At 73.2% G+C, this 55,931-nt stretch carries 47 protein-coding genes, 5 tRNA genes, 1 other RNA gene and 2 pseudogenes (1 of these 55 running past the window's edge); 30 read left to right on the plus strand and 25 right to left on the minus strand.

Going from position 1 to position 55,931, the window contains the following annotated elements; all coding sequences use genetic code 11:
• Positions 1-282: 282 nt before the first annotated feature.
• The 3 genes from ACZ5DC_RS36340 to ACZ5DC_RS36350 all read left to right on the plus strand — a co-directional run bounded on the left by ACZ5DC_RS36340 (position 283) and on the right by ACZ5DC_RS36350 (position 2,725).
• Positions 283-1,221: an SRPBCC family protein gene (locus tag ACZ5DC_RS36340; RefSeq protein WP_468660051.1), complete on the plus strand. Its 939-nt coding sequence runs from the start codon at positions 283-285 to the stop codon at positions 1,219-1,221.
• A complete protein-coding gene (locus ACZ5DC_RS36345) occupies positions 1,218-2,393 on the plus strand; it encodes a zinc-dependent alcohol dehydrogenase (RefSeq protein WP_468660053.1) in 1,176 nt (391 codons plus the stop codon). Before ACZ5DC_RS36340 ends, ACZ5DC_RS36345 begins: the two co-directional genes overlap by 4 nt.
• A gap of 247 nt (positions 2,394-2,640) precedes the next feature.
• Positions 2,641-2,725, plus strand: a tRNA-Ser gene (locus ACZ5DC_RS36350).
• 122 nt (positions 2,726-2,847) lie between these two features.
• On the opposite strand, the gene ACZ5DC_RS36355 is transcribed toward ACZ5DC_RS36350, so the two are convergent.
• On the minus strand, positions 2,848-3,720 hold the full coding sequence (locus ACZ5DC_RS36355) for a bifunctional DNA primase/polymerase (protein ID WP_468660055.1): 873 nt from the start codon (positions 3,718-3,720) through the stop codon (positions 2,848-2,850).
• A 369-nt stretch (positions 3,721-4,089) separates the two neighbouring features.
• Here ACZ5DC_RS36355 and ACZ5DC_RS36360 point away from each other — a divergent pair, with 369 nt between their 5' ends.
• The 3 genes from ACZ5DC_RS36360 (at position 4,090) to ACZ5DC_RS36370 (ending at position 7,196) form a co-directional block, all read left to right on the plus strand.
• Positions 4,090-4,401 carry a hypothetical protein gene (locus ACZ5DC_RS36360; protein WP_468660057.1) on the plus strand — a complete coding sequence of 104 codons (312 nt, stop codon included), beginning with the start codon at positions 4,090-4,092 and terminating at the stop codon, positions 4,399-4,401.
• Positions 4,402-4,848: 447 nt separating this feature from the next.
• On the plus strand, positions 4,849-5,403 hold the full coding sequence (locus ACZ5DC_RS36365; protein WP_468660059.1) for a SigE family RNA polymerase sigma factor: 555 nt from the start codon (positions 4,849-4,851) through the stop codon (positions 5,401-5,403).
• Between the two features lie 137 nt (positions 5,404-5,540).
• Entirely contained in the window at positions 5,541-7,196 is a 1,656-nt protein-coding gene (locus ACZ5DC_RS36370; RefSeq protein WP_468660201.1) for a long-chain fatty acid--CoA ligase, read from the plus strand.
• A 63-nt stretch (positions 7,197-7,259) separates the two neighbouring features.
• Here the strand turns inward: ACZ5DC_RS36370 and ACZ5DC_RS36375 are convergent, their stop codons facing one another.
• Both ACZ5DC_RS36375 and ACZ5DC_RS36380 read right to left on the minus strand, forming a co-directional pair.
• The gene (locus ACZ5DC_RS36375; protein ID WP_468660061.1) at positions 7,260-12,230 is read right to left on the minus strand and encodes a hybrid sensor histidine kinase/response regulator; all 4,971 of its coding nucleotides are present in this window, start codon (positions 12,228-12,230) and stop codon (positions 7,260-7,262) included.
• Between the two features lie 226 nt (positions 12,231-12,456).
• Positions 12,457-12,927, minus strand: a complete 471-nt coding sequence (locus ACZ5DC_RS36380; RefSeq protein ID WP_468660063.1) for an SSI family serine proteinase inhibitor — start codon at positions 12,925-12,927, stop codon at positions 12,457-12,459.
• A gap of 199 nt (positions 12,928-13,126) precedes the next feature.
• Between ACZ5DC_RS36380 and ACZ5DC_RS36385 the strand changes: the two genes are divergently transcribed.
• Positions 13,127-13,217, plus strand: a tRNA-Ser gene (locus ACZ5DC_RS36385).
• A gap of 205 nt (positions 13,218-13,422) precedes the next feature.
• Positions 13,423-13,495, plus strand: a tRNA-Arg gene (locus ACZ5DC_RS36390).
• 83 nt (positions 13,496-13,578) lie between these two features.
• Here ACZ5DC_RS36390 and ACZ5DC_RS36395 read toward each other — a convergent pair.
• Positions 13,579-14,563: pseudogene (locus ACZ5DC_RS36395) on the minus strand (site-specific integrase); the annotation flags it as partial.
• A gap of 634 nt (positions 14,564-15,197) precedes the next feature.
• On the opposite strand from ACZ5DC_RS36395, the gene ACZ5DC_RS36400 reads away from it, so the two are divergent.
• Both ACZ5DC_RS36400 and ACZ5DC_RS36405 read left to right on the plus strand, forming a co-directional pair.
• Positions 15,198-15,578, plus strand: coding sequence for a hypothetical protein (locus ACZ5DC_RS36400; protein WP_468660065.1), 381 nt, complete (start codon positions 15,198-15,200; stop codon positions 15,576-15,578).
• Positions 15,579-16,243: 665 nt separating this feature from the next.
• Positions 16,244-16,921, plus strand: a complete 678-nt coding sequence (locus tag ACZ5DC_RS36405) for a GAP family protein (RefSeq protein WP_468660067.1) — start codon at positions 16,244-16,246, stop codon at positions 16,919-16,921.
• A 61-nt stretch (positions 16,922-16,982) separates the two neighbouring features.
• Here ACZ5DC_RS36405 and ACZ5DC_RS36410 read toward each other — a convergent pair whose 3' ends face one another.
• A complete protein-coding gene (locus tag ACZ5DC_RS36410; protein ID WP_366752701.1) occupies positions 16,983-17,474 on the minus strand; it encodes a MarR family winged helix-turn-helix transcriptional regulator in 492 nt (163 codons plus the stop codon).
• A gap of 88 nt (positions 17,475-17,562) precedes the next feature.
• On the opposite strand from ACZ5DC_RS36410, the gene ACZ5DC_RS36415 reads away from it, so the two are divergent.
• The 9 genes from ACZ5DC_RS36415 to ACZ5DC_RS36455 all read left to right on the plus strand — a co-directional run bounded on the left by ACZ5DC_RS36415 (position 17,563) and on the right by ACZ5DC_RS36455 (position 28,535).
• Positions 17,563-17,946 carry an HGxxPAAW family protein gene (locus tag ACZ5DC_RS36415; RefSeq protein WP_468660069.1) on the plus strand — a complete coding sequence of 128 codons (384 nt, stop codon included), beginning with the start codon at positions 17,563-17,565 and terminating at the stop codon, positions 17,944-17,946.
• 66 nt (positions 17,947-18,012) lie between these two features.
• The gene (locus ACZ5DC_RS36420) at positions 18,013-19,041 is read left to right on the plus strand and encodes a BRO-N domain-containing protein (RefSeq protein ID WP_468660071.1); all 1,029 of its coding nucleotides are present in this window, start codon (positions 18,013-18,015) and stop codon (positions 19,039-19,041) included.
• A gap of 124 nt (positions 19,042-19,165) precedes the next feature.
• A complete protein-coding gene (locus ACZ5DC_RS36425; protein WP_468660073.1) occupies positions 19,166-20,038 on the plus strand; it encodes a DUF2797 domain-containing protein in 873 nt (290 codons plus the stop codon).
• A gap of 95 nt (positions 20,039-20,133) precedes the next feature.
• Positions 20,134-20,874 carry a response regulator transcription factor gene (locus tag ACZ5DC_RS36430; RefSeq protein WP_468660075.1) on the plus strand — a complete coding sequence of 247 codons (741 nt, stop codon included), beginning with the start codon at positions 20,134-20,136 and terminating at the stop codon, positions 20,872-20,874.
• Positions 20,871-22,475 carry a sensor histidine kinase gene (locus ACZ5DC_RS36435; RefSeq protein ID WP_468660077.1) on the plus strand — a complete coding sequence of 535 codons (1,605 nt, stop codon included), beginning with the start codon at positions 20,871-20,873 and terminating at the stop codon, positions 22,473-22,475. Before ACZ5DC_RS36430 ends, ACZ5DC_RS36435 begins: the two co-directional genes overlap by 4 nt.
• Before the next feature lie 14 nt (positions 22,476-22,489).
• The gene (locus tag ACZ5DC_RS36440; protein ID WP_468660079.1) at positions 22,490-23,974 is read left to right on the plus strand and encodes a bifunctional glycosyltransferase family 2/GtrA family protein; all 1,485 of its coding nucleotides are present in this window, start codon (positions 22,490-22,492) and stop codon (positions 23,972-23,974) included.
• Entirely contained in the window at positions 23,971-26,175 is a 2,205-nt protein-coding gene (locus tag ACZ5DC_RS36445) for a glycosyltransferase family 39 protein (protein WP_468660081.1), read from the plus strand. The genes ACZ5DC_RS36440 and ACZ5DC_RS36445 overlap by 4 nt, the downstream gene beginning before the upstream one ends.
• A gap of 106 nt (positions 26,176-26,281) precedes the next feature.
• Complete coding sequence (locus ACZ5DC_RS36450) at positions 26,282-27,667, plus strand: MFS transporter (protein ID WP_468660083.1); 1,386 nt, start codon at positions 26,282-26,284, stop codon at positions 27,665-27,667.
• A 109-nt stretch (positions 27,668-27,776) separates the two neighbouring features.
• Positions 27,777-28,535, plus strand: coding sequence for a TetR/AcrR family transcriptional regulator (locus tag ACZ5DC_RS36455; RefSeq protein WP_468660085.1), 759 nt, complete (start codon positions 27,777-27,779; stop codon positions 28,533-28,535).
• A gap of 150 nt (positions 28,536-28,685) precedes the next feature.
• Here ACZ5DC_RS36455 and ACZ5DC_RS36460 read toward each other — a convergent pair whose 3' ends face one another.
• From ACZ5DC_RS36460 to ACZ5DC_RS36475, 4 genes are all read right to left on the minus strand, one after another.
• The gene (locus ACZ5DC_RS36460; RefSeq protein WP_468660087.1) at positions 28,686-29,153 is read right to left on the minus strand and encodes a PPOX class F420-dependent oxidoreductase; all 468 of its coding nucleotides are present in this window, start codon (positions 29,151-29,153) and stop codon (positions 28,686-28,688) included.
• A gap of 56 nt (positions 29,154-29,209) precedes the next feature.
• On the minus strand, positions 29,210-30,031 hold the full coding sequence (locus ACZ5DC_RS36465) for a YceI family protein (RefSeq protein WP_468660089.1): 822 nt from the start codon (positions 30,029-30,031) through the stop codon (positions 29,210-29,212).
• 104 nt (positions 30,032-30,135) lie between these two features.
• Positions 30,136-32,598, minus strand: coding sequence for an MFS transporter (locus tag ACZ5DC_RS36470; RefSeq protein WP_468660203.1), 2,463 nt, complete (start codon positions 32,596-32,598; stop codon positions 30,136-30,138).
• Positions 32,599-32,683: 85 nt separating this feature from the next.
• Entirely contained in the window at positions 32,684-33,178 is a 495-nt protein-coding gene (locus ACZ5DC_RS36475; RefSeq protein WP_171154851.1) for a MarR family winged helix-turn-helix transcriptional regulator, read from the minus strand.
• A 205-nt stretch (positions 33,179-33,383) separates the two neighbouring features.
• On the opposite strand from ACZ5DC_RS36475, the gene ACZ5DC_RS36480 reads away from it, so the two are divergent.
• A complete protein-coding gene (locus ACZ5DC_RS36480) occupies positions 33,384-33,578 on the plus strand; it encodes a hypothetical protein (RefSeq protein ID WP_468660091.1) in 195 nt (64 codons plus the stop codon).
• 441 nt (positions 33,579-34,019) lie between these two features.
• Here the strand turns inward: ACZ5DC_RS36480 and ACZ5DC_RS36485 are convergent, their stop codons facing one another.
• The 8 genes from ACZ5DC_RS36485 to ACZ5DC_RS36520 all read right to left on the minus strand — a co-directional run bounded on the left by ACZ5DC_RS36485 (position 34,020) and on the right by ACZ5DC_RS36520 (position 38,665).
• A complete protein-coding gene (locus ACZ5DC_RS36485) occupies positions 34,020-34,961 on the minus strand; it encodes an RNA polymerase sigma factor SigF (RefSeq protein WP_366752689.1) in 942 nt (313 codons plus the stop codon).
• A gap of 336 nt (positions 34,962-35,297) precedes the next feature.
• Positions 35,298-36,134 carry an RNA polymerase sigma factor SigF gene (locus ACZ5DC_RS36490; RefSeq protein ID WP_468660205.1) on the minus strand — a complete coding sequence of 279 codons (837 nt, stop codon included), beginning with the start codon at positions 36,132-36,134 and terminating at the stop codon, positions 35,298-35,300.
• Positions 36,135-36,310: 176 nt separating this feature from the next.
• Complete coding sequence (locus ACZ5DC_RS36495; RefSeq protein ID WP_468660093.1) at positions 36,311-36,604, minus strand: Dabb family protein; 294 nt, start codon at positions 36,602-36,604, stop codon at positions 36,311-36,313.
• A gap of 10 nt (positions 36,605-36,614) precedes the next feature.
• On the minus strand, positions 36,615-36,794 hold the full coding sequence (locus ACZ5DC_RS36500; RefSeq protein ID WP_171154861.1) for a hypothetical protein: 180 nt from the start codon (positions 36,792-36,794) through the stop codon (positions 36,615-36,617).
• Positions 36,795-36,952: 158 nt separating this feature from the next.
• Positions 36,953-37,037 (minus strand) — tRNA-Ser (locus ACZ5DC_RS36505).
• A gap of 56 nt (positions 37,038-37,093) precedes the next feature.
• A complete protein-coding gene (gene tadA, locus ACZ5DC_RS36510) occupies positions 37,094-37,525 on the minus strand; it encodes a tRNA adenosine(34) deaminase TadA (RefSeq protein ID WP_468660096.1) in 432 nt (143 codons plus the stop codon).
• Between the two features lie 59 nt (positions 37,526-37,584).
• Positions 37,585-38,121 (minus strand): tRNA adenosine deaminase-associated protein, encoded by a 537-nt coding sequence (locus ACZ5DC_RS36515; RefSeq protein ID WP_468660207.1) that lies wholly within the window; start codon positions 38,119-38,121, stop codon positions 37,585-37,587.
• A gap of 298 nt (positions 38,122-38,419) precedes the next feature.
• A complete protein-coding gene (locus ACZ5DC_RS36520) occupies positions 38,420-38,665 on the minus strand; it encodes a hypothetical protein (RefSeq protein WP_103817753.1) in 246 nt (81 codons plus the stop codon).
• Positions 38,666-38,760: 95 nt separating this feature from the next.
• Here ACZ5DC_RS36520 and upp point away from each other — a divergent pair, with 95 nt between their 5' ends.
• Positions 38,761-39,396: a uracil phosphoribosyltransferase gene (gene upp, locus ACZ5DC_RS36525; protein WP_171154866.1), complete on the plus strand. Its 636-nt coding sequence runs from the start codon at positions 38,761-38,763 to the stop codon at positions 39,394-39,396.
• 94 nt (positions 39,397-39,490) lie between these two features.
• On the opposite strand, the gene ACZ5DC_RS36530 is transcribed toward upp, so the two are convergent.
• Complete coding sequence (locus ACZ5DC_RS36530; RefSeq protein WP_468660098.1) at positions 39,491-40,129, minus strand: LytR C-terminal domain-containing protein; 639 nt, start codon at positions 40,127-40,129, stop codon at positions 39,491-39,493.
• A gap of 108 nt (positions 40,130-40,237) precedes the next feature.
• Positions 40,238-40,534: a type II toxin-antitoxin system VapB family antitoxin gene (locus tag ACZ5DC_RS36535; RefSeq protein ID WP_004943146.1), complete on the minus strand. Its 297-nt coding sequence runs from the start codon at positions 40,532-40,534 to the stop codon at positions 40,238-40,240.
• Between the two features lie 113 nt (positions 40,535-40,647).
• Here ACZ5DC_RS36535 and ACZ5DC_RS36540 point away from each other — a divergent pair, with 113 nt between their 5' ends.
• Entirely contained in the window at positions 40,648-42,210 is a 1,563-nt protein-coding gene (locus tag ACZ5DC_RS36540) for a helicase HerA-like domain-containing protein (RefSeq protein ID WP_468660100.1), read from the plus strand.
• Between the two features lie 20 nt (positions 42,211-42,230).
• Here ACZ5DC_RS36540 and ACZ5DC_RS36545 read toward each other — a convergent pair whose 3' ends face one another.
• From ACZ5DC_RS36545 to ACZ5DC_RS36560, 4 genes are all read right to left on the minus strand, one after another.
• Positions 42,231-42,356, minus strand: coding sequence for a hypothetical protein (locus ACZ5DC_RS36545; RefSeq protein ID WP_366752684.1), 126 nt, complete (start codon positions 42,354-42,356; stop codon positions 42,231-42,233).
• 55 nt (positions 42,357-42,411) lie between these two features.
• Positions 42,412-42,732 carry a hypothetical protein gene (locus tag ACZ5DC_RS36550; protein WP_468660103.1) on the minus strand — a complete coding sequence of 107 codons (321 nt, stop codon included), beginning with the start codon at positions 42,730-42,732 and terminating at the stop codon, positions 42,412-42,414.
• Positions 42,733-42,862: 130 nt separating this feature from the next.
• Positions 42,863-43,558: an HdeD family acid-resistance protein gene (locus ACZ5DC_RS36555; protein WP_468660105.1), complete on the minus strand. Its 696-nt coding sequence runs from the start codon at positions 43,556-43,558 to the stop codon at positions 42,863-42,865.
• A 232-nt stretch (positions 43,559-43,790) separates the two neighbouring features.
• Positions 43,791-44,384 carry an HhH-GPD-type base excision DNA repair protein gene (locus ACZ5DC_RS36560; protein WP_468660107.1) on the minus strand — a complete coding sequence of 198 codons (594 nt, stop codon included), beginning with the start codon at positions 44,382-44,384 and terminating at the stop codon, positions 43,791-43,793.
• Positions 44,385-44,479: 95 nt separating this feature from the next.
• Between ACZ5DC_RS36560 and ACZ5DC_RS36565 the strand changes: the two are divergent.
• Together ACZ5DC_RS36565 and ACZ5DC_RS36570 are read left to right on the plus strand one after the other, a co-directional pair.
• Positions 44,480-44,593, plus strand: a pseudogene (locus tag ACZ5DC_RS36565) (SDR family oxidoreductase); the annotation flags it as partial.
• A 190-nt stretch (positions 44,594-44,783) separates the two neighbouring features.
• A complete protein-coding gene (locus ACZ5DC_RS36570) occupies positions 44,784-46,541 on the plus strand; it encodes a copper resistance CopC/CopD family protein (RefSeq protein WP_468660109.1) in 1,758 nt (585 codons plus the stop codon).
• Positions 46,542-46,560: 19 nt separating this feature from the next.
• Here the strand turns inward: ACZ5DC_RS36570 and ACZ5DC_RS36575 are convergent, their stop codons facing one another.
• Entirely contained in the window at positions 46,561-47,028 is a 468-nt protein-coding gene (locus ACZ5DC_RS36575; protein ID WP_468660111.1) for a hypothetical protein, read from the minus strand.
• A 164-nt stretch (positions 47,029-47,192) separates the two neighbouring features.
• Positions 47,193-47,280, minus strand: a tRNA-Ser gene (locus tag ACZ5DC_RS36580).
• 119 nt (positions 47,281-47,399) lie between these two features.
• Here ACZ5DC_RS36580 and ffs point away from each other — a divergent pair.
• The 6 genes from ffs to ACZ5DC_RS36610 all read left to right on the plus strand — a co-directional run.
• Positions 47,400-47,496, plus strand: an RNA gene (ffs, locus tag ACZ5DC_RS36585) — signal recognition particle sRNA small type.
• A 68-nt stretch (positions 47,497-47,564) separates the two neighbouring features.
• Complete coding sequence (locus ACZ5DC_RS36590) at positions 47,565-49,841, plus strand: DNA polymerase III subunit gamma and tau (RefSeq protein ID WP_468660113.1); 2,277 nt, start codon at positions 47,565-47,567, stop codon at positions 49,839-49,841.
• 102 nt (positions 49,842-49,943) lie between these two features.
• Entirely contained in the window at positions 49,944-51,209 is a 1,266-nt protein-coding gene (gene purD, locus ACZ5DC_RS36595) for a phosphoribosylamine--glycine ligase (protein WP_468660115.1), read from the plus strand.
• A 286-nt stretch (positions 51,210-51,495) separates the two neighbouring features.
• Entirely contained in the window at positions 51,496-53,625 is a 2,130-nt protein-coding gene (locus ACZ5DC_RS36600) for a hypothetical protein (protein ID WP_468660117.1), read from the plus strand.
• A gap of 228 nt (positions 53,626-53,853) precedes the next feature.
• Positions 53,854-55,353 carry a N,N-dimethylformamidase beta subunit family domain-containing protein gene (locus tag ACZ5DC_RS36605; RefSeq protein WP_468660119.1) on the plus strand — a complete coding sequence of 500 codons (1,500 nt, stop codon included), beginning with the start codon at positions 53,854-53,856 and terminating at the stop codon, positions 55,351-55,353.
• Positions 55,354-55,456: 103 nt separating this feature from the next.
• Positions 55,457-55,931, plus strand: partial view of a phosphoribosylaminoimidazolesuccinocarboxamide synthase gene (locus tag ACZ5DC_RS36610; RefSeq protein WP_468660121.1) — the 5' portion only. It continues 425 nt past the right edge of the window; only the first 475 of its 900 coding nucleotides appear in the window; its start codon is at positions 55,457-55,459; the stop codon falls past the right edge of the window.

Raw genomic sequence — 55,931 nt, forward strand, 5'->3', positions numbered from 1 at the left:
CGCCTACGAGCACTTCGACGCCCGTGACGAGGGCTGGACCAAGGTCGTCCTGCACCCCGACGGACACGGCAACGGCCACAAGAAGTAGGGAGTCCAGGGCCGCCGCCCGCCTCCTCTCCCAGGACCGGGCCGGCCGGCGAACGGTGTCCGGCCCCGGCTCCGGCCGGGGCCGGACGGACAACTGCCGCCCGCGCTCCCGTCTCCGCCGTTGTCCACTCCGCACCTTCCGCCTCGCCCGAGTGGCCCGCCTTCCGTTCACCTCACCGCACGTGGGGAGCACTCATGAAGACAGACACCCGTTCCACCTCCCGCCTCCAGCACGATCCGCTCGTCCGCGGCCTCGGCTGGGCCAGCGCGCTCATGGGCGTGCCCCAGGTCGTCGCCCCGGCGGGCTTCTCCCGGGCCCTGGGCGTCGGCGACGCCTTCCGGCACCGCTCGGCGACGACCGCGGTCGGTGTGCGCGAGCTGGCGGCGGCGTCCGGGCTGCTGGGGCGACCGCATCCCGCCTGGCTCTGGGGCCGCGTCGGCGGCGACCTCATGGACCTGACGATGCTGACCCGGGCCCTGAGGAACCACAACGGTCGCGGTCTGGGCCGCACCGTCGCCGCGACCGCCGCGGTCACCGCCCTCACGGTCACGGACGTCTACGCGGCCGTGACCCGCACCCGTAGGAGCACTCCCATGGAACTGACCGCGACCACCACCGTCGGCCGGCCCCCGGACGAGGTCTACGCCCTCTGGAGGGACCTGGAGCGGCTGCCGGACTTCATGGCGCACCTGGAGGAGGTGCGCGTCACCGGCCCGCGCACCAGTCACTGGCGGGCCGGCGCGCCGTTCGGCAAGACGGTCGAATGGGACGCCGAGACCACGCAGGAAGTCGCCGGGCGGCTGATCGCCTGGCGGTCGGTGGACGGCGCCGACATCGACAACTCCGGCGAGGTCCGCTTCGAGCCCGCCCCCGGCGGCCGGGGCACGGAGATCCGGGTGACCCTGCGCTACGACCTGCCCGGCGGGGCGCTGGGCGAGGCCGCGGCGCGCTACTTCGGCGAGGAACCGCACCAGCAGCTGGACGACGACCTGCGCCGCTTCAAGCAGATCGCGGAGACCGGCGAGGTCGTCCGCTCCGAGGGCGCACCCGGCGGCAAGCGGGCCCGCCGGGAGTTCCCGCAGCACCCGGCCCGGCCGCTGACCGAGGACGAACTGAAGGAGGCCCTGGCATGAAGGCGAACTGCTGGACGGGACGCAACTCGGTCGAGGTGCAGGACGTCCCCGAACCCTCGATCCTGAACAGCCGCGACGCCATCGTGAAGGTCACCTCGACGGCGATCTGCGGCTCCGACCTCCATCTGCTCGACGGCTACGTCCCCACCATGCAAAAGGGCGACATCATGGGCCACGAGTTCATGGGGGAGGTCGTCGAGGTCGGCTCCGGCATCAGCGAGGGCACCCTGCGCGTCGGGGACCGGGTCGTCGTGCCGTTCCCCATCGCCTGCGGCGCCTGCGCGTCCTGTCGCGCGGAGCTGTACTCGTGCTGCGAGAACACCAACCCCAACGCGGGCATCTCGGAGAAGCTGTTCGGCCACCCCACCGCCGGTATCTACGGCTACTCCCACCTCACCGGCGGCTTCGCCGGCGGCCAGGCCGAGTACGCCCGCGTGGTGCTCGCCGACGCCAACGCCCTCAAGATCGAGTCGGACCTCACGGACGAGCAGGTGCTGTTCCTGTCCGACATCCTGCCGACCGGGTACATGGGCGCCGACATGTGCGACATCCAGGAAGGCGACGTCGTCGCCGTCTGGGGCGCCGGGCCGGTCGGCCAGTTCGCCATGGACAGCGCCCGGGTGCTGGGCGCGGAGAAGGTCATCGCGATCGACAAGGAGACCTACCGGCTCGACATGGCCGCCGCCCAGGGCTACACCACCATCAACTTCGAGGACACCGACGTACGGTCCGCCCTGCTCGAACTCACCGGCGGCCGGGGCCCCGACAAGTGCATCGACGCGGTCGGCCTGGAGGCCACCCACGGCGCCTCCCACGTCCACCTCTACGACCGCGTCAAGCAGGCGGTCCGCTCCGAGACCGACCGGCCGCACGCCCTGCGCCAGGCCATCCTGTCCTGCCGCAGCGGCGGCGTGGTGTCGGTCATCGGCGTCTACGGCGGGCTGATCGACAAGTTCCCGGCGGGCGCCTGGATGAACAGGTCCCTGACCCTGCGCACCGGGCAGTGCCACGTGCACAAGTACATGAAACCGCTGCTGGGCATGATCGAGCGGGGCAGGATCGACCCCACCCGGATCATCACCCACCGACTGCCCCTGACCGAGGCGCCGACCGGCTACGACCTGTTCAAGAACAAGAAGGACCACTGCGAGAAGGTCGTCCTCACGCCGTGAGGGGCCCGCGCCGATGACGGGCGCCATCCCGCTGACGACGTGGTGGCGACGGACGCGGGATGCGCGGGGAAGGGTGTGGCCGGCACGCCAGTAGGCTTACGCCGTACCGGCGCGAGCCCGGAACAAGCGACGCTCTCAGGATCGCGGGCGAGTGGGACTTCAGTGGTCCCCGTGTGGACCACAGCCCCCGCACGGCGCCCGCGCCCGGTACGCTGTACCCGCTCCGCCCCAGGTGGGCAGGGGTGAAGGTGGGTTGCCCGAGCGGCCTAAGGGAACGGTCTTGAAAACCGTCGTGGCGCGAGTCACCGTGGGTTCAAATCCCACACCCACCGCACGGGACAACGGCCCCTGACCAGCACCGCGGTCGGGGGCCGTCGTCATGCGCGACACCCCTCGGCGCCCGCTGGTTCCCGTCACCCCGTGGCGACCCCGCCCGGTCGTCGGTGTCCGGCCCTCACGGCCGGTGTCCCGTCAGCCGGGCCGCCGACGCGATCGTGGCGCGGGCCTCGCGTTCGGTCAGGCCGGTGTCGCGGGCGGCGGCCACGAGGGCGTCCGTCAGGGCGGGCCCGAGACCGTTCTCGTAGGCGCGGCAGGCCGCCCAGAACAGGCGGGTGTTGCGCTGCCCCTCGTGCGCGGCGAGCACGAACTGGACCAGCCCCTGGCCGTGGCCGCCCATGGCCGGACGGGTGGGGTGCGGCGCGCGGGGCGGGGGGAGTAGGAGCCGCAGGAGGGACGGCGGGCAGGAGGCCGGGGCGAGGTCGGCCGTGCCGGGCACGGCCGTGTAGACGCCGTGGTCGGTGCGGGAGCCGGGGCCGACGAGGTAGCCGCCGGCACCCCGGATGTCGATGCCGGGGGCGAGCCGCCCGGCCGAGTTCGGAACGACGGTGTCGGGCGGGCCGGTCAGCCACAGGTGGCGGCCGCCGCTGGGGGTGCGGACGACGACCGTCTCCGGGATCGTGAACAGGTGGCGCAGGGCCAGTTCCCGCAGGGCGGCCGAGGAGTCCGTGCCGGACTTGGTGTCGAGGTCGACGCCGATCAGGTGGTACGGGGGCAGCCCGCAGGCGATGCCGTAGCCGGTGGCCCAGGGTGCGGCGGCGAAGAGCTCGCGGATGCGGCCGGGGTCGGTGGAGGCGTCGTACACGCCGTGGCCGGAGCGGCCGCACTCGCCGTGGCAGGGGCGCCCCGCCGGGGCCGGGCCGTCGCGGTGCGGGGAGCGCAGGGCCGGGAGCTTCGTCCGGGACAGGGGGATCACGGCCAGTCCGCGTTCGGCGGCTGACAGGGCGTGCGCGAGGGCCAGCGTCGTGGCCTGCCGGTCGATGGTGGCCATGCTTCTATGTTCGTACACGCGTTCGAAAATGGGAAGGGCGGGACGGGGTGGCGCGCCGGGTGGCGGGCGGATCGGCCGGAAGGCGCCGGAACGATTCATCCCCTGTGTCGCTTGAGTTCGGCTTCTGGCGTCAAGCGTGGTCTGGAGGTGGATGCGGGGAAAAGCGGCGATGAGGGTTTATCGACTTGTCATCACGCTTGCGTGCGAATCGCGGCTTCCGGCGCGGTTCGCCGGTGATCCGGTGGGCAACTCTGGAGGCGCGACGTCGTCCACGACAGCCGGGGCGGTCGGCCAACCGTCCCGGCGACAGCCGATGGTTCACGCGCCTGCGGCCCCCGGGCCGCAGAGCGCTTGATTCTGGAGGAACACATGGCAAGCATCCGTACCGCCCGCGTACTCGCCGCCGTCTCCGCTCTCCCGCTCGCGGCCGCCCTCTTCGCCGGCGTCGCGACGGCGGACAACGGCGCCCTCGCGGACGACGGATCGAACTCGGGCGTGGCGGCGGTTCTCGGCAGCGGGGTCGGTGACGACAACAGCGGCAACTCGTCCACCACGAACCAGAACGCGGTCGGCTCCGGTGCCTCGAACCAGAGCAACACCGCCCAGGTCAACGGGTCCGCGTTCACGGCCATCCGGCAGGGCAACGAGAACATCCACGTCACCTTCACCCGCCTCTGGTGAGCCGGGGGCGAGGGCCCTCGTGAGGAGGGCCCTCGCGGGGTGTGCTCCGGGGTCGCGACACGTCGGCGCGGCGGTGCTTCGGTGCCGCCGCGCCGGCGTGTCCCCGGCCCGGACGACCGCCGCCGGCCTTGACAACCCACGCCGTCCGTCGGACGGTCGGAACCGTCCGACGGGATCAAGGGTGCCGGTGAGCGACGAGCGGGTGGAGGACGAGCCGGACGCGCGGCTCAGCGACCCCCACCCTGGTGACGGCCGGTACCGGGGTGCCGCATCCGGGCTGGTCCTGACGGCGGACGGCCGGCCTCCTCAGGGTCGTACCCGCAGACGGGCGCACCCGCACTCCACCTTCAGGAGGTGGAGGCAGCCCCACCCCTACAACCTGAGGGGGACTCGCCTTCGGGACCTGCGGCCGATCCGCGCCGCGGGCCGCGCTCCTAGCGTGGAGCCATGACCACACCCGTCTGCACCAGCGCCTCGGCCGCCGCACCCGGGCGGCGGACGCCCGCCTACCCGTCGTTCGCGTCGTACGTGCGGGCCCGTCAGCCGGTCCTGCTGCGCACCGCGCGCTCGCTGACCGCGAACCCGAGCGACGCCGAGGACCTGCTGCAGACCGCGCTCGCCAAGACCTACGTCGCCTGGGAGCGGATCGAGGACCAGCGGGCGCTCGACGGCTATGTGCGCCGGGCGCTGGTGAACACCCGGACCTCGCAGTGGCGCAAGCGCAGGGTGGACGAGTTCTCCTGCGACGAGCTGCCCGAGCCGGAGCCCGTGCCCGGCGGCGACGACCCGGCCGAGCGGCAGGCTCTGCGCGACGCCATGTGGCGGGCGGTCCTGCGGCTGCCGGCCCGTCAGCGGGCGATGGTGGTCCTGCGGTACTACGAGGACCTCAGCGAGGCCCAGACCGCGGAGGTGCTCGGCGTGTCGGTGGGCACGGTGAAGTCGGCGGTGTCCCGCGCGCTGGGCAAGCTGCGCGAGGACCCCGAACTGGAACTGGCCCGCTAGCGCCCGGGTGGGCGGCCCCCGGCCGGGATTTTCCTCGGCTCGGTGACCCGCCCCCTAGTGACATACCGCGCGGTATGTGCGCAGAATCAGCGCACCCCCCTACTACCGCGTAGGCAATGTCGCCCGGGAGGAACGCCGTGCTGGCCACCATGCAGGACGTACCGCTGCTGATCTCCAGGATCCTGACCCACGGGTCGACGGTCCACGGCTCGTCGCGGGTGACCACCTGGACCGGGGAACCCGAGCCGCACCGGCGCACCTTCGCCGAGATCGGGTCCCGCGCCGCCCAGCTGGCGCACGCCCTGCGGGACGAGCTGGGCGTGACCGGCGACGACCGGGTCGCCACGCTCATGTGGAACAACGCCGAGCACGTCGAGGCGTACTTCGCGATCCCGTCCATGGGCGCGGTGCTGCACACCCTCAACCTGCGGCTGCCCGCCGACCAGTTGGTGTGGATCGTCAACCACGCGGCCGACAAGGTCGTCCTCGTCAACGGGTCCCTGATCCCGCTGCTCGCGCCGCTGCTGCCCAAGCTGCCCACCGTCGAGCACATCGTCGTGTCCGGGCCCGGCGACCGCGCCCCGCTCCGGGACGCCACCGCCCGGGTGCACGAGTACGAGGACCTGCTCGCCGGCCGGCCGGCCGGCTACGACTGGCCCGAGCTGGACGAACGCCGGGCCGCCGCCATGTGCTACACCTCCGGCACGACCGGCGACCCCAAGGGCGTGGTCTACAGCCACCGTTCCATCTACCTGCACTCCATGCAGGTCAACATGACGCAGTCGATGGGCCTGACCGACCAGGACACCTCCCTCGTGGTCGTCCCGCAGTTCCACGTCAACGCCTGGGGCCTGCCGCACGCCACCTTCATGACCGGCGTCAACATGCTGATGCCGGACCGCTTCCTGCAGCCCGCCCCGCTCGCCGAGATGATCGAACGCGAACGGCCCACCCACGCGGCGGCCGTCCCGACCATCTGGCAGGGCCTCCTCGGCGAGCTGCACGCCGCACCGCGTGACGTCTCCTCCCTCACCCAGGTCACCATCGGCGGCTCGGCCTGCCCGCCCTCCCTGATGGCGGCCTTCGACGAGCTGGGCATGCGGGTCTGCCACGCCTGGGGCATGACGGAGACCTCCCCGCTCGGCACGGTCGCCCGCCCGCCGGCCCACGCGGCGGGCACCGACGAGGAGTTCGCCTACCGCCTCACCCAGGGCCGCTTCCCGGCCGGCGTCGAGGCCCGCCTCACCGGCCCCGGCGGCGAACGCCTGCCCTGGGACGGCGCGTCGGCGGGCGAGCTCGAGGTGCGCGGCCCCTGGATCGCGGGCGCCTACTACAACGGCCCCGGCGCCGAACCGCTGCGCCCCGCCGACAAGTTCAGCGAGGACGGCTGGCTGAAGACGGGAGACGTCGGCACCATCTCCCCCGACGGCTTCCTCACCCTCACCGACCGCGCCAAGGACGTCATCAAGTCCGGCGGCGAATGGATCTCCTCCGTCGAGCTGGAGAACGCGCTGATGTCCCACCCGGACGTCGCCGAGGCCGCCGTGGTCGCCGTACCGGACGACAAGTGGGGCGAGCGCCCGCTGGCCACGGTCGTCCTGCGGCCGGGCGCCACCGCCGACTTCGCGACCCTGCGCGCCTTCCTCCTGGAGGAGGCGCACATCGCCAAGTGGCAGCTGCCCGAGCGCTGGACGGTCGTGGAGTCGGTGCCGAAGACGAGCGTCGGCAAGTTCGACAAGAAGGTGCTGCGCCGCCGGTACGCGGACGGGCGGCTGGACGTCACCCGGCTCTGAAGCCCCCGCGGGCCGCCTCCCCGGAAGGAGACGGCCCGCGGACCCTCGCCGGGGACGGGGGCGCTAGTTCGTGCCGATCCGGGCCAGCAGGTCCACGATCCGCGACTGCACCTCACCGCTGGTCGACCGCTCGGCGAGGAACAGCACGGTCTCGCCGGAGGCCAGCCGGGGCAGGTCCGCCGGGTCGACGGCGGCGGTGTAGACGACCAGCGGGGTGCGGTTGAGCTGCCCGTTCGCGCGCAGCCAGTCCACGATCCCGGCCCGCCGGCGGTGCACCTGCATCAGGTCCATCACCACCAGGTTCGGCCGGAACTGCCCCGCCAGCGTCACCGCGTCGTTGTCGTTCGCGGCCCGCGCCACCTGCATCCCGCGCCGCTCCAGCGTCGCGGTCAGCGCGAGCGCGATCTCCGCGTGCTCCTCGATGAGCAGCACCCGCGGCGGATGCTGCTCGCTGTCCCGGGGAGCCAGCGCCTTCAGCAGTACGGCGGGGTCGGCGCCGTACGCCGCCTCACGCGTCGCCTGCCCGAGCCCGGCCGTGACCAGCACCGGGACCTCGGCGGCCACGGCGGCCTGCCGCAGCGACTGCAACGCCGTCCGCGTGATCGGCCCGGTCAGCGGGTCCACGAACAGCGCGGCGGGGAAGGCCGCGATCTGGGCGTCGACCTCCTCGCGGGAGTGCACGATCACCGGCCGGTAGCCGCGGTCGCTCAGCGCCTGCTGGGTCGTCACGTCCGGCGCGGGCCACACCAGCAGCCGGCGCGGGTTGTCCAGCGGCTCCGGGGGCAGCTCGTCGTCCAGCGGCTGCGGACGCGGGGTGTCCGCCACCTCCACGGCCCCGCCCGGACCGTCCAGCGGCTCCGGCCCCTCGGCGGCGTCGGGCCCCGGGGCGCCTATGGCGTACGACCGCCCGCCCCCCTCGGTGCCCTGCGCCGGCCGCGCCTGCCCGCCGAGCGAGGACTGCGGCGCGGGCGCCGGGGCGGTGGGCGAGGGGTGCGCCGGGGTCGGCTGCCCGGCGAGCGGGTTCTGGCCGCCGAGTGACGGCTGCCCGGCCGGCGCGGGGTGCGCGGGCGCGGGTTCGGCGGCCGGGTGCGGCCGGGCCGTCTGGTCCTGCTGCTCCTGGCCGGCGGGGGCCGGGTCGGGGCGCGTGCCCAGCTTGCGCCGACGGCCCGAACCGCCCGGCGCGTGCGGCGGCGGCGTCGCCGTCGGCTGCTGCACCTGAGCGGCCTGCCGCGCGAACGGCACGCCCTGCCCGAGCGTACGGACGCTGATCGCCCGCCCCTGCGTCGAGTCCGGGTCGACGGGGGCGCCACCGGCGGCTTCGGCGGGCAGCGGCATCGCGACCCGCTGCGGCCGGCCACCGGCCGGAGAACCGGGGGCGGGGACCCCGCTGCCGGAGGTGTCCCCGGAGCCGGGCCACTGCTGCGGGACGCCGGCGGCGGGGGTGCCCGGAGCCGGACTGGGGATCCCCGCGCCGGAGGTGTCCGCGGAGCCCGGCCACTGCTGCGGGACGCCGGGCGGCACCGGGGCGGCCTGGGCTCCCTGCGCCCCCGCGGGCGCCTGACCGGTGCCGGCCTCGGCGGGCAGCGGCAGCGCACCCGGGGACGCCACGGGCGCACCGGCGGCCGGGGCGCCCGGCTGGGCGGGAGTGAGGTGGGGCGCGGTGCCCTGGCCCTGCGGGGTCTGCCCGGGCACGCCCTGGACCGGCGTGCCGTGGGCGGGCGCGGGGTGTCCCGGCGCTCCCGGGGCCGGTGCGGCGGCACCCGGGTCCGCGGGCACGGCACCCTGCGCCGGGGCGGCGGGACCGGCCTGGGCGGGGTTGCCCTGCGCCGGAACGCTGTGCGCCGGGGTCCCCTGACCGGGGGCCGGCGGTACGGCCGTGCCCTGCGGGACCTGGCCGGAAGCAGCCGGTGCCGGAAGGGGCTGCGGCGGGATCTGCCCGGGGGCGGGAGCCACCGCCCGGGCGGCCTCGGCGGGCTGGGCCACGGCCCGGCGGCGCCGGCCGGTCGGTGCGCTGGTGGGATGCGGCTGCGGCGGGGTGTGGTCCTCGGCCTGGTCGAGCGGTACGGCGTCGTGCCGGCCGTCGTCACCCGCGACGCCCTGCGCGGACCCCGGCATCTGGGCGGCAACCCGCACCGGACCGGGCAACGGCCCGGCACCGGCCACCGGACCGGCGACGGCGGGCCCACCGGCGGCGGGACCGGCACCGGGGGCGGCCGGGGCGACGGCGCCCGGAGCCAGGGGTGCACCGGCGTCGGCACCGGGGCCTGCGGGCGCTGCGGCACCCGGAGGGACGGGGGCCGGGCCGGCGGGGGCCACAGGGCCACCGGCGGGAACGGGAGCACCGGGAGCCACCGGGGCACCGGCGGAAACACCGGGCTGCGGGCCGGCAGGCGCGACGGCACCCGGGGCGACGGGAACTCCGGTACCCGGAGCCACCTGACCCCCGGCGTGCGGAGGCACCGGGACACCGGTGCCGGGAGGCACGGGAACTCCGGTGGCGGGAGCGGCCTGGCCCCCGGCCGCGGGAGATCCAGGAGTCCCGGCAGCCCCAGGGGCCCCGACAGCCGGACCCGTACCGGTCCCCGCACCCGCACCCATGGCGTCGGCCGCGTGACCCTCCGGGCCCGGAACGTCCGGGGACCGGTCCGCCTCGGCCGGCGGCAGCGCGAAGACCGTGCGGGCGCCGCCCGCCTCCTGCGCCGCGGCCCGCTCCGCCGCGGCGGCCAGCGCCCGTCGGCGCCGTCCCGTCGGCTGCGCACCCTCGTCCGGGACCGCTTCGCCGCCCTGTGCCGGCACCGCGGAGGCACCCTCGGCCGGCAGCGCCCGCGCACCCGGCTCGCCGCCCGGCGCCGGAAGCGCCGGAGGCAGCGCGGCCTGCGGGGCGCCGGAGTCGCGGCGGGCACGGCGGCCCGCGGGCACGGGCACGCCCTGCGGCGGCACGGTGCCACCGAGTCCCGTACCCGAGGCGGCGGCCCCCGCGCCCTGCTCGGCCGAGGTCACCACGGACCCCTCGGACACGCCCTCGGCGTCGCCCGCGCCGGTGTTGTCCGCGGGCCGCCCGCGGCGGCGTCCGGTCCCGCCGGGCGCGTTCTCCGCGCCCTCGGCCGGGACCGCGGCACCCTCATCGAAGGGCGCGGCGGCACGCCGCCGGCGCCGTCCGGTCGGCGCGGGCCCCTCCGGATCACCGGCGTCACCCGCGCCGGCCAGGTCACTGTCCAGGAAGGAGTCCGTGGAGGACCGCCGGGCCCGCCGCCGTCCGCCGGCCGGACCCTGCCCGGCCGCACCGGCGTCGTCCGTGCCGCCCTCACCGCCGTCCGGCACCGGCACGGCGACCGCCGCCCCGGCCGTCGCCGCCCCTGCCGCGACCGCGCCCGCCCCGCCGCCGAGCGGTACTTCGAGCACGTACGCGCTGCCGCTCATGCCCGGCACCTCGTGCGTCTGGAGCACGCCGCCGTGGGCGCGCACGATCCCGCGCACGATCGGTTCGTGCACCGGGTCCCCGCCGGCGTACGGGCCGCGCACCTCGATCCGCGCGACCTCGCCGCGCTGGGCGGCGGCCACGACGACGGTGCTGTCCAGGTAACCGCCCGCCGAGACGGGCGTGTTGCCGGTGGCGTCGACCCCGGCGACGTCCGCCACCAGGTGCGCCAGCGCGGTGGCGAGCCGCCGGGGGTCGACCTCGGCCTCGATGGGCGGCGCGTGGACGGCGAACTGCACGCGCCCCGGCCCGATCAGCTCGACGGCTCCGTCCACACCGGCGGCGACGACGGCGTCCAGCATCACCTTCGTACGGGTGATGTCCTCGCTGCCGGCGTCCAGCCGCTGATAGCCGAGGACGTTGTCGATGAGGGTCGTGATCCGCGAGTAACCCGCGGAGAGGTGGTGCAGCACCTGGTTGGCCTCGGGCCACAGCTGCCCGGCGTCGTCGGCGGCCAGCGCGGACAGCTCGCGGCGCAGCTCGTCAAGCGGCCCGCGCAGCGACTGCCCGAGCAGCGTGAGCAGCTGTTCGTGCCGCCCGGCGAGGGCCTCGTACCGGTCCTTCTCCCGCTCGGCGAGCGCCGCGTACCGCTCCTCGCCCGCCGCCAGCTCCTCCGTGTGCTTCTCGCGCAGCTCCTCGACCTCGGTGACGTGCTGCTGGCGCAGCGCGGTCAGGTCGGAGGCGTGTTCCTCGGAGAGCCGTTCCAGCTCCTCGGCGTGCGCCTTCTCCAGCGCGGCCTTCTCCTCCACCAGGGCGTCGTACGGCCGCCGGTCGGTGAAGGTCATCACGGCGCCGACGAGCTGGTCGCCGTCGCGCACCGGCGCGGTCGTCAGGTCGACCGGCACCTTCCGGTCGCCCTTGGACCACAGCACCTGCCCCCGCACCCGGTGCTTGCGCCCGGAGCGCAGGGTGTCGGCGAGCGGCGACTCGTCGTACGGGAAGGGCGAGCCGTCGGCGCGGGAGTGCAGCACCAGCGTGTGCAGCTCCTTACCGCCCAGCTCACCGGCCCGGTACCCCAGTATCTGGGCGGCGGCCGGGTTGACGAGCACGATCCGTCCGTCGGTGTCGGTGCCCACGACACCTTCCGCCGCCGCCCGCAGGATCATCTCGGTCTGCCGCTGCGACCGGGCCAGCTCGGCCTCGGTGTCCACGGTCCCGGACAGGTCCCGGACCACGAGCATCAGCAGCTCGTCGCCGGTGTAGCCGTAACCGTCGTACGCCTGCTGCCCGTTCTCCAGGTTCGCGCTGGTGACCTCGACCGGGAACTCGGTCCCGTCGGTCCGCCGCGCGACCATCCGGGTCGGTTTGGTCCGTCCCGTGGGATCCATGTGATCGGGCCGCCGCATGGAGCCGGGGATGAGCCGGGAGTCGAACGCGGGCAGCAGATCGAGCAGCCCGCGCCCCACGAGAGCCGTACCGGGCGTCTCGAAGGCCTCCAGCGCGATGGTGTTGGCGTTGACGACGGTTCCGTTGGCGTTGACCAGGACCAACGCGTCCGGCAGCGCGTCGAGTATGGCTGCGAGGCGAGCAGCGCCTCGGGATGGCCTGCTGCTCACGAGACGCCTTCCTCCCTGTTACCGCACCTTGCCGACCGCTCGGGCCATCTTGCCAACCGGCCCGCGACGTGTCACGCGAGGGAGTCTAAGGGCACGGGTCCCGCCCGCGGCGCCGGATGAGAGGGAGGTCCCACGAGGAAGTGACGGCGAACGCGTGACCGTATACGCCGGCTCCCCCCTTCCTGCCCGGGACCTTTACGGAACCAATGCGTCCGTCCACCCCCCGCTACGCGGGCCCGCCCATGCGCGGCAGCAGGGGGACCATCCGGTCCCACCGCCCGATCTCGCACCCGTCGCCGCGGTCGTACGAGGCGTCCACCGGGCGTCCGGCCCAGGTCCCGGTGACACGGGCGGTGGCCGGGCCGCCGTAGAGCAGGGTGCAGGCGGTGCCGTCGGGGACCGGTGCGAAGGGGTCCCGCCCCCACCGCGTGTGCTCGTCGAGCACCCGGCAGGCCCCGGCGACGTCCGGATGCCGGCCCGCCCCGGGATGGCAGCGCAGCTCGTACGTCCCGTCCCGCCCCGCACCGGCGTGCCGGACGACGACGGTGAGGTGATCACCCTGGTCCTCCGGCCGGAGGGGCGGCGGCACGGCGCCTGCCGCGGCGGCGGGCACGGCGGCCAGGGGAACGAGGGAAGCGGCGACGGAGAGCGACGCGAGCAGAAGGCGCCGCCCGGCGCCCGGCAGCACAGAGTCCATGCCCCTTCCAACGCGCCCCCGCCCCGGACGTTGCGCCCGTCCCTCTCCCGGCCTCTCCTGCCGTCCGCCCCGCCGGAGGGGGAAGCCCTTTGCCCTGCGGCCCAGGTGCCTAGTACCGTGGGGGGCGATTGGTGACACGGCGCTCGACTGTGTCATCATCTGCACGCACCACTCGCGCGCTCGCGTGAGCGGTTGTGCTGGAGGCGTCGCCTAGTCCGGTCTATGGCGCCGCACTGCTAATGCGGTTTGGGCCTTAAAGCCCATCGAGGGTTCAAATCCCTCCGCCTCCGCCCCGATCCCGAAGCCCCGGTCCCCAGGACCGGGGCTTCGGCGTTCACCGGCCTCCGCCGCCTTCCCGCCCCCCTGCCGACGTTTTCGCAGGTCACAACGGGTGCGCGGATCGGATTTCACATGACGGCGGCAGTCATGTAATGTTCTTCCTGTCGCCGGGAGCGGGCCGAAAGGACCGGGAGCGGGGACAAAACAAAAGAACAAGCACTCGTAGCTTAACGGATAGAGCATCTGACTACGGATCAGAAGGTTGCAGGTTCGAATCCTGCCGAGTGCACACAGGTTAGAGGCCCCGGATCACTCCGGGGCCTCTTGCGTTTCAGGGGCGTACAGCAGCGAGGTACAGCAACGGGGTCTGGATCAGCCGGTCTCGGTCCCGGTACCGCCCATGGCGGCGGACAGCTTGCCGAGCGCGGCCCGTGCCTCTTCCTCGCTGGCTTCGGCGTAGACCTCCATCGTCATGGCGATCTGCGAGTGCCGCAGGATTCGCTGGGCGACTTTCTGGTGGACTTTCAGGGCGACGAGGAGCGAGCTGCACGTGTGGCGCGTGTTCCGTAGCGGGATCACCCGGAGGCCGGCGCGCCGGGCCCGCAGGGCGAACATGCGGGTGAGGTTCCCCGGCTCGATCGGCGTCCCGTACTTCGTGGTGAAGATCAGCCCGCGAGTGTCCTGCCACAGCTCACCGGCCGCCTTCCGGTCCCCGGTCTGCTGGGCACGCCGCATCCGGAGCGCCCGGAGGCAGAACTCGGGGAGCGGAAGGAAGTCGTCGGACTCCTCCGTCTTGGTCTCCCGGTGGAGGATCTGACGGCCCGCACGCTGGATCTGGTGATCCACGTACAGCTCACCGGCCTCGAAGTCGATCGGCTTCCAGGTCAGGGGGCAGAGGGCCAGGACCCAGGCCGCGAAGAGCGGATCTTCGCGAGCGAGGGAATCGGCGAGGATGCGCCCGGCCTCCACCACGGGCCAGGGCTTGATCCGGCGCCGCCGAGGTTTTGGAACCTTGACCAGGGAGGCCACGTTCTTGCTGATCTCCTCCTCGGTCACAGCGTGAGTGAGCGCGCCCGCAGGGCGTCTCGGGCGCCTGGACGACCCGCCGGGACGGGCAGGTCTCACAGCACTCCCCGACGGCACAGCACCGCTGCCGTGCCTTGGCCCGCTTGGCGTCCTTGCCCTGGGCGCAGCACTGGCAGATGCCGGCCAGCTTGGTCGACCACTCCCGGACGTCCCGGACGGTCAGCTTGTCGAGCCGCTTCCCGCCAAGGTGCGGGTTGATGCAGAGCCGCACGGAACCTTCGTACGACACGTACGAGAGCGGGGCCAGGTTGGGCTTCACGATCGACTCAAGGCGGCTCGCTCCGCTCACCGCGCGCGGCCCGACCCCCGGCCGGGCCTGTGCTCCTGTCTCCGCCCCGCTCCAGCCCGGCCGGCGCCCGTGCCGCGCACACAGCAATCAGCCGCCTGACGCCAGAGAAGGGGTACGTCGTGGCTGGGGCGGTCGGCTCCACGGCTTTAGGCAGCCACTTTGGCGCGAGCCTCGAAGATCATGGCCCCAACGTCGTGCTTTACCGGACAGGTCCACAGACTGCCCGACACGCCGCAAGCTTACGGAGCCATGATCACTCGCGCCAAAGCAGCTCCAGCCCAAAGCCGCTCCACCGACCTTTGGGTACCGCACCGGCGGAACAAAGCGCTTGACGCCGCTCGGTACCCGGCTGGACGGCCTCTCCCCGCTCACTCGTTCAGGTACTACTCGATCTGGCTTCCTGAAGTCGCTATCTGGCTGTTTCAGCAGATGAACTGGGGTGACAGTCGCGTCGGTCACCTCGTGGCACGGAAATCCCTGCGCGGGATGAGTGCCACATCCGCCCTGCTTCGCCGCACCCTGGGTCCTGTTCCAGGGTGTCTCGTACACAGGAGTGCCAGGAACCGGTCAAGGGATCGTCCCGATCGATCAGACACGACGCCGCGGAGGGCATGACATGACCAGCATCGGACACCTGCTCGCCTTCAAAACCGTCACTTGGGAAGACAAGACATCGGACTGCGACAAGGAGATCATCTTGGAGCAGGAAGTGCCTTTTGCCGACAAAATCGCCGAGGACGACAACGGCGAGCCGATCGTCGAAACATCGATCAAGTCCTTCGACCTGCGCTTCCTGAAGGAAAAGACTTACGACTGGGAATACGCGCTCGGGCGGGAGTGCGTGAAGACCGAGATCGTCAAGGCGAAGGGCAGAAACGCGAAGGTCAGGGCAACCATTCATCTGCGGCCCATGAACCCGACCGGCGCACAGTGGCTTGACTTCGGCTACTCGCTTCAAGTGCTCGTGACCGCCGCCTTGCGTCCCAGCACTTCCTGACCATCCGTCGCCGCGTCCAGCCAACACCAGCCGCCGGCAGATCACCGCCCCTCCCACCTACGGGCTGTCCTCCAGAGTCATGGAGACCGCGCCCAGGGTGGGAGGTGCTGACGCCTTAAGAAGCCGTAGTGCCCCTCCCGGACGACGTGGGAACCGCCGCAGCGGAGCTCAGCCAGAGCGGCCACGGACGCCTCGCCGCCGCCAACCAGCAGCCGTTCGAGTAGTTTCCGCTTCACGCCGCCTCCCACACCAGGCTCCTGCTGGACAGCAGCTGGATACAGCAACCACTGCGACCGGCTCCACCCAGAAGGTTGCAGGTTCGAATCCTGACGAGCGTACGGCTCACCGGTCTCGGAACCGATCGGCTTCCGGTCCGGGAGGAACTCCGGGGTGTCCGGCACCTCTTCGAACGCCTCCTCCACCCGGTGGCCGAGGCTGCCGAGGACAGACCGGGCCGCGCGTAGGAAGATGGAGAGCGGGCCGTGCGTGCCGAGCACCGGGTCGCCACCGTCCCGGGTCCGCCGCTTCCAGGCGGCCGTGAAGCCGCGGCGCGGCCCTTCGTACCGCCCCCCTCGCGCCGGGCAGGCGGCCGGGGCACTCGTCTCTCCCCCCCGCCGGACCACTGCCCAACGGGATCGCCACCCTGACCTCGGCCGGAGGCAGCCATGGGCGCAGTTCTCGGTGACGTGCTGGGTTTCGCGGCCGGTGTCGCGGTCAGTCCGCTTGTGGTCATCGCCGTCATCCTCATCCTGGCCACGCCCCGAGGACGTTTCAACGGCATCCTCTTCACCGTCGGCTGGATCGTCGGACTCTCGGCACTGGGCGCCGTGATGCTGGCGATCGCCTCCCCGGCGGCTGCCTCCGCGCACAAGCACCCGGCCACCTGGGTGGGAGCCCTCGAACTCGCTCTCGGCCTGCTCCTCCTGCTCTTCGGTACCCGGCAGTGGCGGCGGCGCCCGAAGGACCCCGCGCAGGCGAGGCTGCCGAAGTGGATGGGCGCGATCGACCGCCTCACGCCGGTCAAGGTCTTCGGACTCGGGACGGGCCTGGCCGCCCTCAACGCGAAGAACGCCCCGCTGACCATCGCCGCGGGGGCCTCCATCGGCTCGGCCGGTCTTCCGGTCGGGCAGCAGATCGCGTCCCTGGCGGTCTTCGTCGTGATCGCCACGCTCGGCCTGCTGGTCCCGCTCGGCGTTTTCCTCCTCGGAGGGGAACGGGCCAGGACCACGCTCGGGAACTGGAAGGACTGGGCCGCTCAGCACAATGCCGCCGTGATGGCCGTCCTGTTCTTCGTCCTCGGGCTGAAACTGCTGGGAGACGGCATCTCCGTCATCACCTCCTGACGGGCCGTGTCCGCAGCCGGCGGCGACACTGATCAGAAGGGTGACCCCGGCTGTGCCGGGGTCAGCACTCCTCGGCCGGGTCGTCGCGGTTCAGCTTCTCCAGGTACTCGTGGGCCAGGGCCGTGGCGCGGGTGAACCAGTCGGTGATGATCGCCAGTTCCTCCGGGGAGTAGTCGGAGAAGAGGGCCGTCAGGCGCTTGTAGTGGCCCGCGTACACCGCCTCGACGCGGGTGACTGCGTCCGGTACGGCGGCCACCCGGACCCGGCGGCGGTCGGTGGGGTCGGGGCGGCGGGTGACGTAGCCGGCGCGTACCAGGCGGTTGAGGATGCCGGTCACCGCACCCGTGGTGACGTGGGCGCGGGCCGCGAGGTCGCCCGCCGTCAGCAGGTCGTCGCCGGCCTCCAGGACGAAACCGAAGCAGGTCAGGTCGGTGACGTTCAGCCCCAGCCGCCGGGCCAGCTCCTGCTGTCCGATGAGGTGGGCGGCGATGAGGTGGTCCATCGCCGACAGCGCCTGGGCCTGAGTGGCGGGCGGGCGCGGCGTGCCGTGCATCTTTCGGGTTCCCTTAGTTCGTGAGATATTTGGAGTGTAAATTCCTTAGCCCGTGAGGGAACTGGGTTCGTCCCCTGGAGGCGGTTCCATGAGTCTGTACGACGAGGGTCACACGATCGCCGGCTGGACCGGCGTCGCCATCGCGACCGCGGGAGGCGCCGTGGCGGGGCTGGGCGTGTGTGCGGCCTCCCTCCCCGTGGCCGGCGCCGGGCTGGTCGTCGTGGCGCTGAGCGTCCTGGTGACCTGGGCCCTGCACCTGTCCGGCTGGGGCAAGCCGCCCGGGGTGCGGCCGCGCGAGCAATGGGGGATGCGGGTCCGGGACACGCGGGCGCGGGACGGGCACCCGGGGTGCGTCGGGTGCCGGCTGGCGGGACGGGGGCGGAAGAGGGCGGCCGGGGCGCCGGGCGCGGTGCCGGGCTCGGCGCCCGGTGCGATTCCTGCCGAATCGATCCCTCTGTCCCCCATCGAGTGAACGGGCTTTCTTCGAACGACAGTTGCCGACCGCCGACCCTAGCTTCCGGGGTGGAGGTGATGCTCGATGAACGAGCAGGACGACACCCCGTCGGAGCGGCCGGCGGGAGCGAAGCGGGACGCGATCGACATCAACGACTTCGTGTTCGCGGCCACGGGGGCGCGGGTGCGGAGGCTGACGCTGCCCAACGGGGAGCACTGGTTCCCGGCAGTGGACGTGGCGGCACGGCTGGGGTACTCCAACACGCGCGACGCACTCAAGTCGCACGTCGACCCCGGTTTGCAAATGAGCCTGACCGAGATTGCACAAGGCGTCGGTACAGCCGACACCTTGCGCAAACTAGCAGGTCACAGGCTTCAACGCTCGATGAAGATGGTGAACCTCAAGGGGCTCGTCCAGCTCGTCAACGCCTGCACCAAGCCCGAGTGCGGCCCCTTCAAGGCATGGGTGTGCGAGGTCATCGAGACGGTCCAGCGCGACGGTTCCTACTCGCTCGACCCCGCCCCCGTACAACCCGCCCCGGACGGCGCTACCGCGTACCTCGTGCCCCGGCAGGTCGCCGACGCGATCGTCCGGCTGGAGGAGCGGAACATCCGGGCGGACGAGGAGCTGGCGGTCGCGCGGATCGAGCGGATCGAGCAGATGCGCCGGACCAACGAGCACCTGGGCCGGCTCACCGGTCAACTGGACCGGACCAACGACCAGCTCGGCCGCGTCAACGACCACCTCGGGGCTCTCGTCGACCGGGTCGGTGGTGTGCACGACGTCCTCGGGCGGATCGCCGACACGCTGGACCTCGTCGCGGACCGGCTGCGGCCGTCCGGTCCCGTCCGTCCGGCGCCGACCCCTCAGCAGCTCCTCGCGACCTGGCGGGCGAAGAACCTCGTCGTCACCGAGGACGTGCACGCCGTGGCCGCCTACCTGGCCCCGGCGCTGGTGCGCGGGCCGGTGCACTGCCGGCTGGAGGAGGTCGCGGACCGGACGGGGCTCACGCTCGACCGGGTCCACGACTGCGTGCGCATGCTGATCAAGCGGGGTTGCATGCGGCAGACGGGAGTGGGGGCCGGAGGGATGCCGGTGTACGTGCTGCCGTAGCCGAGCACCGGAAGAAGAAGGCCCGAAGCCGCAAAACAGAGTTGCGGCTTCGGGCCTTCGCCCACCGTACCCCCACTCGTCGCCCTCGGGTGGTTGTCAGACCCACGTCCTACCCTCACGAGTGATGGCACAGGTCTGGAAGTGCGCGGGACTGCGGTGGGCGGCAGGTGGTCCGGTGCTGGAGTGGGACGGTGGGCGGCGCACTGCGCTGCCCCGGGGGAAGCGGGTCGCGTTCGCGGTGCCGGAAGGGGGCGTGCGCGGGTGCGTGGGGGCGCGGGGACATGCCTGTCCGGTGCGGGCCGTCGTGCCGGGGCGGAGTACGGGGGCCCGGTGCGAGGAGTGCGCGCGGCTGGACCGGGCGCACTCCGTGGCCGCCGACACGATCGCCGACGATCCACGGCCGTACCGCGTGTACCTGGCGTGGTTCGGACCGGGGATGGTGAAGGTCGGCATCACCGCCGTCGAGCGGGGTCCGGCGCGGCTGCTGGAGCAGGGCGCGGTCTGTTTCAGCTGGCTCGGCACCGGCCCGCTGATGGCCGCCCGGCGCACCGAGGAGCTGTTGCGGTCCGTGTTGCGGGTGCCGGACCGGATTCCGTACGCCGAGAAGCGGGCGGTGCGGTCGGCGCTGCCGGGGACGGAGGCGGAGCGGGCCGCCGAGGTGCGGGAACTGCACGCGCGGGCCGTCGCCCTCGCCGGGTGGCCGGAGTCCCTGCGGCCCGAGCCCTGCGAAGTGGTCGACCACGTCGGGGTCTTCGGGCTCGGTGCGGGGCCGGAGGCGTGCGGGGAGGTGGTCGCACTCGTGCCCGGCGCGGGTGTGAGCGGTGAGCTGGTCGCGGTCGCCGGACCCGACCTGCATCTGGCGGTCGGGGGCCACGGGGCCGTCGTGCTGGACACGCGGCTGATGACCGGCTGGGAGCTGCTGCCGGAGGACTCGGCGGCGGGCGGATGCGCCTTCCCCGTACGGGAGTTCAGGAGGGAGCCCGACGGGTTGTTCTGAACCCGTGGGTTCCCTGAGAGGCGCCTGTGCGTTTCTCAGGGAAATCACAGACTCGTGAAAGCGTGTTCTCAGAGGGCACCGACAAGGTGTCCAGCATGACCACGACCTCGCCCCAGGGGCGCACCGAACTGCTGAGGCCGGACGGGAGCCCCGTCCGCGTGCTGGTGGTGGACGACGAGATGTCGATCACCGAACTGCTGAGCATGGCCCTTCGCTACGAGGGCTGGCAGATCAGGAGCGCGGGGGACGGACAGGGGGCCATCCAGACGGCCCGTGAGTTCCGGCCCGACGCCGTCGTGCTCGACATGATGCTGCCGGACATGGACGGGCTGACCGTGCTCGGCCGGCTGCGGCGTGAGCTGCCCGATGTGCCGGTCCTCTTCCTCACCGCCAAGGACGCGGTGGAGGACCGTATCGCCGGGCTCACCGCCGGCGGGGACGACTACGTCACCAAGCCGTTCAGCCTCGAGGAGGTCGTCGCGCGGCTGCGCGGGCTGATCCGCCGGTCCGGGGCCGCCGACCGGCGCTCCGACTCCGTGCTCGTCGTGGGTGATCTGACCCTGGACGAGGACAGCCACGAGGTGTCGCGGGGCGGCGACAACATCCATCTGACCGCCACCGAGTTCGAGCTGCTGCGCTTCCTCATGCGCAACCCGCGGCGGGTGCTGAGCAAGGCGCAGATCCTGGACCGCGTGTGGTCGTACGACTTCGGCGGACAGGCCAACGTGGTCGAGCTGTACATCTCCTACCTGCGGCGGAAGATCGACGCCGGGCGGGAGCCGATGATCCACACCCGGCGGGGGGCCGGTTACCTGATCAAGCCCGCCACGTCATGAGCGGGCGGCGACGGCCGGGTACGCAGCGGCGGCGGAAGCGACGGGCCGGACAGCCGCGCACGCTGCGGACGCGGCTCGTCGTCGCGTCCGTGACGCTGATCGCCGTGGTGTGCGCTGTGATCGGCACGGTCACCACGCTGGCGCTGCGCTCCCACCTGTACGAACAGCTGGACGGGCAGGTCGCGGAGGCCGGCAAGCGCCTGTCCGGGCCCATGAAGCCCGGCGGCATGAACGACTCCGGGCTGACGGACCGGCTCACCGGCTTCATCAAGGGGCCGACGCAGCCGAAGACCATCGCAGCCGAGGTCGGGCCCGACGGCACGGTCACCCGTGCGGTCATCGCCAGGCACCCCGACACCGACAACGGCCCGTTCCAGCGCAACGACGCCGTCGCCCTCAACGACGAGCAGAAGGCGGCCCTGGACAAGGCGCCCACCACGGGCACGCACACCGTCGTCATCCCGGGCCTCGGCGAGTACCTGGCGCGGTACGTCACCGGAGCCGAGGGCACCTACTACGTCGCCCTGCCCACCGAGACGGTCGGCAACACGATCAGCACCCTGATCCTCGTCGAGGTCAGCGTCACCGCCGCCGGTCTCGTCGCCGCCGGCATCGCGGGCTACGTGCTCGTCGGCGTCGCCACCCGCCCCCTGCGCAAGGTCGCCGCCACCGCCACCCGGGTGTCCGAACTGACGCTGCACACCGGCGAGGTGAACCTCAGCGAGCGGGTCCCGGAGTCGGAGTGCGATCCGCACACCGAGGTCGGGCAGGTCGGCGCCGCGCTCAACCGCATGCTGGACCACGTCCACGGCGCCCTGCACGCCCGGCAGCAGAGCGAGACGCGGGTACGGCGGTTCGTCGCCGACGCCAGCCACGAACTGCGGACGCCGCTCGCCTCCATCCGGGGGTACGCCGAGCTGACCCGGCGCGGGCGGGAGCAGGTCGGCCCCGACACCCGGCACGCGCTGACGCGGATCGAGTCGGAGGCGGGGCGGATGACCCTGCTGGTGGAGGACCTGCTGCTGCTCGCCCGGCTGGATGCCGGGCGGCCGTTGCGGTTCGAGCAGACCGATCTCGTCCCGCTCGTCGTGGACACCGTCAGCGACGCCCGCGCGGCCGGCATGGACCACCTCTGGCGGCTCGACCTGCCCGACGAGCCGGCGCCGGTGTCGGCGGACGCGGCCCGGTTGCAGCAGGTGCTGGTCAACCTGCTGGGCAACGCCCGCAGCCACACCCCGCCCGGTACGACGGTCACCGCGCGGGTGCGGCGGCGGGGGCCGTGGATGTGCGTGGACGTCGAGGACGACGGGCCGGGTATCCCGGCGGAGCTGCTCCCGCACGTCTTCGAGCGGTTCGCCCGCGGGGACTCCGCGCGCTCGCGCGCCACCGGGTCCACGGGGCTCGGGCTCGCGATCGTGCAGGCCGTGGCCGCCGCGCACGGCGGTGCCGTGACCGTGGACAGCGTCCCCGGCCGCACGGTGTTCACCGTGCACCTGCCCGCCCTCGGCCCGGCCGTGCCCCGGCAGTGTCCCGAGGCGGGCCGGCGGCCGGACTCACAGGCACAGCACAGTGCCACCACACGGGTGCGACAGGGCAGTTGAGAAAAGTCGGTCCCATGCGAACCGACTCTTCTCCCGGCGCCCTGCCGGCGCGGGAGCACCTCCCGGCCGGAGACGCCGGTACGCCTGTCCTGGACGTAGTGGTCCCCGTCCACAACGAGGAGAAGGACCTCCAGCCGTGCGTCCGCAGACTGCACGAGCACCTCACGCGCACCTTCCCGTACGCGTTCCGCATCACGATCGCGGACAACGCGTCCACGGACACCACCCCGCTGGTGGCGGCGCGGCTGGAGGCGGAGATCCCGGAGGTCGCCGGCTTCCGCCTGGAGCAGAAGGGGCGGGGGCGGGCCCTGCGGACCGTGTGGTCCGCGTCCGAGGCGCCCGTCCTCGCCTATATGGACGTCGACCTGTCCACCGACCTCAACGCCCTGCTGCCGCTGGTGGCGCCGCTGATCTCCGGTCACTCCGACCTGGCGATCGGCTCCCGGCTCGCCCGCACCTCCCGGGTCGTGCGCGGCCCCAAGCGGGAGTTCGTCAGCCGGGCCTACAACCTGATCCTGCGCGGCTCGCTCCAGGCTCGTTTCTCGGACGCCCAGTGCGGGTTCAAGGCGATCCGGCGCGATGTGGCGCAGGTGCTGCTGCCGCTGGTGGAGGACACCGGGTGGTTCTTCGACACGGAGATGCTGGTGCTCGCCGAGCGGGCCGGGCTCAGGATCCACGAGGTGCCGGTCGACTGGGTCGACGACCCCGACTCCACCGTGCACATCGTGAGGACCGCGACCGACGACCTGAAGGGCGTGTGGCGGGTCGGCAAGGCGCTGACCACCGGTTCGCTGCCGCTGGACCGGCTGACCCGGCCCTTCGGTGACGACCCGCGCGACCGGGAACTGACCGACGTGCCACGGGGACTCGCCCGCCAGCTGGTCGGCTTCTGCGTGGTGGGCGTCCTGTCGACCCTGTTCTACCTGCTGCTGTACAGCGCCTTCCGGCAGTTCTGCGGCCCGCAGCCCGCCAACGCGCTCGCGCTGCTGGTCTCGGCCGTGGCCAACACGGCCGCCAACCGCCGGCTCACCTTCGGGGTGCGCGGCCGGGGCGGCGCGGTACGGCACCAGGCGCAGGGCCTGGTCGTGTTCGGCATCGGTCTCGCGCTGACCAGCGGTTCGCTCGCCGCCCTGAACGCGGCCACGGACAGCCCGGCGCACTCCACGGAACTCGCGGTGCTCATCGCGGCCAACCTGGCGGCCACCGTGCTGCGGTTCCTGCTCTTCCGCGCCTGGGTCTTCCCGGAGCGGAGGGAGTCCGTCACGTGCCCGCCGGCCGCCCCGGCCGACCGCACGACGGCTCCGTGCGCCCCCGCCCACCGCACGACCGCCCCGTACGCACCGCTCTCGCAGCGGCCGATGGTGCCGCCGCAGCCGTACCGGACCACCCAGGTCCGCGCCGGTGCGGCCGCGGACGGCAACGGGAGCGGCGGCACCGACGCGACCACGCGGTCGTGGCCGGTGCGCCCTCACGACACCGACCCGGGGGATGCCCGATGACCACGCACTACGACCCGCCGACGACCGGGCACGGCGCCGCGGCCGACTGGGGTCCGCCCCCGACCGCGCCCCCGCCGGGCCCCCGGGCCGGTGAGCCGGGGCAGCCGTTCGCACGGAGACTGTGGCGCGGCCGGCCCGAGGACCCCCGCTGGGTCCGCCCGGCCCTCCTCGGCCTGCTCGCCACCACCCTGCTGCTGTACCTGTACGACCTCAGCGCCTCCGGTTACGCCAACTCCTTCTACTCGGCGGCCGTCCAGGCGGGCAGCAGGTCCTGGAAGGCGTTCTTCTTCGGCTCGCTGGACGCGGGCAACGCGATCACGGTGGACAAGCCGCCGGCCTCGCTGTGGCCGATGGAGCTGTCGGTCAGGGTCTTCGGCCTGAACTCGTGGGCGATCCTGGCGCCCGAGGTGCTGATGGGCGTGGCGGCGGTCGCGGTCGTGTACGCGGCCGTGCGCCTCCGGTTCGGCGCCGTGGCCGGTCTGGTCGCGGGTGCGGTGCTGGCGCTCACGCCGGTCGCGGCGCTGATGTTCCGGTTCAACAACCCGGACGCGATGCTGGCCCTGCTGATGTCGGTGGCCTGCTATCTCGTGCTGCGGGCCCTGGCGGACGGCCGGACGAAGTGGCTGGTGTGGGCCGGGGCCGCGATCGGCCTCGCGTTCCTCGCCAAGACGCTCCAGGCGTTCCTGATCCTGCCGGCGCTGGCGGTCGTGTACGCGGTGTGCGCGCCGGTGTCGCTGCGCAAGCGGTTCGGGCAGCTGGCGGCGGCGACGCTCGCGCTGGTCGTCTCGGGCGGCTGGTGGGTCGCGGTCGTCGAGCTGTGGCCGGCGTCGTCCCGCCCGTACATCGGCGGCTCGCAGAACAACAGCTTCCTGGAGCTGACCTTCGGCTACAACGGGCTCGGCCGCCTCAACGGCGAGGAGACCGGCAGCGTGGGCGGTGGCGGTGGCGCGGGCGGTTCCGGCATGTGGGGCGAGACCGGCTGGGACCGGATGTTCGACTCCGAGATCGGCGGCCAGATCTCCTGGCTGCTGCCCGGCGCGCTGATCCTGCTCGTCGCCGGCCTGGTGGCCACGCGCAAGGCCCGCAGGACGTCGGTCACCCGGGCCTCGTTCCTGGTCTGGGGCAGCTCGCTGCTGATGACCACGGTGGTCTTCAGCTACATGGCGGGCATCTTCCACCAGTACTACACCGTGGCCCTCGCCCCCTACCTCGCGGCCGTCGTCGGCATGGGCGCCGGGCTGCTGTGGGAGCGGCGGCGGGAGCCGTGGGCGGCGATCGCGCTCGCCGCGTCCGTGGTCGCGTCGGCGGCCTGGGGGTACGTGCTGCTCAACCGCACCCCCGACTATCTGCCCTGGCTGAAGTGGCTGGTCCTGATCGGCGGTCTGACCGCGGCGCTCGGCCTGGTCTTCGCCGGCCGGGTCTCCCGGCAACTGGCCCTCGGCGCGGCGGCCGTGGGGCTCGTGGCCGCGCTGGCGGGACCCACGGCGTACACCCTGAGCACGCTCCAGGAGGGCCACACCGGTTCGATCGTCACGGCGGGCCCGGCGGGCGCGAGCGTGATGGGCGGCCGGGGCGGAGGTCCCGGTGGCGGTGTGCGGGGCGGCTTCGGCGGCGGGATGCCGGGCGGTCAGGGACAGCGGAACCAGCAAGGCCGGCAGGGCAATGGCTTTCCCGGTGGCGGTGGCGGTGGCTTCGGCGGGGGCACCCCGACGCAGCCGGGTCAGCAGGGGCGGCAAGGAGAGCAGGGGCAGCAAGGGCAGCGGAACGGCAACGGCTTCGGCTTCCCCGGCGGCGGCCGGACGGGTGAGGGCGGCAGGGGCGGCGCCGGTGGCATCGGCGGCCTGCTGAACGGCGCGAGCGTGTCGTCCGAGGCCAAGAAGCTGCTGGAGCGGGACGCCTCGCACTACACCTGGGTCGCCGCGTCCGTGGGCTCCCAGAACGCGGCCGGCTACCAGCTCGCCACCGGCGACCCGGTGATGGCGATCGGCGGCTTCAACGGCACCGACCCGTCCCCGACGCTCGCCCAGTTCAAGAAGTACGTCGAGGAGGGCAGGATCCACTACTTCATCGCCGGCGGCGGCATGGGCGGCGGCAACAGCGGCACGGCCTCGCAGATCAGCTCGTGGATCCAGAGCACCTTCAGGAAGGTGACGGTGGGATCGGCGACCTTCTACGACCTCACACGGAAGGCGAGCGGCTGAGGGCGGTCGGCTGAGGGCGGTCGGCCGAGGGCGGGCCGGCCGGGTGCGGCTGGTTGGCCGGGAAATGTGTTGTACACCGTATAGCGAGCGCTATACGGTGTACGGCATGTCCGCCCCCCAAGGCCATCCCCAACGCTGGCTGATCCTCGGCGTCATCTGTCTCGCGCAGCTCACCGTGCTGCTCGACAACACGGTCCTGAACGTGGCCATCCCCTCCCTGACCCGGGAACTCCACGCGCAGACCTCCGACATCCAGTGGATGATCAACGCGTACTCCCTGGTGCAGTCCGGTCTGCTGCTCACCGCGGGAAGCGCCGCCGACCGTTACGGCCGCAAGAAGATGCTGATCGCCGGGCTCGCCCTGTTCGGCGTCGGTTCGCTCGTGGCCGGACTCGCCGGCAGCACCGGTCAGCTGATCGCCGCGCGGGCCGGCATGGGCGTCGGCGGCGCGCTGCTGGTGACCACCACGCTGGCCGTGGCGATGCAGATCTTCTCCCCCGAGGAGCAGCCGAAGGCGATCGGCATCTGGAGCGCGGTCAACGCGCTGGGCTTCGCCGGCGGCCCGCTGATCGGCGGCTTCGTGCTGGACCACTTCTGGTGGGGCGCGATCTTCCTGATCAACATCCCGGTCGCGGCGCTCGGCCTGGTCGCGGTGGTGGTGCTCGTACCGGAGTCGAAGAACCCGCGCGGTGACCGCCCGGACCTGCCGGGAGCGGTGCTGTCCACCATCGGCATGGCCTCGCTGGTGTACGCCATCATCTCCGGGCCGGCGCACGGCTGGACGTCCGCGCGCGTGGTCGGCACGGCGGCCGTGGCGGTGCTGGTGCTGAGCGCTTTCGCCTGGTGGGAGAGCAGGGCCGACGAGCCGATGCTCGACCTCCACTTCTTCCGGGACCCGCGGTTCACGGGGGCGGTCGCCGGGGCCGTGCTCATCGTGTTCGGCATGGGCGGCGCGTTGTTCCTGCTGACACAGCACCTCCAGTTCGTGCTCGGGTACGGGCCGCTGGAGGCCGGCCTGCGGACCGCTCCGCTGGCGCTGACCGTGGTGGCGCTCAACTTCACCGGTCTGTCGGCGAAGTGGTCGGCGCGGCTGGGCACGCCGGTGTCGATCGCGCTGGGGATGGTGTGCATGGCCGGGGGCCTTGTGTCGATCGCGGAGGTGGACTCCGGGGGGTACGCGGGGACGCTGCTCGGGCTGCTGCTGATCGGCGCGGGGTGCGCGGTGGCGAATCCGGCGATGGCGCACGCCATCATGAGGGCGATTCCTCCGGAGAAGGCGGGGGTGGGGGCCGGGATCAACGGCACGCTGGCGGAGTTCGGGAACGGACTCGGCGTCGCTGTGCTGGGCGCCGTGCTCAGCTCCTCGGTGGCGTCGGGGGATTCGTTGTCGGCCGCGCTGGGCGCGGGTCAGCTGGTGGGCGCCGTCGCGGTGCTCGTCGGGGGGTTCCTTGCCGCCGGATTGCTCCGGCGGGCGGAGAGGGTGTCCGCCTAGCAGCTCGGGGGATGGGGTAGTCGGGCGACTGTGGGTGCGTTGTGGCTGGTCGCGCAGTTCCTCGCGCCCCTAGGTTGGGACAGTGAGCGCAAACGAGGAAGGGCCGCCGGTGGCGAAGGCAGCAGGTCGGTCGGCGCGGGACAGTGTGTGGCTGGAGGGCAAGGCCCGGCGCGGTGGGCGCAGCGGGCAGCCGTCCGGACTGGACCGGGAGCGGATCACCGCGGCGTCCGTGCGGCTGCTGGACGCCGAGGGCCTCACCAGGTTCTCCATGCGGCGGCTGGCGGCCGAGCTGAACGTCACGGCGATGTCCTTGTACTGGTACGTCGACACCAAGGACGACCTGCTCGAACTCGCCCTGGACGCCACCTACGCCGAGCTGCGGCTGCCCGACCCGGAGAACGCGGACGAGGACTGGCGGGAGCAGCTGCGCGCGCTGGCCACCGCGTACCGGGGGCTGCTGGTCCGCCACCCCTGGCTGTCCCCGCTGGCCGGGCGCTTCCTCAACATCGGCCCGAACTCCCTGGCGTTCTCCCGGGTGGTCCAGCGGGTCGTCCGCCGGGCCGGGCTGCCCCCGCACGGGGTGACCGGGGCCATCTCGGCCGTCTTCCAGTTCGTGTACGGCTTCGGCACGATCGAGGGTCACTTCCGCACCCGGATAGCCGACACCGGGCTGAGCGCCGACGAGTACTTCGAGCAGGCCATGTCCCTGGTGGACGAGGTCCCCGGCACCGCCGACATGATGCGGGAGTCCAAGGACCTCATGGCGGCGCGCGGCGGCGACACGGTGGCCGAGATGCTGGACCGCGACTTCGCCTTCGCCCTGGACCTGCTGGTCGCGGGAATCGAAGCGATGGTCACCCGAGGCTGACCGCCCCGCCAGCGAGGAGCCATGAGGCCGAGGCCGGGACGGGCAGCACCCGGGCGCCGGCCGCCCCGCGAACCCGCTGGCCGCCCCGCGAACCGGCCGGCCGCACGACCCCACCGGGGCCGCCCGTCCAGGCCCAGGCCATGACGTGGGTTACTCGGACACCAACCGTGCCGGGAAGCCGCCCGTGGCTACCGGGCCCCAGTGGTCCGGGGTGATCCGGATGATGGACTTGCCCTGCTTGACCATCGCCTCGCGGTACTCGTCCCAGTCGGGGTGTTCGCCGGCGATGTTGCGGTAGTACTCGACCAGCGGTTCCACCGAGTCGGGCGTGTCGATGACCTCGGCCGTGCCGTCGATCTGGACCCAGGGGCCGTTCCAGTCGTCACTGAGGACGACCAGGGCGACCCGGGGGTCCCGCTTGGCGTTGCGGGTCTTGGCCCGCTCGGGGTAGGTGGAGACGACGATCCGGCCGGAGTCGTCGACGCCGCAGGTCAGCGGGGACGCCTGGGGGGAGCCGTCGGCCCGGCGCGTGATCAGCAGGGCGCGGTGCCGGGGACGTACGAAGTCCAGCAGCTCGTCCAGCGACACACGGGTGTTGGTAGCGATGTTCGGTGCCATGGAGGGCAGCCTAGGGGCAGCGGGTGCCCCGGTGGCTGACCCTGCTGTGCCTATGTCTACGCCTGGGGCAGGGAGTCGCCCTGCACCGCCTGGATGTCCAGCTCCACCTTCAGCGTGGTGCCGATGGCGGCGATGCCCGCCTGGAGGACCTGGTTGTAGTTCATCGCGAAGTCCTCGCGGTGCAGTTCGGTGCTGGCCCGGAACGCGGCGCGGGTGCCGCCCCACGGGTCGGCGCCGGTGCCGAGGTAGGCCAGGTCCAGGTCGACGGGTCGTACGACCCCGTGCAGGGACAGCTCGCCGTGCACGGTCCAGCGGTCGGGGCCGGCCTGGGTCAGTCCCGTGGAACGGTAGGTGATCTCGGGGTGGTTCTCGACGTCGAGGAAGTCCGCGGAGCGCAGGTGCGTGTCCCGCATGCCGTTGCCGGTGTCGATGGACGCGGCCCTGATCACCGTCTCCACCCGGGACTTGGTGACCTCGTCGGGCGCGATCTCGATCGTGCCGCCGAACTCCGTGAACCGGCCCCGCACGCTGGAGATGCCCAGGTGCTGGGCGACCGCGGCGACGGAGGAGTGCGCCGGGTCGATGGTCCAGGGGCCGGGCGGCGGCAGCTCGGTGCCGCCCTGCCGGGCCAGCGTGACCGTGCCGACCTCGGCCCGGCCGCTGGCGGTGACGATCGCGCTGGACGCGGCGGGCGCGTAGCCGACGGCGGTCACGATCACCGTGTACGCCCCCGGCGCCAGCTCGGTGGTGTCCCGTACGGCCCCCTCGGCGTCCGCCTCGGCCCGCAGCACCTGCGTACCGGTCATGTCGGTCACCGTGACGACCGCGTGCGACACGGCCCACCCGTCCCGCGTACGGATCTTCGCGGTCAGTCCCATCCCGTTTCTCCCTGAAAAAGGCTCAAAAAATGGTCGTATGAGACCGGCCCGTGGCGGGCGCGCCCTCCGCTCAAGGCGCGCGCCGCCACGGGCCGGGGGTCGAACTACTCGCCGGGGTGGGCGAGTTCGATGTCGTGGCCGTCGACTCCGGGGCCGGAGACGGTCAGGGCCGTGGCCACGGGCGGGTAACCCGTCGCGATGACGGTGTACTCGCCGCTGTCCAGGTCGGTGAAGGCGTACGCCCCGTCCGTGCCGGTGGTGGCGGTGCCGACCACGTTGCCGGCCTGGTCGACCAGGGTCACCCGGGCGTCGGCCAGCGGACCGTGCGGGGCCCGGACGACGCCCTGGAGCCGGGCGCCGGCGTCCAGGTCGACCTCGATCCGGGTGACGCCGGTGGCGCCGACCTCGACCGGCAGGGCGCGCGGCCGGAACCCGCTCGCGTTGACCGCGACGGTCACGGTGCCGGGCACCAGCTCGGTGAGGGCGAAGTCGCCCCCCTCGCCGGTCGCGGCGGTGGCCAGCAGGTCACCGCGCACATCGGTGACGATCACCATGGCGTCCTTGACCGGCAGCGCGCTCCCGGCGGCCCGGACCACACCGGTCAGCCCGCTGGTACCGCTGAGCAGGATGTCGTACGACAGCGGTTCCTCGCCCACCACGACGGTGGAGGCCTGCGGCTGGTAACCGTCGGCGGAGGCGATCAGGACGTAGCTGCCGGTGCCCGGGGCGTCGAGCGCGTAGGAACCGTCGCCCTGGGCGACCGCGCGGCCCAGCTGGCGGCCGGACAGCGAGATCAGGGTGACCGCGGCCTGCGGGACCGGGGCGCTCTCGGCGCCGCGGACGAAGCCGTGCACCGGGGTGCCGCCGGAGCCGACGGGCTCGGCGACCGTGGCGACGGCCGCCATCGGCCGGGTGGCGGTGGCCGTGCCGTCGGAGGCGGCCTCGGTGGAGGCGGCGACCGCGGCCGGGACCGGTGCGGTGACCGGGGCCTGGGCCTCGGCGACGGCGGGCGCGGCGGCCGGGTCGGTCACCGGGGCCTCGCCCTCGGCGGCCTGCGCGAGCGCGCCCTTGGTCCGCAGCGGGACCTCCTTGATGAACAGCGTGATCAGGAAGGCGACGGCGGCGAGGCAGCCGGCGATCAGGAAGACGTCGGCGATGCCGTGGCCGTAGGCGCTCTCCAGCAGCGTCCGGATGGGCTTCGGGAGCGCGTTCATGTCCGGGATGCTGTCGGTCGAACCGGAGCCGCCGGCCAGGGCCTTCTGGTACTTCGGGCTCAGGTCGGCGACGCCGTCCTGGACGTAGTGGGTGATGCGGCGGGACATCACGGCACCCAGCGCGGAGACGCCGACCGCACCGCCGAGGGAGCGGAAGAAGGTGACCGTGGAGCTGGCCGAGCCGAGGTCGGCGGGGGAGACCTGGTTCTGCGTGGCGAGGACCAGGTTCTGCATCATCATGCCGATGCCGAGACCCAGCAGCGCCATGAAGACGGCCATCTTCCAGTAGGCGGTGTCGTACCGGATGCCGCCGAGCAGCAGCAGGCCGGCCGTGACCAGCACGCCACCGCTGACCAGCCACGCCTTCCAGCGGCCGGTGCGGGTGATGAACTGACCCGAGACGGTCGAGGAGACGAACAGGCCGCCGATCATCGGGATGGTCAGGACACCCGACATGGTCGGGGACTTGTCGCGGGCCAGCTGGAAGTACTGGCTGAAGAAGACGGTGCCGGAGAACATCGCGATACCGACGAACAGCGAGGCGAGCGACGCCAGCGTGATCGTGCGGTTCCTGAACAGGCGCAGCGGGATGATCGGCTCGCTCGCCTTGGACTCGACGAGCACGAACAGCGCGCCGAGGACGATCGAGCCGCCGACCATCGCGTAGGTCTGCCAGGACACCCAGTCGTACTTGTCACCGGCGAAGGTGACCCAGACCAGCAGCAGGGAGACGGCGGCGGAGATGAGGGTCGCGCCGCCCCAGTCGACCTTGACCTCCCGCTTGACCACGGGCAGGTGCAGGGTCTTCTGCAGCACGATCAGCGCGAGGACGGCGAAGGGGACGCCGACGTAGAAGCACCAGCGCCAGCCCAGCCAGGAGGTGTCGGTGATGACACCGCCGAGCAGCGGGCCGCCGACGGTGGCGACGGCGAAGGTGGCGCCCAGGTAGCCGGAGTAGCGGCCGCGCTCACGCGGGGAGATCATCGCGGCCATGACGATCTGCGCCAGGGCGGACAGACCGCCGACGCCGATACCCTGGAACACCCGGAAGGTGATGAGCATGCCGGGGTTCTGCGACAGGCCGGCCGCCATCGAGGCGACCACGTAGATGATCAGGGCTATCTGGACGAGAGCCTTCTTGCTGTACAGGTCGGCGAGCTTGCCCCACAGGGGAGTGGCCGCGGTCATCGACAGCAGGGCGGCGGTGACCACCCAGGTGTAGGCGGACTGGCCGCCGCCGAGGTCCCCGATGATGTGCGGCAGGGCGTTGGAGACGATCGTGGACGACAGGATCGCCACGAACATGCCGAGCAGCAGCCCGGACAGTGCCTCCATGATCTGCCGGTGGGTCATCGGGGCGTCGCCGTGGGAGCCTCCCCCGTGCTTGGCGTGAGCCCGCACACCGGCTGGTGTGGTCGTTGCCATGGGCTTCCTTTTCTTACGTGCTTGCGGGTGTACGGGTGGTCTGTTCGTCTACGGGAGCGGGGAGCCGCAGCGGGGCGGACCGGCAGTCTCCGAATGACGCGCGTAGACGCGTCATCAGCCGGATCAGCTCGTCGACGTCCTCGTCGGTCCAGTCCGCGAGCCGCTCGGCCAGCAGGTGCGTGGTCCGCCGGGACAGGTCGTCCAGCTGGTGCAGGCCCGTGGGCGTCAGGCGCAGGATGCGCGAGCGCTTGTCCGCCGGGTCGGGGTGCCGCTCGATCCAGCCGCGCGCGGCGACGTGCGCGACGTGCCGGCTGGTGACCGACATGTCCACGGCGAGCAGCTCCGCGAGCTTGCTCATGCGCATGTCCCCGTGGCGGCCGAGCAGGGTCAGCACGGCGGCCGAACCGGCCGGGCAGTCCGGCGGCAGGATCCGCCCCATGTCCCGTTTCACGGCTCCGACGGCACTGAGCTGACGCGCCAGCTCTTCGAACTGCGCCTGCTCGGCCATCACACCTCCCGTATTCGTTGCTTGGGGCAACCATAGGACTGCTTGGTTGCTGAAGGCAAACAAGCGAGGGGTCGACGGCGCAAAAACTTGGCAAAGGCAAGTATTGCGACCGTAAATATGCAGGTGACTGAGGGGGGCGTGCCCCCGTCTGTCCCGGTGGCCCCGCACTTGGGTCGGTCACCGGGATTCGCTAGGGTCTCGGGCCATGGCTAACACCCAGGGCCCCCAGGGCAATTACGACCCCGCAGGCAGCACCCAGATGTTCCGCGCGTTCGTCGACGAAGCTCCTCAGCAGCCCCAGCAGCAGGCGGCCTCCTCCGGCCCCCGGGTCGGTCTGATCATCGGCGTGATCGTGGCGCTCCTGGTGGTCGCCGGCGTCGCCTATCTGGCGGTCAAGTAGGACTCACCGAGGCCGGCGGGGGCGCCGGGGGCCGAGGGATGCCGAGCGGTTCGTGCCGGTCGGCTCGGGCAGTGGCGCGGCGCACCGCGGGTCACCCGGACGGGGACCGGTTCCTCCGCGCGGGCGGTGGAGCTGGTTCCGCGGAGGACGTCTCCACGGCCGCCGGACCGTTCGCCCCCGTCGAGCGGCACGCGGACTGCCGGCCCGGTCGGCGTCACGGCCGTCGGGCCGCCCTGCCCCGCGCCGGCCGCCGTACAGACGCCGCCCGCACCACCGACCGCGCACGCGGCGAGCGCCTCGCCCGGACGCACGACGGCCGCCGACGCTGCCGTAACGGCGCCTCGGCGGCCACGCGTCCATGTCGTCGTACGGACCATCCCGGCACGGAGCATCCGGGCATGGTGACCGACGCCCCGTCACGCGGGAGGCGGGCGGTCGGCGTCAGTCCGAGATCAGGCCCTCCCGCAACTGCGCCAGCGTCCGGGTCAGCAGGCGGGAGACGTGCATCTGGGAGATGCCGACCTCCTCGCCGATCTGCGACTGGGTCATGTTGGCGAAGAAGCGCAGCATGATGATCCGGCGCTCGCGGGGCGGGAGCTTGGCCAGCAGCGGCTTGAGGGACTCCCGGTACTCCACGCCCTCCAGGGCCGTGTCCTCGTAGCCGAGCCGGTCGGCGAGCGAGCCCTCGCCGCCGTCGTCCTCGGGGGCCGGGGAGTCGAGGGAGGAGGCGGTGTAGGCGTTGCCGACCGCGAGGCCGTCGACCACGTCCTCCTCGGAGACACCGAGCACGGCGGCCAGCTCGGTCACCGTGGGCGAGCGGTCCAGCTTCTGGGACAGCTCGTCGCTGGCCTTGGTGAGGGCCAGGCGCAGCTCCTGGAGCCGGCGCGGGACGCGCACCGACCAGGAGGTGTCACGGAAGAACCGCTTGATCTCGCCCACGACGGTCGGCATCGCGAACGTCGGGAACTCCACGCCCCGTTCGCAGTCGAACCGGTCGATGGCCTTGATCAGTCCGATGGTGCCGACCTGGACGATGTCCTCCATCGGCTCGTTGCGCGAGCGGAACCGCGCCGCCGCGTAGCGCACCAGCGGCAGGTTCAGCTCGATCAGGGTGTCCCGGACGTACGCCCGCTCGGGGCTGTCCTCGCCCAGCGCCGCCAGGCGCAGGAACAGCGAGCGGGACAGGGTGCGGGTGTCGATGGTGGCCGTGACCTGCGCGGCCGGGACAGCTTCGGCGGCCGGTTCGGCGGCCGGGGACGGCACGGCTTCGAGGGCCGTGACGCCCTCGAAGCCGTCGAGGACGTCGAGAGCGTAGAGCTCCTTGGGCGCTGCCTCGCTCATCGCGGGCGTCAGCACCTTCGAGCTGCCCTGGTCTGCGGACATGCCACCCCCTTTGGGTCGCGGGACGGTCGCGGCGGCGCCGTCTCTTGCGAGCAACGCAGCCTTCACCTGAATACCGGCGCCGGAGCTCCGGCAAACGCGCTTCCCGCAGAATGTCACATGTCGGCAACGCGCTGTACCGACATGTCGACATGACAGATCCGAATCGGCCCTGCAAACAAGGGGTCTGACGGCCTTTCGGGCCCGAACTGTCGGCAACAGTGCTGGTGAGCGATTCGCCCGCGCCGGTTAACGCTCGATCGAGTTTGCGATGCAGTGGCGTTCGGGGCGTGCTTCCGTGCGCCCGCCGTGCACCAGCCGCCCCGGAGTCTGCTGCGGCTACGCGTCGATCCGGTTCGCGGAACGCAGCCGCTGGAAGCTACGGGCGAGGAGGCGCGACACGTGCATCTGGGAGACGCCGAGTTCCGCGCTGATCTGTGACTGGGTGAGGTTGCTGTAGTAGCGCAGGAGGAGGATGCGCTGTTCCCTCTCGGGGAGCTGGACGAGGAGGTGGCGGACCAGGTCGCGGTGTTCCACGCCGTCCAGGGCCGGGTCCTCGTAGCCGATCCGGTCGAGCAGTCCGGGCAGGCCGTCGCCCTCCTGGGCGGCCTCCAGCGAGGTGGCGTGGTACGAGCGTCCCGCCTCGATGCAGCTGAGCACCTCGTCCTCGCCGATCCGGAGCCGCTCGGCGATCTCGGCGGTGGACGGCGAGCGGCCGTAGAGCGTGGTCAGGTCCTCGGTGGCGCTGTTGACCTGCACCCACAGCTCGTGCAGCCGGCGCGGGACGTGGACCGTGCGGACGTTGTCCCGGAAGTACCGCTTGATCTCGCCGACCACGGTGGGCATCGCGAAGGTCGGGAACTGCACGCCCCGGTCGGGGTCGAAGCGGTCGATGGCGTTGATCAGTCCGATGGTGCCGACCTGGACGACGTCCTCCATGGGCTCGTTGCGGGAGCGGAAGCGGGCGGCGGCGTAGCGTACGAGCGGGAGGTTCGCCTCGATCAGCGCTCCGCGCACCCGGTTGTGCTCCGGCGTGCCGGGGGTGAGCTCCTTCAGTTCGGCGAACAGCACCTGGGTCAGGGCCCGGGTGTCCGCGCCGCGGCGCTTCTCGGGGGCCGGCGGGGTCGGAGTGGGCGCCTCTTCCTGGGGCGGCGCAGTACTGGCCGACACGGTCAACGCCACCTCTTCGTCGGTCAATCATCCGTCAAAAGCGGTCATAGCATCACAAGACATGTGCACTGTGTGCAAGCACCCGATAACCCCGTGTTGTGGTTCAAACTCCGACGATGTGGGTACGCATCGCACGAAAAACCCCTCGCCGGAACGGCGAGGGGTTCGCGTCGGTGGAGGGCTCAGAACTCGTAGTCGGCGATCACCCAGGTGGCGAACTCGCGCCACAGCGCGACGCCCGCCTGGTGAGCCGGGTGCTCCAGATAGCGCTTGAGGGCGTCGGTGTCCTCGACGGCCGAGTTGATCGCGAAGTCGTAGGCGATCGGCCGGTCGCTGATGTTCCAGGCGCACTCCCAGAAGCGCAGCTCCTCGATCTGCCCGCCCAGGGCCCGGAAGGCCTCCACGCCCGCCACGACCCGCGGATCGTCGCGCCCGACGCCCTCGTCGAGCCTGAAGAGGACCAGGTGGCGGATCATGGGGTGTACCTCAGTTCTTTCCTCCGTGGGCGACCCAGGTCATGAAGTCGCCGATGGCCTTCGCGGCGTCCGATATGCCCTCGAAGCCTATCTGGACGTAGTCGGCCGCCTTGGCCGGATCCGTGATGATCACGTACAGCGCGAAGACCACGAGCACGTACACGGCGATCTTCTTGGCGTTCACCGCCACCGCGGCCTCCCCTGTGCCAGTGCCTCTAGGGCCCCTGCTGCCTGCCGGCCGCGAGTGTAACGTTCACGCCTTCGCGTACGGCCAACAGCGCGCCGCCGAGGCCGGGTTGTGTCCGGACGCACGAAGGGCCCCGTCAGTCGACGGGGCCCTTCCACGAGCGGTAGCGGAGGGATTTGAACCCTCGGTGACTTGCGCCACACTCGCTTTCGAGGCGAGCTCCTTCGGCCGCTCGGACACGCTACCGAGGGAGACCTTACAGCACGGGGGGCTGTGGTCCGAAATCGGTATCCGGCGGCGGCTCAGCGGTCCCGGAAGAACGCGGTGAGCAGCCGGGCGCACTCCGCCGCGAGCACGCCCTCGATGACTTCCGGCCGGTGGTTGAGCCGGCGGTCGCGCACCACGTCCCACAGGGAACCGGCGGCTCCCGCCTTCTCGTCGCGGGCGCCGTAGACCACCCGGTCCACCCGGGACTGCACGAGCGCGCCCGCGCACATCGTGCACGGCTCCAGCGTGACGACGAGCGTGCAGCCGGTCAGCCGCCACTCCCCGAGCCGGGCCGCCGCCCGCCGGATCGCGAGGACCTCGGCGTGGGCCGTGGGATCACCGGTGGCCTCACGCTCGTTGTGCCCGGCACCCAGCACCGTCGTACCGTCCGGGGACAGCACGACGGCGCCGACCGGGACGTCACCGTTCCGGACGGCCAGCCCGGCCTCCTCCAGGGCAAGCCGCATCGCGGCGCGCCAGGGGTCCCGCACCGGGTCCGGCCTGCCCTGCGTGCGCTGCGACGTGGTCAGCGGACGGTCTCCAGCACCTCCGAGGCGCCCAGGGCCTCGGCGATGGTGTTCAGCGCGTCGTCGGCGTCCAGGGCGCGCAGTTCCTTCTCGCTGATGCCCAGGTCGTCCAGGATCTCGCTGTCGCCCACCGGGCTGTGCGGCACCGCGTCGGTGGCGGCGCCCTCCTCCTCGTCCTCCTCGTCCTCGGACTCGCCGTCCTCGGTGCCGTCGAGGTCCAGGGAGTCCAGGTCCGGGCCGTCGTCCACGCCGGGCTCCCGGCCGAGCAGTTCGTCGGTGAGCAGCAGCTCCCCGTACGCGCTGCGCTGAGCGGCGGCGGCGTCCGAGACGTAGATGCGAGGGTCGTCCTCGCCGTCCACGCGGACGACACCGAACCAGGCGTCCTCCTGCTCGATCAGGACGAGCACCGTGTCCTCGTCGGGAGAGGCTTCCCGGGCCAGGTCGGCCAGATCCGACAGGGTCTCCACATCGTCGAGCTCTGTGTCGCTCGCTTCCCACCCGTCTTCGGTGCGCGCGAGCAGTGCGGCGAAGTACACCGTGACTCTCCCACTGGTCATAGGCGTGCCGGTTGGGGGTCCCCCCGGCGGAGGTACGTGGGCGGAGAGAGCTGGGCTCCGAGCCCCACCCACTCGGAATCGTGGCAGAAAGAAGGCCTCCAGGGGACGTCTTCGGCTCCCTGTGTCTGGCTGTTTCGATCGTGGATCCGTGATCGGCTCACCAGCGCGCTCATTGCCGCCACCTGCGGATCGTACGCGGCTTTTCCCCGCGCTCACGCACGGCCGCCCCCGACACCGGCGCGAGCGTGGCCCCGCGTCCCGCGAACGGGCCCCGGAACTACCAGCGGAACGTCCGCATGCGCATCGCGTGGCGCAGCCGTGCGGCCTTGGCGCGCCGAGGCTGGACCCGGGCGCGCAGCGCGCGCGCCTCGGCGAGTTCGCGCAGGAACTGCGCTCGGCGGCGCCGGCGCTCGCTCTCGCTCTCGGGCTTGTCGGAATCGGTCCGCGCGGACCGCGCAGCGGGGCCGGCCGTGTCGCCGGTGGGCCCGGAGGCGTCCGCGGGCAGGTCAGGCAGGTCAGACACGTCACACCACCCCAGTCCGTCCCTCCCACCTTCCCCCGGTTGGCCGGTTTGACGCCAGCGCGAGGGCGGCCCGGGGCGCAGGTACCGTTAGGGACATGCGTCTCCACGTCGTCGACCACCCCCTGGTCGCCCACAAGCTCACCACGCTGCGCGACCAGCGCACCGACTCCGCGACCTTCCGGCGGCTCGCCGACGAACTGGTCACCCTGCTCGCCTACGAGGCCACGCGGGACGTGCGCACCGAGGCCGTCGACATCCGGACGCCGGTCGCGGTGACCACCGGCGTGAAGCTGGCCCGTCCCCGCCCGCTGGTGGTGCCGATCCTGCGCGCCGGCCTCGGCATGCTGGACGGCATGGTCCGGCTGCTGCCGACGGCCGAGGTGGGCTTCCTGGGCATGATCCGCAACGAGGAGACGCTCCAGGCGTCCACGTACGCCTCGCGCATGCCGGAGGACCTCTCGGGCCGCCAGGTGTACGTCCTCGACCCGATGCTGGCCACGGGCGGCACGCTGGTCGCGGCGATACAGGAACTGATCAAGCGCGGCGCCGACGACGTCACGGCGGTGGTCCTGCTGGCCGCGCCCGAGGGCGTCGAGGTCATGGAGCGGGAGCTGGCGGGGACGCCGGTCACCGTGGTCACGGCGGCTGTCGACGACCACCTGAACGAGCTCGGGTACATCGTGCCGGGGCTGGGGGACGCGGGGGACCGGCTCTACGGGGCGGCGGAGTAGGTCCTCGCCCACCGCGGAGCCCGGCCGCCGTTCCGGGGTGCGGGGGCGCGAGCGGTTCTCGCGCGGTGCTCCGCGCCCCTTTCCGGGGCGCCGCTCAGCAGCCCTTCTTCGGGGAAGCCGCCGGCTTCGGCGCGGTCAGGGCCGTCAGCGCCTGCTTCGCGGCCGCCGGCTGCGCCAGCCCCTTGAAGGCGTCGCCGATGACGAGGTCGACGTCGCTCCCCTTGCGGATGTCGGCGCGCGCCTCCGCGCCGGCGAGCTGGGTGCCGAGGACGCGCAGCGAGGTGTCCTGCGCGGCGGCGGAGCCGAGGAGTATGCCGGCGCCCTTGACCTTCTTGTCGTACTGCTTCGACGCGTTGCCCACGTCGCCGATCTTGAAGCCGCGTTTCTTCAGCTCGTCCGCGGTGCTCTTGGCGAGCCCCGGGCGCTTGGTCGCGTTGTAGACGTTCACGGTGATCCGGCCGGGCTCGGGCAGGGCGTGCGCCTGGGCCGCCGGGGCCGCTTCGGTCCTGGTCCGGCAGCCCGTCGTGGACGCGCTCGTCGTGTACTTGTCGCCGCCACCGCTGAAGACGTCGACGAGCTGGAGCGTGCCCCAGCCGATCAGGCCGAGCGCGGCGGCGGACGCCACCACGACGGCCACGAGCCTGCCGCGTCGCCGGGTCGGACGCATCCGAGGGTATTTGTCCCCCGTGATGCGGTACTGGCCGCCCATGCCGGGGGGAGTCAGCATGCTCATGGGCGCAGCGTAGTGCGCGCGAGCGGCGATGCCTATCAGATGATCAGTCGATGCCGCCCGGTGCCGCCCAGGGGAACCCGAAAGGGCCAACGGCCCTGTCGTGCCGGGTCAGTCGAGTTCGAGCACGCGGGCGTGCAGCACCTGGCGCTGCTGGAGGGCGGCGCGGACGGCGCGGTGCAGGCCGTCCTCCAGGTACAGGTCGCCCTGCCACTTCACGACGTGTGCGAACAGGTCGCCGTAGAACGTCGAGTCCTCCGCCAGCAGGGTCTCCAGATCGAGCTGCTGCTTGGTGGTGACGAGCTGATCGAGGCGGACCGGGCGCGGCGCGACGTCCGCCCACTGCCGGGTGCTCTCCCGGCCGTGGTCGGGGTACGGCCGGCCGTTTCCGATGCGCTTGAAGATCACACGGAAAGCCTACCGGCCAAGACGTTCCGGGCGCAGCCATGGCGACGGAGTGCGAGGCTTGAAAAGACGGATCAAAACGGGCATACGGGTAACTACGGGGACAGGGGTCGGAGATGAGTGACAACGAGACCGTGCCGCCCGCCGGCCCGCGGGGGGCGCCCGCACTGCCCGAGGCGGCCCGGAAGATCGCCTCCGGTTACGCCTTCACCGGCCCCGCGCTCGATCTCGGCGCCCTCCTGTGGGACGGGGCGTGTCGCGCCGACGCACCGGTCCGCATCCCGCTGGCCGTGCTCAACCGGCACGGACTGGTGGCGGGCGCCACCGGCACCGGCAAGACCAAGACGCTCCAGCTGATCGCCGAACAGCTGTCGGCGCAGGGCGTGCCGGTGTTCCTCGCGGACGTCAAGGGCGACCTGTCCGGCATCGCCCGGCCGGGGCAGCCGAACGAGCGGGTGCGCAGGCGGTCCGCCGACGTGGGCCAGGCGTGGGCCCCGGCCGGCTTCCCGGCGGAGTTCTTCGCGCTCGGCGGCCTCGGCCACGGCATCCCCGTGCGGGCCACCGTCACCAGCTTCGGCCCCGTGCTGCTGGCGAAGGTGCTCCGGCTGAACCAGACCCAGGAGCAGTCGCTCGGCCTGATCTTCCACTACGCCGACACCAAGGGCCTGGAGCTGATCGACCTCAAGGACCTGCGCGCGGTCGTCGCCTTCCTCACCTCCGACGAGGGCAGGGCCGAACTCAAGGACATCGGCGGCCTGTCCGGTGCCACGGCCGGGGTGATCCTGCGCTCCCTGACGGCCTTCGAGGCGCAGGGCATGACGGACTTCTTCGGCGAGCCGGAGTTCCGCACGGCGGACTTCCTGCGCACGGCGGAGGACGGGCGGGGCATCGTCTCGGTCCTGGAACTCGCGGCGGTCCAGGACAAACCGCTGCTCTTCTCGACGTTCCTGATGTGGCTGCTCGCCGACCTCTTCCACGACCTGCCCGAGATCGGCGACGCCGACAAGCCCGAGCTGGTGTTCTTCTTCGACGAGGCGCACCTGCTGTTCGACGACGCGTCCCGGGCGTTCCTGGAGTCGATCACCCAGACCGTCCGCCTGATCCGCTCCAAGGGCGTCGGCGTCTTCTTCGTCACCCAGACGCCCAAGGACGTGCCCGGCGACGTCCTCGGCCAGCTCGGCAACCGCGTCCAGCACGCCCTGCGCGCCTTCACCCCCGACGACCACAAGGCCCTGCGGGCGACCGTGCAGACCTTCCCGAGGTCGGCGTACGACCTGGAGGAACTGCTCACCGGGCTGGGCACCGGCGAGGCCGTGGTGACCGTGCTCAGCGAGACCGGCGCGCCCACCCCGGTCGCCGCGACCCGGCTGCGCGCCCCGCGGTCCCTGATGGGCCCGGTGGACCCGGGGGAACTGGACCGGGCGGTCCGCGACTCCTCGCTCCACGACCGTTATGCACAGGCTGTGGACCGCGAGTCGGCGTTCGAGAGGCTGAGCGCCGCCCGGCCGGCGGAACCGCCGCCGGAGCCGGCTCCCGCGCGTGCCCGCCAGGAGGAGCCCTCGCTGGTCGACCAGGTCGTCGGCAGCGGGATGTTCAAGTCGCTGGCCCGTTCGGTCGGCACCCAGCTCGGCCGCGAGATCACCCGTTCCCTCTTCGGCACCGCCCGGCGGAGACGGTAGCCCGCCCCCGCCGGTGCCGGTCAACGGTCCCGTTCCTCGGGCGGCCGCTGGGGTTCCGGTGTCCGCTGGTCGGGCCGGGGCGCCGTACCGCGCCGGGCCTCCGCGCGCAGCAGGGCGCGCAGGACCGCGTAGGGATCCTTGGGCATGGCTGTGCTGCTCCTTGCGTCGAGCCGAACTGACCTCGCGGGGAACGCGGGTCTGTCAGCAGCGCAGGACCACGGTGCGCAGCAGGGGCGCGGTGTACGGCGCCCGGGGCGCGGCGGGGCGCGGGCGGGCCGCCGGGACAGCGGGCGCCGGGGAGGGCAGGGGCGCGAGTCGCTCGGGCGCGTCGGCCCGGTGGAGCGCGCGGACGGGTGGCCGCAGGGCCGTGTCGAGGACGTCGTGCTCGGCGGTCTCGGCGGCCGCGGCGAGATCCGGCACCGCCGGGACCGGCACATGCGCGCCGGGCACCCACAGGGCGAGGAGCAGCACGAGGACGCGTAGCCAGGTACGGCCCCGGGGCGTGCTCCTGTTCCCGCTCACACCGGCTTTCTTCCCGCGGCGCGCGGACAGCGCAGCACGCCGGGGGCGAGATCCACCCGTCCGGGTGACGGGGGAGGCGACCGGCGCCGCACGCTGCGGCCGGCCCGCGAGCAGGCGCGGGCGCCGGTGGTCACACCGCCTGCGGTACGTGGCGCGCCCGGCTGCGGATGCCGAACGCGGTCACGATCTCCACGATGCCCACCGCGACCAGCCAGATGCCGCTGACGAGGGCCAGCACGGCGACGGAGTCGAGCGGCGAGTCGATGAGCACGATCCCGGCGATGAAGGTCAGGATCCCGAGGAAGATCTGCCAGCCCCGGGCGGGCATCCGGGAGTCGTGCACGGCGGCCAGGGTCTGGGTGATGCCGCGGAACAGCCAGCCGATGCCGATCCACAGGGCGAGCAGCAGGATCGACTGCATCGGCCCGCGGAAACAGAACAGGCCCAGCAGGATGGACAGCGCGCCGCTGATGAAGGCGAGGACGCGCAGCGAGGTCGCCCGGTGCGTGCCGAACGCGGACACCAGCTGGAGGACCCCGCTGTACAGCAGGTAGAGGCCGAACAGCACACCGGCGGCCACCAGGGAGGGGCCCGGCCAGACCAGCACCAGGACACCGAGCACCAGGGAACCGACGCCGGTGAGCAGGACGACCTGCCAGGCGGCCCGGGACAGGGCGTGCAGCGGGCCCTCGAACGGCGGCTCCGGTTCGTGGTGGGTGCCGGGTACCGCGGCGGCGGGATGGCCGCCGGGTGAAGCGCCCGCGTGGACATGCCGGTCGTCGTACGCCCGGTCCCGCTCGGGACCGGTGCTCGGTACCTCGCTCATGCCCCATGCTGAGACCGGCCGCGCGGCGGGGGCCAGCGGGGTGGGCCGAACGGGTGACGGGGGGACGGGGCGGCGCGGTGCCGGCCGGCCCCCAGGGGCCCGTCGAGCCGCCGTCTCCGTCGATGTGGTGCGGCACCACCGGCAGGGATGCGTGCGCGTGCCGCCGCGGGTGTCGGACAGGGTGACGCGGCCCCTGAGTGCGCGGTCCCGGGCGGCGGACGGGGGACGTTGCTTACCCCTTCGCCGCCTTGGCCGCCTTCGCCGCCGCCTTCATCTCCTGTTTGTGGGCCCGGACCTTGGCCAGGGACTCGGGGCCGGTGATGTCGGCGACGGAGCGGAAGGACTTCGGTTCGCCGTAGGCTCCGGCGGCCTCCCGCCAGCCCTCGGGCGCGACGCCGAGCCGCTTGCCGAGCAGGGCCAGGAAGATCTGTGCCTTCTGCTTGCCGAAGCCCGGCAGGTCCTCCAGCCGCCGCAGCAGCGCGGCTCCGCTGTCCACGCCCCGCCAGACCGCTTCCGCGTCCCCGTCGTAGTGCTCGACGAGGTACTGGCACAGCTGCTGGATCCGCTTCGCCATCGAGCCGGGGTAGCGGTGCACCGCGGGCTTCTCGGCGAGCAGCGCGGCGAAGGCCTCGGGGTCCGCCGCCGCGATCTCGTGCGCGTCGAGGTCGTCCGTGCCGAGCCGGTCGGCGATGGTGCGGGGTCCCTTGAACGCCCACTCCATGGGGATCTGCTGGTCCAGCAGCATCCCGGTCAGCGCGGCGAGCCCGGAGCGACCGAGCAGCGCGTCGGCCGCGGGGTCCTGGGCGAGGTGCAGGGTGACGTCCATGCGTCGATGGTCCCGCGCGCGGGGCGGTGCCGCCCGCCGGGCGGCCACTGGCCCCCGGTGGCCCCCGGCCGCCTGTCGCCGCGGACGCCGACGTCCGCCCCGAGGACGTGGCCGACGCCTGCGTCTTCCTCGCCTCCCCGCTCGCGAGCTGGATCACCGGGCACGACCTGGTGGTGGACGGCGGGGTGACGGCCCGTCCGGCCTGGTGAGCACGCGGCCGGTTCCCCCCGTACCTAGGGGGAGGCACGGGTGCACGGGCGGGAACGGAGGCTGACGGTGCTGCGCGACGCGGACGACGAAGGAGCCCACGGCGAAGGCCGTGTGCGGGCCCGGGACGGCGACCGGCGACGGCGAGGAGGGCGCGGCCCGTCGCGGCGCCCGGCAGGGACGTTCCTGCTCGTGCTCCTCCTGCCCGCTCTCCTCCCCGCCCTCCTCCTCGGCACGGCGACGCCCGCCTCCGCGCACGCCGTCCTGCGCGCCACGGACCCCGCCGACGGAACCCTCCTGCGCACCGCACCCCGTCACGTCACCCTCACCTTCACCGAGTCGGTCGGCCTGCTGACCGACTCCTTCCGGGTGTACGACCCCGGGAACCGGCGCCTGCGCACCGGCCCCGCCGGCCACGCCGCCGGCCGCTCCGACACCGCGCGCGTCACCCTCCCCGCCCGGCTCGCCACCGGGACATACACGGTCGCCTGGCGGGTGGTGTCGGCCGACAGCCACCCGGTGTCCGGCGCGCTCACCTTCTCGGTGGGCAAGCGCACGGCGGCACCGGCGGCCCTGCCCCAAGAGCGCGCGGAGAACGGGGCCACCACGGCCCTGCACACCATCGCCCGCTACCTCGCCTACCTCTCCCTGGCACTCCTCCTGGGCACGGCCGCGTTCGTGGCCTACTGCCGCCCGCCGACGACGGCCCACCTGCGCGCCCCCGCCCTGGCCGCCGCGGTGACGCTCGTCGCCTCCACCCTCGCCGTGTACCTCCTGCGCGCCCCCTACGAGGAGGCCGCCTCCCCGGCGACCGCCTTCTCCTTCTCCGCCCTCACCCACACGGCGGCGACCCGCCCCGGCCGGCTCCTGCTGCTCCGCCTCGCGCTGCTGCTCCTGGCCGCGGCCGCCGCGACACTCCTCAGGACCCGCCGCGTCAGGCTCCCGCGCCGCGCCACCCTCGCCGCGGCCACCGCCCTCGCCGTCGCGCTGACCCTGACCTGGTCGGCGTCCGACCACGCCTCGGCGGGCATCCAGGTCCCGGCGGCGATCGTCTCCACCACCCTGCACCTGCTGGCGACGGCGGCCTGGCTGGGCGGCCTGGCCGCGCTCCTTTGGACGCTGCGGCGCGCCCCGCGAACGGCCACCGCCCTGCCGGCCTCGGTCCCGGCCCGCTTCTCCCGGCTGGCGTTCACGTCGGTGGCGGTCCTGGTCTTCACCGGCGTCTACCAGTCCTGGCGCGGCCTCGGCTCCTGGCAGGCGCTGACCGGCACGACGTACGGCCGCACGCTCCTGGCGAAGCTGGCGGCGGTCACCGCGCTGCTCCTCGCGGCGGCCTGCTCCCGCGCCTGGACGGCCCGCCTGACCCGTCCGGCGCAGGCCGCCGTCCGCGCCCGCGTCCCCGAACCGGCCACGGGCCCCGCGCTCCCCGAACCCCCGCCCGGACCACGCCCGGCCCCGCCCCTGCACCTCCTGCGCCGCTCGGTCCTTCTGGAGGCGGTGGCGGCCGCGCTGGTCCTGGCCCTGACCACGCTCCTGACCAGCACGGTCCCGGGCCGAGCGGCGACGGAGTCCGCCCCGTCCGCGCCCTCCGCCGCGACGGGCGTCCAGACGGCCTCGGTCCTCACGATCCCCTTCGACACGGGTGCCCCCGGCGGCCACGGCAAGGTCCAGATCACCCTGGACCCCGGCCGCGTCGGCACCAACTCCCTCCAGGCGGTGATCTACGGCCCCGACGGCGGCCTCGCCACGGTCCCCGAGCTGCGCGTCACCCTCACGCTCCCGGCACGGCGCCTGGGCCCCCTGGACACCCGGCTCACCGACCGCGGCGGCTACTGGTCCACCCCCGCCTTCACCGTGCCCCTCCCCGGCACCTGGACGGTGAAGGCGACGGTCCGCGTGTCGGACCTGGACCAGGTGACGGTGTCGGCACCGGTGCGGGTGACGCGCTAGGGGCGAGGGGCCGGCGGGGTCAGGCGGTGTGCAGGAAGAGCTGCGGGGACCAGCCGGTGCAGCTGCCGGGCCCCGCCTCGTCGACGGCGCCGGCGCACGCCCTGACCTTGAAGTTCCAGTCACCGCGCGCGGGCGCGTCGACCGTGGCGACCCGGTACTCGCCCATGCGCAGCTGCCAGCTGTACCAGCCGAGCCGTGACGGATACGTGTACCGGACCTCGTAGTAGGAGTAGCGCGGGCCGGAATAGCCGCCGTAGTACACCCGCAGCGTGTTGGCGCACCCGTCGAAGCGGGCGCCGGCGTACGGGGTGCCCGCGAACGTGAACCGGTTGGGCGCCCCGCCCAGGTTGGTGCCGCCGCCCGGCGGATACGCGTCCTGGGACGCGCACGGGCTCGCCGCGGCGGAGGCCGGCACCCGCGCCGACACCGCGGACGCCGTACCGCCCACGAAGACCACGGGCACCACCAGGGCCACGGCAGCGGCCACCACAGGCACCAAAGGCCCCAAGGCCCTCACCTCCAGCGAAAGAACCTCGGTGACCACAGTGCACTTTCGCCCCACAGGTCGCATCCGCTGACCGGAGGCGGATAGGGATACAGACCCGGATACGCCAGAGGGCCGGACCGCTGACGCGGTCCGGCCCTCTGGGCTGGCGGAGGATACGAGATTCGAACTCGTGAGGGGTTGCCCCCAACACGCTTTCCAAGCGTGCGCCCTAGGCCTCTAGGCGAATCCTCCGCCGGAAACATTACATGACCGAGGGGAGTGCTCGCGAACTCGTTCCCGCAGGCCGTCCCCGGGTGGGGTCGCGGGGCCGGCCGGGTTCGGACCGGTGCCCGCCATCGGGTACTGTGGGGCACAGCCCCTCACGCGGCGCTATCTGACTGAACTCCCCCAGGGCCGGAAGGCAGCAAGGGTAGGTCGGCTCTGGCGGGTGCGTGGGGGGCCCTTGCGTTCCGGGCCCGCGGCCGTGGATCCCGGGGCGGGGCCGGTTGTCAGTGGGCGCCATTAACCTCGTATGCGTGTCGTCTCTCGCGCTGTACCGCCGCTATCGCCCGGAGACCTTTGCCGAGGTCATCGGGCAGGAGCATGTCACCGACCCGCTGCAGCAGGCGCTGCGGAACAACCGGGTCAATCACGCGTACCTGTTCAGCGGTCCGCGCGGATGCGGCAAGACGACCAGCGCGCGCATCCTGGCCCGCTGCCTGAACTGTGAGCAAGGTCCCACCCCGACACCCTGCGGCGAGTGCCAGTCCTGCCGCGACCTCGCGCGCAACGGACCCGGATCGATCGACGTCATCGAGATCGACGCGGCCTCTCACGGTGGTGTGGACGACGCCCGTGAGCTGCGCGAGAAGGCCTTCTTCGGCCCCGCGAGCAGCCGGTACAAGATCTACATCATCGACGAGGCCCACATGGTCACGTCGGCCGGTTTCAACGCGCTGCTGAAGGTCGTCGAGGAGCCGCCCGAGCACCTGAAGTTCATCTTCGCGACCACCGAGCCCGAGAAGGTCATCGGGACCATCCGCTCGCGGACCCATCACTACCCGTTCCGGCTGGTGCCGCCCGGAACCCTGCGGGACTACCTCGGCGAGGTGTGCCAGAAGGAGGACATCCCGGTCGAGGACGGCGTACTGCCGCTCGTCGTGCGCGCGGGCGCCGGCTCCGTGCGTGACTCCATGTCCGTCATGGACCAGCTCCTCGCCGGCGCCGGAGCGGACGGTGTGACGTACGCCATGGCCACCTCCCTCCTCGGCTACACCGACGGCTCCCTGCTCGACTCCGTCGTCGAGGCCTTCGCCACCGGTGACGGAGCCGCCGCCTTCGAGGTGGTCGACCGGGTCATCGAGGGTGGCAACGACCCGCGCCGCTTCGTCGCCGACCTGCTGGAGCGGCTGCGGGACCTGGTGATCCTCGCCGCCGTGCCCGACGCCGCGGAGAAGGGGCTGTTCGACGCCCCGGCCGACGTCCTGGAGCGGATGCAGGCCCAGGCCGAGACGTTCGGCGCCGCCGAGCTGAGCCGCGCCGCCGACCTGGTCAACGAGGGCCTGACCGAGATGCGCGGCGCCACCTCGCCCCGCCTCCAGCTGGAACTGATCTGCGCCCGCGTCCTGCTGCCCGCCGCCTACGGCGACCAGCGGTCCGTGATGGCGCGGCTCGACCGCCTGGAGCGCGGCATCGGCTTCTCCGCCGGCGCGGGTGCGCCGGCCATGGGGTACGTCCCCGGCCCCGAGGCCCACGCCGGCGCCCTCGCACCGGGTGCCGGTGGCTCGCCCGTGCCGCCCGGCGGAGGGCCGGCGGCGGCTCGCGCGGCGGTCCGGGCCCCGGGACCGGCCGGACCGGGTGAGCAGGTTCCGGTCGCTCCGGCGGCCACGGCGCCCGCGCCCCCCGCTCCCGCTCCCGCCCCTGCGCCCGCTCCCGCCGCCCAGGCTCCCGCCGCCCCGGCTCCGGCCGCGCCCGCCGCCCCCGCTCCCGGTGCCTGGCCCACCGCAGCCCCCGCCGGCGGTGGCCGGCGCCCCGGTGGCTGGCCCACGGCCACCGCTCCGGGCGCCGGACAGGGGCCGGGCCAGGGCGCCGGGCAGGGACAGGGCCCCGGCCGCGCGGCCCCGGCCCAGCCCCAGCCGGCCCCGGCCGCGCCCCCGGCCGCCCCGGCCCCGGCGCCCCAGGCTTCCGCCCCGGCCGCCCCCACAGGCGGCCTCGACCCGCGCGCGCTCTGGCCGAACATCCTGGAGGCCGTCAAGAACCGCCGCCGCTTCACCTGGATCCTGCTCAGCCAGAACGCCCAGGTGACCGGCTTCGACGGCACGACCCTCCAGCTCGGGTTCCTGAACGCGGGCGCGCGTGACAACTTCTCCGGCAGCGGCAGCGAGGACGTGCTGCGGCAGGCGCTGGCCGAGCAGTTCAACGTGCAGTGGAAGATCGAGGCGGTCGTCGAGCCGTCGGGCGGCGGCTCCGCCCCACCGGTCGCGGGCGGCTACGGCGGAGGCGGCGGCTACGGCGGCCCTCCCGCCGGAGGCCCCGGCGGCTCCCCCGGCGGCGGTGGCTACGGCGCCCCGGCCGCACCCCGCCCCGGAGCCTCCCAGCCGTCCCCGCAGCCATCCGCCGCCCCGCACAGCACCCCCGCCGCGCCCGCCCCTGCGCCCCGGCCCGCCACCGCGCCCGAGCCGCCGCCCGTCTCCCCCGAGGACGACATCCCGGAGGACGACGACCCGGACCTCGACGAGTCGGCGCTCTCGGGCCACGAGCTGATCGTGCGGGAGCTGGGGGCCACGGTGGTCGAGGAGTTCTCCAACGAGTGAGGGCCGCGCGCACGGGAAACGGCCGGGGACCGGTCCGCTTTGGAGGAAAGTCCAACAAACCCGGCGCCCGGTCTTCGGCGACCTTGCCATTAGGCTGACCCCGTGAAGGTCCTCGTCATCGGCAGCGGCGCCCGCGAACACGCCCTGTGCCGCTCCCTGTCCCTCGACCCCGACGTCACCGCGCTGCACTGCGCCCCCGGCAACGCCGGCATCGCCGAGGTCGCCGAGCTGCACCAGGTCGACGCGCTCGACGGTGCCGCGGTGACCGCGCTGGCCACCGGCCTCGGTGCCGACCTGGTCGTCGTCGGCCCGGAGGCCCCGCTGGTCGCCGGTGTCGCCGACGCCGTCCGCGCCGCGGGCATCCCGGTGTTCGGCCCCTCCGGGGAGGCCGCGCGGCTGGAGGGGTCCAAGGCCTTCGCCAAGGACGTCATGGCGGCCGCCGGCGTGCCGACCGCCCGGTCCTACGTCTGCACCACCGCAGAGGAGGCCGCCGTGGCCCTCGACGCCTTCGGCGCCCCCTACGTCGTCAAGGACGACGGTCTCGCCGCCGGCAAGGGCGTCGTCGTCACCTCCGACGTCGAGGCGGCCAGGGCGCACGCGGCCGCGTGCGAGCGTGTGGTCGTCGAGGAGTTCCTCGACGGTCCCGAGGTGTCCCTGTTCGCCGTCACCGACGGCGTGACGGTCGTGCCGCTCCAGCCCGCCCAGGACTTCAAGCGTGCCCTGGACGGCGACGAGGGCCCGAACACGGGCGGCATGGGCGCGTACTCGCCGCTGCCGTGGGCCGACCCGAAGCTGGTCGACGAGGTGCTGGAGACGGTGCTCCAGCCGACCGTGGACGAGATGCGCCGCCGGGGCACGCCGTTCTCCGGGCTGCTCTACGCCGGTCTCGCGATCACCTCGCGCGGGGTCCGGGTCATCGAGTTCAACGCCCGCTTCGGAGACCCGGAGACCCAGGTCGTGCTGGCCCGGCTGCGGACCCCGCTGGCCGGTGTCCTGATGGCCGCCGCGACCGGCAACCTCGCCGACCTGGCGCCGCTGCGCTGGAGCGAGGACGCGGCCGTCACCGTCGTCGTCGCCTCGCACAACTACCCGGGCACCCCGCGCACCGGCGACCCGATCACCGGCCTGGACGCGGTGGCCGCCGAGGACGCCCCGCACGCGTACGTGCTGCACGCCGGCACGAAGCGGGACGGCGACGCGGTCGTCAGCGCGGGCGGACGCGTGCTGTCCGTCACGGCGACCGGCCGGGACCTGTCCGAGGCGCGCGAGCGGGCGTACCGGGCGGTGGGCCGGATCCGGCTCGACGGCTCGCAGCACCGCACCGACATCGCGGCGAAGGCCGCGCAGGAGGCGCGGACGCGGGCGTGACCACGCCGGTACGGCTCCCTCGTACCGCCCCTCGCACCCCCTCAGGCCCCGGAGGCGATCCGGGGCCTGATCTTTGCTTTCTGTCACCCAGCTCTGACCAAAGCCATTCCATCGAGTGAGCAATCGCCCATATGGCTGACGGGGGCCGGGGCCCCAACTAGGGTGCCGCGCAAGCGTTCCGGCACTTGGCCCACCGGCATTGCGATGTCAGTGGCGGGTGCCACAGTGGGGGAGTGAGCAAGACCAGGGCAGCACGCGATCGCCAGGGAGGGGGCGAGATCGGCACGTGACCGGAATCGGTGTGGAGGCGGGCGCGCAGGCCGCGCGCTCCCGGGCCCTCGCCGTGCTGCGGGTCCGGGGCCGGGCGCTGGCCGTGGCGCTGCTGCCCGCGGGCGCCGAGGTGATCCTGCTGACCGGCGCCTCCACCGGCCGTCTCGTCGGCCCGGGCTGGGACGCCGCCCGCTGGGCCGTCGGCGTGCTCGCGGTGCTGGTCCTGCTGGCCGCGACCGGTGTCGCGGTGGTCGTGGCCCGGGCCCGCCCCGCGATGAGCCCCACGGTGCCGATCCCGGAGGGGTCCGCCCCCGACCTGTACCGGATGGTGCGCGACCTCGCCGACCGGCTGGACGTGCCGGTGCCCTCGGCCATAGCGCTCACCCCGGACTGCGACAGCTGGCTGGAGGACCGGGCCCATTCGGCCCACGGACCGCCCCCGCGTCCGGCGCCCGACGAGATAGCGGGCCCCGGCCGCCGCCGGACCCCGGTCGCACCGGTCCTCGTCATCGGCTCGCCGTTCCTGTGGTGGATGCGCGTGGGCGAGCTGCGCGCGGTCCTCGCCCCGGTCATCGCCGGTACGGGACCCTCGGCGCACCCGGACATAGCCGCCGCCCGCCGCTTCGTGCGCGGGCTGGACGCGGCCGTGGCCGTCGCCTCGGACAGGGGCCGCGGCCCGCTGACCCGCGGGGTGCGCGCCGCCCTCGGCTGGGTGGCCCGGCTGCTGCTGCGCGGCTGCCGGGAGCACGCGACCCAGATGGAGCGCGGGGTGGCGGCGGCGGCCGCCGAGCGCGCCCAGACGGTGGACTACGGCGTGCGGATCGTCGCCCAGGAGCAGGTCGGTCTCGCGTACGCCGGCTGGGACCGGCTGCTGACCAGGGTGGCGTTGCCGGCCTGGCGCATGGGGCGCTGGCCGTCCCGGCTCGACGCGGGGGTGGTGGCGGCGCTCACCGAGCTGTCCCGCCGGGACCGGCTGGCCGAGGGCTTCGCCTCCCGGCTCGGCGAGCGGCCCGCGTGCGATCTCCTGGAGGAGCCCGGCACGGTCGACGAGGCCGCCTCCCTCCTCGCCGCCCGGCTCTTCCACGGCGGTCCCGCCGAGCCGGGGCCCGAGTGGGCGCCGGTGGACTGGCAGGCGTATCCGGAGGAGGTCGTGGACCGCACCTGGCGCGCCGAAGCGGCCCGTCTGCACCGCGTCCTGGACACGCTGGGCGTCCGCCCCTCCCTGGACCCCCGTGCCCCCGACCCCGGCGGCCCCACCCTGGCCCGGGTCCTGGACCACCTGACGGCCCCCGCCGACGGCGAGGCCTGGGCCACGGCGGACGCCGACCCGGATGCGGGCGCGCTGTACAGCGGGACCGGCGGCGCTTCCACGGCGCCCGATGCGGTGGCTGCTGGTGCTGAGGGGCCGGCCGCGGTGGCGCCCGGGGCTCCTGGTGCCGGTGCGACCGGTGCCGGGGCAGGCGTGGGTGCCGGGCCTGCCGGGGCCGCTGGTTCCGGGACCGGTACCGCCGGCACGAGGACTGCGGACGCCCCGGCCGCTGCGGCTGGTGCCCCCGGCGGTCCCGCCTCCGGAGCTGATGGCGCTGCTGCGGAGGCGACGGCCGTTGCTCCGGAAGCCGACGGCGCCGCTCCCGGTGCCCCAGGGACCTCGCTCCCCGGCCCTTCCGGCGCCGAGGCCACCGCCCCCGTCGCCCCGGAGCCCGGGCCCCCGCTCCCCTTCGGGGAGGAAGAAGACCCCGCCACCGAGCGCAGTGCCGCTCTCGCCGCCGGGCTGAGCGCCGAACTGGCCCGGGAGGAGGCCGCCGTGGTGGTCGGAAGCGCCGGGGGGCAGCGGACGCCCGAGAGCACCCAGTGGGACGACTTCGCCTGCGGGCCGCCCCCCTTCCCGCTGCAACCCCGGCGCACCGCCCGGGAACTGCTCGCCGAGCACGTCACGGCGATGGTGTGCTGCGCGGCCGTGGACACCGCCGGTGCCGTCCCCGCCCTGGACTGGCTGGACGGCCCCTCCCTGCTGCTGGGCGGTGAGCGGGCCGCCGACCTGGCGCCCAAGGTCCTCACCCTCATCGAGGAGGGAGACCCGGGCCCGCTGCGCGACTGGCTGGCCGCGTCCGGCATACGTCCCGAGAAGCCCGTACGTCTCGTCTGACCGGACGACGGGCCGGCCCGCCCGGGCCGCACCCCGTACCGGAAAAGCGACTTCCAGTTCAGGTCAATTCACAACGACTAGTGACCGTCCCCGTGCGTTATGTGATGTGCTGGGACCGACCACGCCTTTGGCAAAGGCACGCGACATACGACAGTACGGCTGAGCACAGCGAGCACAGTGAGCACCGCCGAGACAGGCACGGGGGCCTGATGCGGGAGGGGAGCGACCATGGCCTCGGACCACATCCGCCGCTGGGAGTCCGGAGCACTCGCGCACGCCGTCACGGACCCCTTCGGTCAGGGCCCGGTGCCCTGGCTGCGCGGGAGTGAGACGTACTTCGACGACACCGGCCACGTCGTGCCGTGGTACGTCGACCCCAGCCCGCAGCAGCTCACCGGCGGTGACCGCGCACGCGTCCCGGCGCCGCGCGCGTCCGGGTCCGGCCCCCGCTCCGCGGACGACGTGCACCGCCAGATCAAGGGCTTCACCTCGAACGGCGCGGTCGCGCCCGGCGAGGCGATCGACTTCCACGTCACGGTCGACCCGCCGCAGCAGTTCAGCGTGGACATCTACCGCATCGGCCACTACGGCGGCGACGGAGCATCGAAGATCACCACGAGCCCCCGCCTCTCCGGCATCGTGCAGCCCCCGCCGCTGACCGCCGACCGCACGGTCTCCTGCCACCACTGGTGGCTGTCCTGGCGCCTCCAGGTGCCCTCGTACTGGAGCATCGGCGCCTACGTGGCCGTCCTGACCACCGCCGACGGCTACCGCTCCCACGTGCCGTTCACGGTCCGCGACGACCACCCCGCCGACCTCCTGCTGCTGCTGCCGGACATCACCTGGCAGGCGTACAACCTCTACCCGGAGGACGGTCACACCGGCGCCAGCCTCTACCACGCCTGGGACGAGGAGGGCGGGCTGCTGGGGGAGGCCGACGCCGCGACCACCGTCTCCTTCGACCGGCCGTACGCCGGCGCCGGCCTGCCCCTGCACGTCGGCCACGCCTACGACTTCATCCGCTGGGCCGAGCGCTACGGCTACGACCTCGCCTACGCCGAGGCCCGTGACCTGCACGCCGGCCGGATCGACCCCACCCGGTACCGGGGCCTGGTCTTTCCGGGCCACGACGAGTACTGGTCGGTGCCGATGCGCCGGGCCGTCGAGGACGCCCGCGACCGTGGCACCTCACTGGTCTTCCTCTCCGCCAACACCATGTACTGGCAGGTGGAGCTGGGCCCGTCCCCGTCCGGTGTCCCGGACCGGCTGCTGACCTGCCGCAAACGCAAAGGCCCCGGACGGCCCGTGCTGTGGCGCGAGATCGACCGGCCCGAGCAACAACTGGTCGGCATCCAGTACGCGGGCCGGGTCCCCGAGCCGAACCCGCTGATCGTCCGCAACGCCGGCCACTGGCTGTGGGAGGCGACCGGCGCCCATGAGGGCGACGAGATCGCGGGTCTGGTCGCCGGTGAGGCGGACCGTTACTTCCCGCGCACCCCACTGCCCGAGCACGACGAGCGCATCCTCCTCGCCCACTCCCCCTACACCGACGGCGACGGCGTCCCGCGCCACCAGGAGACGTCCCTCTACCGCGCCCCGTCCGGCGCCTGGGTGTTCGCCTCCGGCACCTTCGCCTGGTCCCCGGCCCTGGACCGCCCCGGCCACGTGGACGCCCGGGTCCAGCGCGCCACGGCGAACCTGCTCGACCGCATCTGCAAACGCGACTGACACCGCGCTCCCCGCCCCGGCGCCCGGACCCACACCCCCGGGCGCGCCCTATCAGCCCCATACGGGAGAATCGAGGCATTGGACAGAACCACGGGGAGGAACCGTGTCCGGATTCGTAGAAAAGCCCGAGCCGATCGAGGTTCCGGGCCTGGTGCACCTGCACACCGGAAAGGTGCGGGACCTGTACCAGAACGAGGCGGGCGACCTCGTGATGGTCGCCAGCGACCGCATGTCCGCCTACGACTGGGTGCTGCCCACGGAGATCCCCGACAAGGGCCGCGTCCTCACCCAGCTCTCCCTGTGGTGGTTCGACCAGCTCCGCGACCTCGCCAGCAACCACGTCATCAGCACCGAGGTGCCCGAGGGCGCCCCGGCCGACTGGGCGGGGCGCACGCTGGTCTGCAAGTCGCTGAAGATGGTCCCGGTGGAGTGCGTGGCCCGCGGCTACCTCACCGGCTCCGGCCTCGCCGAGTACCAGGAGTCCCGTACGGTCTGCGGCCTCGCCCTCCCCGAAGGCCTCGTCGACGGCTCGGAACTCCCCGCCCCGATCTTCACCCCGGCCACCAAGGCCGAGGTCG

Source organism: Streptomyces sp. NPDC031445, from assembly GCF_055581365.1.

What these genes read in the sequence shown, in the direction of transcription:
- ACZ5DC_RS36340 (WP_468660051.1), top strand. Translation starts at nt 283, where the DNA reads ATGAAGACAGACACCCGTTCCACCTCCCGCCTCCAGCACGATCCGCTC.
- ACZ5DC_RS36345 (WP_468660053.1), top strand. Translation starts at nt 1,218, where the DNA reads ATGAAGGCGAACTGCTGGACGGGACGCAACTCGGTCGAGGTGCAGGAC.
- ACZ5DC_RS36355 (WP_468660055.1), bottom strand. Translation starts at nt 3,720, where the DNA reads ATGGCCACCATCGACCGGCAGGCCACGACGCTGGCCCTCGCGCACGCC.
- ACZ5DC_RS36360 (WP_468660057.1), top strand. Translation starts at nt 4,090, where the DNA reads ATGGCAAGCATCCGTACCGCCCGCGTACTCGCCGCCGTCTCCGCTCTC.
- ACZ5DC_RS36365 (WP_468660059.1), top strand. Translation starts at nt 4,849, where the DNA reads ATGACCACACCCGTCTGCACCAGCGCCTCGGCCGCCGCACCCGGGCGG.
- ACZ5DC_RS36380 (WP_468660063.1), bottom strand. Translation starts at nt 12,927, where the DNA reads ATGGACTCTGTGCTGCCGGGCGCCGGGCGGCGCCTTCTGCTCGCGTCG.
- ACZ5DC_RS36400 (WP_468660065.1), top strand. Translation starts at nt 15,198, where the DNA reads ATGACCAGCATCGGACACCTGCTCGCCTTCAAAACCGTCACTTGGGAA.
- ACZ5DC_RS36405 (WP_468660067.1), top strand. Translation starts at nt 16,244, where the DNA reads ATGGGCGCAGTTCTCGGTGACGTGCTGGGTTTCGCGGCCGGTGTCGCG.
- ACZ5DC_RS36410 (WP_366752701.1), bottom strand. Translation starts at nt 17,474, where the DNA reads ATGCACGGCACGCCGCGCCCGCCCGCCACTCAGGCCCAGGCGCTGTCG.
- ACZ5DC_RS36415 (WP_468660069.1), top strand. Translation starts at nt 17,563, where the DNA reads ATGAGTCTGTACGACGAGGGTCACACGATCGCCGGCTGGACCGGCGTC.
- ACZ5DC_RS36420 (WP_468660071.1), top strand. Translation starts at nt 18,013, where the DNA reads ATGAACGAGCAGGACGACACCCCGTCGGAGCGGCCGGCGGGAGCGAAG.
- ACZ5DC_RS36425 (WP_468660073.1), top strand. Translation starts at nt 19,166, where the DNA reads ATGGCACAGGTCTGGAAGTGCGCGGGACTGCGGTGGGCGGCAGGTGGT.
- ACZ5DC_RS36430 (WP_468660075.1), top strand. Translation starts at nt 20,134, where the DNA reads ATGACCACGACCTCGCCCCAGGGGCGCACCGAACTGCTGAGGCCGGAC.
- ACZ5DC_RS36435 (WP_468660077.1), top strand. Translation starts at nt 20,871, where the DNA reads ATGAGCGGGCGGCGACGGCCGGGTACGCAGCGGCGGCGGAAGCGACGG.
- ACZ5DC_RS36440 (WP_468660079.1), top strand. Translation starts at nt 22,490, where the DNA reads ATGCGAACCGACTCTTCTCCCGGCGCCCTGCCGGCGCGGGAGCACCTC.
- ACZ5DC_RS36445 (WP_468660081.1), top strand. Translation starts at nt 23,971, where the DNA reads ATGACCACGCACTACGACCCGCCGACGACCGGGCACGGCGCCGCGGCC.
- ACZ5DC_RS36450 (WP_468660083.1), top strand. Translation starts at nt 26,282, where the DNA reads ATGTCCGCCCCCCAAGGCCATCCCCAACGCTGGCTGATCCTCGGCGTC.
- ACZ5DC_RS36460 (WP_468660087.1), bottom strand. Translation starts at nt 29,153, where the DNA reads ATGGCACCGAACATCGCTACCAACACCCGTGTGTCGCTGGACGAGCTG.
- ACZ5DC_RS36465 (WP_468660089.1), bottom strand. Translation starts at nt 30,031, where the DNA reads ATGGGACTGACCGCGAAGATCCGTACGCGGGACGGGTGGGCCGTGTCG.
- ACZ5DC_RS36470 (WP_468660203.1), bottom strand. Translation starts at nt 32,598, where the DNA reads ATGACCCACCGGCAGATCATGGAGGCACTGTCCGGGCTGCTGCTCGGC.
- ACZ5DC_RS36475 (WP_171154851.1), bottom strand. Translation starts at nt 33,178, where the DNA reads ATGGCCGAGCAGGCGCAGTTCGAAGAGCTGGCGCGTCAGCTCAGTGCC.
- ACZ5DC_RS36480 (WP_468660091.1), top strand. Translation starts at nt 33,384, where the DNA reads ATGGCTAACACCCAGGGCCCCCAGGGCAATTACGACCCCGCAGGCAGC.
- ACZ5DC_RS36485 (WP_366752689.1), bottom strand. Translation starts at nt 34,961, where the DNA reads ATGTCCGCAGACCAGGGCAGCTCGAAGGTGCTGACGCCCGCGATGAGC.
- ACZ5DC_RS36495 (WP_468660093.1), bottom strand. Translation starts at nt 36,604, where the DNA reads ATGATCCGCCACCTGGTCCTCTTCAGGCTCGACGAGGGCGTCGGGCGC.
- tadA (WP_468660096.1), bottom strand. Translation starts at nt 37,525, where the DNA reads ATGCGGCTTGCCCTGGAGGAGGCCGGGCTGGCCGTCCGGAACGGTGAC.
- upp (WP_171154866.1), top strand. Translation starts at nt 38,761, where the DNA reads ATGCGTCTCCACGTCGTCGACCACCCCCTGGTCGCCCACAAGCTCACC.
- ACZ5DC_RS36530 (WP_468660098.1), bottom strand. Translation starts at nt 40,129, where the DNA reads ATGAGCATGCTGACTCCCCCCGGCATGGGCGGCCAGTACCGCATCACG.
- ACZ5DC_RS36540 (WP_468660100.1), top strand. Translation starts at nt 40,648, where the DNA reads ATGAGTGACAACGAGACCGTGCCGCCCGCCGGCCCGCGGGGGGCGCCC.
- ACZ5DC_RS36545 (WP_366752684.1), bottom strand. Translation starts at nt 42,356, where the DNA reads ATGCCCAAGGATCCCTACGCGGTCCTGCGCGCCCTGCTGCGCGCGGAG.
- ACZ5DC_RS36555 (WP_468660105.1), bottom strand. Translation starts at nt 43,558, where the DNA reads ATGAGCGAGGTACCGAGCACCGGTCCCGAGCGGGACCGGGCGTACGAC.
- ACZ5DC_RS36560 (WP_468660107.1), bottom strand. Translation starts at nt 44,384, where the DNA reads ATGGACGTCACCCTGCACCTCGCCCAGGACCCCGCGGCCGACGCGCTG.
- ACZ5DC_RS36605 (WP_468660119.1), top strand. Translation starts at nt 53,854, where the DNA reads ATGGCCTCGGACCACATCCGCCGCTGGGAGTCCGGAGCACTCGCGCAC.